At 71.5% G+C, this 56408-nt stretch carries 52 protein-coding genes (1 of these 52 cut by a window edge); 41 read left to right on the forward strand and 11 right to left on the reverse strand.

Annotation, left to right across the window (positions count from 1 at the left end):
- A protein-coding gene (locus ACWGJY_RS04785; RefSeq protein ID WP_453259352.1) for an NAD(P)H-dependent glycerol-3-phosphate dehydrogenase crosses the window boundary here: on the forward strand, positions 1–812 show its 3' portion. Its footprint begins 190 nt before the window's first position; only the last 812 of its 1002 coding nucleotides appear in the window; its start codon lies beyond the left edge, outside the window; it ends in the stop codon at positions 810–812.
- A 140-nt stretch (positions 813–952) separates the two neighbouring features.
- The gene (locus ACWGJY_RS04790; RefSeq protein ID WP_453259353.1) at positions 953–2089 is read left to right on the forward strand and encodes a D-alanine--D-alanine ligase family protein; all 1137 of its coding nucleotides are present in this window, start codon (positions 953–955) and stop codon (positions 2087–2089) included.
- Between the two features lie 48 nt (positions 2090–2137).
- On the opposite strand, the gene ACWGJY_RS04795 is transcribed toward ACWGJY_RS04790, so the two are convergent.
- Together ACWGJY_RS04795 and ACWGJY_RS04800 are read right to left on the reverse strand one after the other, a co-directional pair.
- Complete coding sequence (locus ACWGJY_RS04795; RefSeq protein ID WP_453259354.1) at positions 2138–2617, reverse strand: DUF3515 domain-containing protein; 480 nt, start codon at positions 2615–2617, stop codon at positions 2138–2140.
- 21 nt (positions 2618–2638) lie between these two features.
- Positions 2639–2872: an Lrp/AsnC ligand binding domain-containing protein gene (locus tag ACWGJY_RS04800; protein WP_453259355.1), complete on the reverse strand. Its 234-nt coding sequence runs from the start codon at positions 2870–2872 to the stop codon at positions 2639–2641.
- A gap of 158 nt (positions 2873–3030) precedes the next feature.
- Here ACWGJY_RS04800 and ACWGJY_RS04805 point away from each other — a divergent pair, with 158 nt between their 5' ends.
- Together ACWGJY_RS04805 and thiD are read left to right on the forward strand one after the other, a co-directional pair.
- On the forward strand, positions 3031–4008 hold the full coding sequence (locus ACWGJY_RS04805) for a thiamine-phosphate kinase (protein ID WP_359455460.1): 978 nt from the start codon (positions 3031–3033) through the stop codon (positions 4006–4008).
- 85 nt (positions 4009–4093) lie between these two features.
- The gene (gene thiD / locus ACWGJY_RS04810) at positions 4094–4903 is read left to right on the forward strand and encodes a bifunctional hydroxymethylpyrimidine kinase/phosphomethylpyrimidine kinase (RefSeq protein WP_453259356.1); all 810 of its coding nucleotides are present in this window, start codon (positions 4094–4096) and stop codon (positions 4901–4903) included.
- A gap of 225 nt (positions 4904–5128) precedes the next feature.
- Here thiD and rpmB read toward each other — a convergent pair whose 3' ends face one another.
- Positions 5129–5314 (reverse strand): 50S ribosomal protein L28, encoded by a 186-nt coding sequence (gene rpmB / locus ACWGJY_RS04815; protein WP_018087178.1) that lies wholly within the window; start codon positions 5312–5314, stop codon positions 5129–5131.
- A 232-nt stretch (positions 5315–5546) separates the two neighbouring features.
- Between rpmB and ACWGJY_RS04820 the strand changes: the two genes are divergently transcribed.
- From ACWGJY_RS04820 to mutM, 9 genes are all read left to right on the forward strand, one after another.
- Positions 5547–7190: a DAK2 domain-containing protein gene (locus tag ACWGJY_RS04820; protein WP_453259357.1), complete on the forward strand. Its 1644-nt coding sequence runs from the start codon at positions 5547–5549 to the stop codon at positions 7188–7190.
- A gap of 76 nt (positions 7191–7266) precedes the next feature.
- Entirely contained in the window at positions 7267–10323 is a 3057-nt protein-coding gene (locus ACWGJY_RS04825; protein WP_453259358.1) for a helicase-related protein, read from the forward strand.
- 249 nt (positions 10324–10572) lie between these two features.
- Entirely contained in the window at positions 10573–11172 is a 600-nt protein-coding gene (rsmD, locus tag ACWGJY_RS04830; RefSeq protein ID WP_453259359.1) for a 16S rRNA (guanine(966)-N(2))-methyltransferase RsmD, read from the forward strand.
- A gap of 26 nt (positions 11173–11198) precedes the next feature.
- A complete protein-coding gene (coaD, locus tag ACWGJY_RS04835; protein ID WP_453259394.1) occupies positions 11199–11681 on the forward strand; it encodes a pantetheine-phosphate adenylyltransferase in 483 nt (160 codons plus the stop codon).
- 127 nt (positions 11682–11808) lie between these two features.
- A complete protein-coding gene (locus ACWGJY_RS04840; RefSeq protein ID WP_453259360.1) occupies positions 11809–12933 on the forward strand; it encodes a cell division initiation protein in 1125 nt (374 codons plus the stop codon).
- A 199-nt stretch (positions 12934–13132) separates the two neighbouring features.
- Positions 13133–13729, forward strand: a complete 597-nt coding sequence (locus ACWGJY_RS04845) for a YceD family protein (RefSeq protein ID WP_453259361.1) — start codon at positions 13133–13135, stop codon at positions 13727–13729.
- A 2-nt stretch (positions 13730–13731) separates the two neighbouring features.
- Positions 13732–13905: a 50S ribosomal protein L32 gene (gene rpmF / locus ACWGJY_RS04850; protein ID WP_003951102.1), complete on the forward strand. Its 174-nt coding sequence runs from the start codon at positions 13732–13734 to the stop codon at positions 13903–13905.
- A gap of 7 nt (positions 13906–13912) precedes the next feature.
- Positions 13913–14770 carry a ribonuclease III gene (gene rnc, locus ACWGJY_RS04855; RefSeq protein ID WP_453259362.1) on the forward strand — a complete coding sequence of 286 codons (858 nt, stop codon included), beginning with the start codon at positions 13913–13915 and terminating at the stop codon, positions 14768–14770.
- A gap of 325 nt (positions 14771–15095) precedes the next feature.
- Positions 15096–16022, forward strand: coding sequence for a bifunctional DNA-formamidopyrimidine glycosylase/DNA-(apurinic or apyrimidinic site) lyase (mutM, locus tag ACWGJY_RS04860; protein ID WP_453259363.1), 927 nt, complete (start codon positions 15096–15098; stop codon positions 16020–16022).
- A 27-nt stretch (positions 16023–16049) separates the two neighbouring features.
- Here the strand turns inward: mutM and ACWGJY_RS04865 are convergent, their stop codons facing one another.
- Positions 16050–16475: a winged helix-turn-helix transcriptional regulator gene (locus ACWGJY_RS04865; RefSeq protein ID WP_453259364.1), complete on the reverse strand. Its 426-nt coding sequence runs from the start codon at positions 16473–16475 to the stop codon at positions 16050–16052.
- A gap of 153 nt (positions 16476–16628) precedes the next feature.
- Here ACWGJY_RS04865 and ACWGJY_RS04870 point away from each other — a divergent pair, with 153 nt between their 5' ends.
- The gene (locus ACWGJY_RS04870) at positions 16629–17219 is read left to right on the forward strand and encodes a flavodoxin family protein (protein WP_453259395.1); all 591 of its coding nucleotides are present in this window, start codon (positions 16629–16631) and stop codon (positions 17217–17219) included.
- Positions 17220–17358: 139 nt separating this feature from the next.
- Here the strand turns inward: ACWGJY_RS04870 and ACWGJY_RS04875 are convergent, their stop codons facing one another.
- Positions 17359–18297: a CAP domain-containing protein gene (locus ACWGJY_RS04875; RefSeq protein ID WP_453259365.1), complete on the reverse strand. Its 939-nt coding sequence runs from the start codon at positions 18295–18297 to the stop codon at positions 17359–17361.
- Positions 18298–18476: 179 nt separating this feature from the next.
- Between ACWGJY_RS04875 and ACWGJY_RS04880 the strand changes: the two genes are divergently transcribed.
- The 4 genes from ACWGJY_RS04880 to ACWGJY_RS04895 all read left to right on the forward strand — a co-directional run bounded on the left by ACWGJY_RS04880 (position 18477) and on the right by ACWGJY_RS04895 (position 25271).
- The gene (locus ACWGJY_RS04880) at positions 18477–18758 is read left to right on the forward strand and encodes an acylphosphatase (protein ID WP_453259366.1); all 282 of its coding nucleotides are present in this window, start codon (positions 18477–18479) and stop codon (positions 18756–18758) included.
- Positions 18759–19140: 382 nt separating this feature from the next.
- Positions 19141–19344 (forward strand): hypothetical protein, encoded by a 204-nt coding sequence (locus ACWGJY_RS04885; RefSeq protein WP_030084672.1) that lies wholly within the window; start codon positions 19141–19143, stop codon positions 19342–19344.
- Positions 19345–19645: 301 nt separating this feature from the next.
- The gene (locus ACWGJY_RS04890) at positions 19646–23518 is read left to right on the forward strand and encodes an AAA family ATPase (RefSeq protein ID WP_453259367.1); all 3873 of its coding nucleotides are present in this window, start codon (positions 19646–19648) and stop codon (positions 23516–23518) included.
- Between the two features lie 334 nt (positions 23519–23852).
- Positions 23853–25271 carry a sugar porter family MFS transporter gene (locus ACWGJY_RS04895; RefSeq protein ID WP_453259368.1) on the forward strand — a complete coding sequence of 473 codons (1419 nt, stop codon included), beginning with the start codon at positions 23853–23855 and terminating at the stop codon, positions 25269–25271.
- 166 nt (positions 25272–25437) lie between these two features.
- Here the strand turns inward: ACWGJY_RS04895 and ACWGJY_RS04900 are convergent, their stop codons facing one another.
- From ACWGJY_RS04900 to ACWGJY_RS04910, 3 genes are all read right to left on the reverse strand, one after another.
- Positions 25438–26451 carry an LLM class flavin-dependent oxidoreductase gene (locus ACWGJY_RS04900; protein ID WP_453259369.1) on the reverse strand — a complete coding sequence of 338 codons (1014 nt, stop codon included), beginning with the start codon at positions 26449–26451 and terminating at the stop codon, positions 25438–25440.
- A gap of 106 nt (positions 26452–26557) precedes the next feature.
- Positions 26558–28039 (reverse strand): purine-cytosine permease family protein, encoded by a 1482-nt coding sequence (locus tag ACWGJY_RS04905; RefSeq protein WP_453259370.1) that lies wholly within the window; start codon positions 28037–28039, stop codon positions 26558–26560.
- Between the two features lie 226 nt (positions 28040–28265).
- Positions 28266–29498: an NAD(P)/FAD-dependent oxidoreductase gene (locus ACWGJY_RS04910; protein WP_453259371.1), complete on the reverse strand. Its 1233-nt coding sequence runs from the start codon at positions 29496–29498 to the stop codon at positions 28266–28268.
- Positions 29499–29644: 146 nt separating this feature from the next.
- Between ACWGJY_RS04910 and ftsY the strand changes: the two genes are divergently transcribed.
- Complete coding sequence (gene ftsY, locus ACWGJY_RS04915) at positions 29645–30874, forward strand: signal recognition particle-docking protein FtsY (protein WP_453259372.1); 1230 nt, start codon at positions 29645–29647, stop codon at positions 30872–30874.
- A gap of 471 nt (positions 30875–31345) precedes the next feature.
- On the opposite strand, the gene ACWGJY_RS04920 is transcribed toward ftsY, so the two are convergent.
- Positions 31346–32014 (reverse strand): bifunctional DNA primase/polymerase, encoded by a 669-nt coding sequence (locus tag ACWGJY_RS04920; RefSeq protein WP_453259373.1) that lies wholly within the window; start codon positions 32012–32014, stop codon positions 31346–31348.
- Positions 32015–32529: 515 nt separating this feature from the next.
- Between ACWGJY_RS04920 and nsdA the strand changes: the two genes are divergently transcribed.
- The 5 genes from nsdA (at position 32530) to ffh (ending at position 40450) form a co-directional block, all read left to right on the forward strand.
- Positions 32530–34005 carry a transcriptional repressor NsdA gene (nsdA, locus tag ACWGJY_RS04925; protein WP_453259374.1) on the forward strand — a complete coding sequence of 492 codons (1476 nt, stop codon included), beginning with the start codon at positions 32530–32532 and terminating at the stop codon, positions 34003–34005.
- Positions 34006–34386: 381 nt separating this feature from the next.
- Complete coding sequence (locus ACWGJY_RS04930) at positions 34387–35727, forward strand: ammonium transporter (protein ID WP_453259375.1); 1341 nt, start codon at positions 34387–34389, stop codon at positions 35725–35727.
- The gene (locus ACWGJY_RS04935) at positions 35724–36062 is read left to right on the forward strand and encodes a P-II family nitrogen regulator (RefSeq protein ID WP_453259376.1); all 339 of its coding nucleotides are present in this window, start codon (positions 35724–35726) and stop codon (positions 36060–36062) included. The genes ACWGJY_RS04930 and ACWGJY_RS04935 overlap by 4 nt, the downstream gene beginning before the upstream one ends.
- A gap of 194 nt (positions 36063–36256) precedes the next feature.
- Positions 36257–38806: a [protein-PII] uridylyltransferase gene (locus ACWGJY_RS04940; protein ID WP_453259377.1), complete on the forward strand. Its 2550-nt coding sequence runs from the start codon at positions 36257–36259 to the stop codon at positions 38804–38806.
- 96 nt (positions 38807–38902) lie between these two features.
- The gene (gene ffh, locus ACWGJY_RS04945; RefSeq protein WP_453259378.1) at positions 38903–40450 is read left to right on the forward strand and encodes a signal recognition particle protein; all 1548 of its coding nucleotides are present in this window, start codon (positions 38903–38905) and stop codon (positions 40448–40450) included.
- A 145-nt stretch (positions 40451–40595) separates the two neighbouring features.
- Here ffh and ACWGJY_RS04950 read toward each other — a convergent pair whose 3' ends face one another.
- Complete coding sequence (locus ACWGJY_RS04950) at positions 40596–41462, reverse strand: methyltransferase domain-containing protein (protein ID WP_453259379.1); 867 nt, start codon at positions 41460–41462, stop codon at positions 40596–40598.
- 544 nt (positions 41463–42006) lie between these two features.
- Between ACWGJY_RS04950 and ACWGJY_RS04955 the strand changes: the two genes are divergently transcribed.
- From ACWGJY_RS04955 to ACWGJY_RS05035, 17 genes are all read left to right on the forward strand, one after another.
- Entirely contained in the window at positions 42007–42597 is a 591-nt protein-coding gene (locus ACWGJY_RS04955) for a hypothetical protein (protein ID WP_453259380.1), read from the forward strand.
- A gap of 156 nt (positions 42598–42753) precedes the next feature.
- Positions 42754–43194 (forward strand): 30S ribosomal protein S16, encoded by a 441-nt coding sequence (gene rpsP / locus ACWGJY_RS04960; RefSeq protein ID WP_030080385.1) that lies wholly within the window; start codon positions 42754–42756, stop codon positions 43192–43194.
- A gap of 2 nt (positions 43195–43196) precedes the next feature.
- Positions 43197–43436, forward strand: a complete 240-nt coding sequence (locus tag ACWGJY_RS04965) for an RNA-binding protein (protein ID WP_003980229.1) — start codon at positions 43197–43199, stop codon at positions 43434–43436.
- A 168-nt stretch (positions 43437–43604) separates the two neighbouring features.
- On the forward strand, positions 43605–44150 hold the full coding sequence (gene rimM / locus ACWGJY_RS04970; RefSeq protein ID WP_453259381.1) for a ribosome maturation factor RimM: 546 nt from the start codon (positions 43605–43607) through the stop codon (positions 44148–44150).
- Positions 44150–44959, forward strand: a complete 810-nt coding sequence (gene trmD, locus ACWGJY_RS04975; RefSeq protein ID WP_453259382.1) for a tRNA (guanosine(37)-N1)-methyltransferase TrmD — start codon at positions 44150–44152, stop codon at positions 44957–44959. Before rimM ends, trmD begins: the two co-directional genes overlap by 1 nt.
- Before the next feature lie 132 nt (positions 44960–45091).
- The gene (gene rplS, locus ACWGJY_RS04980; RefSeq protein ID WP_086721202.1) at positions 45092–45439 is read left to right on the forward strand and encodes a 50S ribosomal protein L19; all 348 of its coding nucleotides are present in this window, start codon (positions 45092–45094) and stop codon (positions 45437–45439) included.
- Positions 45440–45535: 96 nt separating this feature from the next.
- The gene (lepB, locus tag ACWGJY_RS04985; protein WP_453259383.1) at positions 45536–46300 is read left to right on the forward strand and encodes a signal peptidase I; all 765 of its coding nucleotides are present in this window, start codon (positions 45536–45538) and stop codon (positions 46298–46300) included.
- Positions 46293–47429, forward strand: a complete 1137-nt coding sequence (lepB, locus tag ACWGJY_RS04990) for a signal peptidase I (RefSeq protein ID WP_453259384.1) — start codon at positions 46293–46295, stop codon at positions 47427–47429. The genes lepB (ACWGJY_RS04985) and lepB (ACWGJY_RS04990) overlap by 8 nt, the downstream gene beginning before the upstream one ends.
- Positions 47371–48348, forward strand: a complete 978-nt coding sequence (gene lepB / locus ACWGJY_RS04995; RefSeq protein ID WP_453259396.1) for a signal peptidase I — start codon at positions 47371–47373, stop codon at positions 48346–48348. The genes lepB (ACWGJY_RS04990) and lepB (ACWGJY_RS04995) overlap by 59 nt, the downstream gene beginning before the upstream one ends.
- Before the next feature lie 54 nt (positions 48349–48402).
- Entirely contained in the window at positions 48403–49131 is a 729-nt protein-coding gene (gene lepB, locus ACWGJY_RS05000) for a signal peptidase I (protein ID WP_453259385.1), read from the forward strand.
- A gap of 172 nt (positions 49132–49303) precedes the next feature.
- On the forward strand, positions 49304–49780 hold the full coding sequence (locus tag ACWGJY_RS05005; protein WP_453259397.1) for an NUDIX hydrolase: 477 nt from the start codon (positions 49304–49306) through the stop codon (positions 49778–49780).
- Between the two features lie 38 nt (positions 49781–49818).
- Complete coding sequence (locus ACWGJY_RS05010; protein ID WP_003980220.1) at positions 49819–50127, forward strand: DUF2469 domain-containing protein; 309 nt, start codon at positions 49819–49821, stop codon at positions 50125–50127.
- 455 nt (positions 50128–50582) lie between these two features.
- Complete coding sequence (locus ACWGJY_RS05015) at positions 50583–50957, forward strand: YraN family protein (RefSeq protein ID WP_453259386.1); 375 nt, start codon at positions 50583–50585, stop codon at positions 50955–50957.
- The gene (locus ACWGJY_RS05020) at positions 50957–52618 is read left to right on the forward strand and encodes a YifB family Mg chelatase-like AAA ATPase (RefSeq protein ID WP_453259387.1); all 1662 of its coding nucleotides are present in this window, start codon (positions 50957–50959) and stop codon (positions 52616–52618) included. The genes ACWGJY_RS05015 and ACWGJY_RS05020 overlap by 1 nt, the downstream gene beginning before the upstream one ends.
- 141 nt (positions 52619–52759) lie before the next feature.
- A complete protein-coding gene (gene dprA / locus ACWGJY_RS05025) occupies positions 52760–53941 on the forward strand; it encodes a DNA-processing protein DprA (protein WP_453259388.1) in 1182 nt (393 codons plus the stop codon).
- A gap of 362 nt (positions 53942–54303) precedes the next feature.
- The gene (whiG, locus tag ACWGJY_RS05030) at positions 54304–55140 is read left to right on the forward strand and encodes an RNA polymerase sigma factor WhiG (protein ID WP_453259389.1); all 837 of its coding nucleotides are present in this window, start codon (positions 54304–54306) and stop codon (positions 55138–55140) included.
- Between the two features lie 127 nt (positions 55141–55267).
- Positions 55268–55807, forward strand: a complete 540-nt coding sequence (locus tag ACWGJY_RS05035) for a TetR/AcrR family transcriptional regulator (protein WP_453259398.1) — start codon at positions 55268–55270, stop codon at positions 55805–55807.
- A 262-nt stretch (positions 55808–56069) separates the two neighbouring features.
- Here the strand turns inward: ACWGJY_RS05035 and ACWGJY_RS05040 are convergent.
- Positions 56070–56408: transposase (locus tag ACWGJY_RS05040; protein WP_453259390.1), on the reverse strand; the 339-nt coding region annotated here is incomplete at its 5' end.

Here is a 56408-nt window from a genome sequence, read left to right on the forward strand (position 1 = left end):
ACCCGGCTGAGGCGGCGCGCGGCGCGGAGTTCGCGGTGCTGGCCGTGCCCGCCCAGACGCTGCGCGGCAATCTCGCCGAATGGGCGCCCCTGCTGCCCGACGGCACGGTCCTGGTCTCCCTGATGAAGGGCGTCGAACTGGGCACGGCCAAGCGCATGAGCGAGGTCATCGAGGAGGTCGCCAAGGTGCCGGCGGAGCGGGTCGCGGTGCTGACCGGCCCCAACCTCGCCAAGGAGATCGCCGCCCGCCAGCCCGCCGCGGCCGTCGTCGCGTGCGCCGACGAGGCGGTCGCCCAGCGGTTCCAGGCCGCCTGCCACACCGCGTACTTCCGCCCGTACACCAACACCGACGTGGTGGGCTGTGAACTGGGCGGCGCGGTCAAGAACGTCATCGCGCTCGCCGTCGGCATCGTCACCGGCATGGGCCTGGGCGACAACGCCAAGGCCTCCCTGATCACCCGCGGTCTGGCCGAGACCACCCGGCTCGGCCTCGCCATGGGCGCCGACGCGCACACCTTCGCCGGTCTGGCCGGCATGGGCGACCTCGTCGCCACCTGCTCCTCGCCGCTGTCGCGCAACAACACCTTCGGCACCAACCTCGGCCGCGGAATGACGCTCCAGGAGACCATCGCGGTCACCAAGCAGACCGCCGAGGGCGTCAAGTCCTGCGAATCCGTACGGGATCTGGCCCGCCGGCACGGCGTCGACATGCCGCTCACCGAGACGGTCGTGGAGATCGTCCACGAGGGCAAGCCGCCGCTGGTCGCCCTCAAGGAGCTGATGTCGCGCAGCGCCAAGTCCGAACGGCACTGAAACCGGAGCATAAGTATCCGGCCGGCGTCGAGCCGCCGGCGGCCCGCCGCCCGCGCCACCCCGGCGGGCGTCGGCGCGACGCCACCAACGGCCGCCGCAGCACTGACTCCGCGCCGGTCAGCAGGTACCCTCAACCCGATATGAGCAGCGAGACCTCCCCACACAAGCCCCGCGTCGCCGTCGTGTTCGGCGGCCGCAGCTCCGAGCACGCGATCTCCGTGCTCACGGCCGGCGCCGTGCTGCGCGCCATCGACCGCGACACGTACGACGTGCTGCCCATCGGCATCACCACCGACGGCCGCTGGGCGCTCACCGCCGACGACCCCGAGCGGATGGCCATCACGGACCGGCAGCTGCCCACCGTGAGCCAGCTCGCCGAGTCCACCGAGGGCGGCGTGGTGCTGCCCGTCGACCCCACCAACCGCGAGGTCGTCTACAGCGAACCGGGCTCGGTGCCCAAGGCGCTGGGCGAGGTCGATGTGGTCTTCCCCGTGCTGCACGGCCCCTACGGCGAGGACGGCACCCTGCAGGGCCTGCTGGAGCTGTCCGGTGTGCCCTACGTCGGCTCGGGCGTTCTGTCCTCGGCCGTCGGCCAGGACAAGGACTACATGAAGCGGGTCTTCGCCTCCTTCGGGCTGCCGGTCGGCCCGTACGAGGTCATCCGCCCGCGTGAGTGGGAAAAGGATCCTGCAGCCGCCCGCAGGAAGATCGTGGACTTCGCCGGCGAGCACGGCTGGCCGCTCTTCGTGAAGCCCGCGCGGGCCGGTTCCTCCATGGGCATCACCAAGGTCGACGGCCTCGCCGGCCTGGACGAGGCGATCGAGGAGGCCCGTCGGCACGACCCCAAGATCCTCGTGGAGTCGCTGCTGCGCGGCCGCGAGATCGAGTGCGGGGTGCTGGAGTTCGAGGACGGCCCGCGGGCCAGCGTGCCGGCCGAGATCCCGCCCGTCACCGCGCACGACTTCTACGACTTCGAGGCCAAGTACATCGACTCGGCCGACGGGATCGTGCCGGCGCCGCTGAGCGACGGGCAGACCGCGAAGGTCCAGGAGCTGGCCGTCGCGGCCTTCGAGGCGGCGTCCTGCGAGGGCCTGGTGCGCGCGGACTTCTTCCTGCAGGACAACGGCGAGTTCGTGATCAACGAGATCAACACGCTCCCCGGATTCACGCCCATCTCGATGTACCCGCGGATGTGGCAGGAGAGCGGTGTGAGCTACCCGGAGCTGATCGACCGGCTCCTGCAGGCCGCGCTGCGGCGTTCCACGGGACTGCGCTGACCACCGCCGCCCCCCGGTGGCCGGTCCGCCCTTTGAGGGGGACCGGCCCTAGACCCCTACGGGATCGGTCTTCTGCACGGCGCTCCCGAGGTCGGTGAGCACATTGACCTCGGGCGCGTATTTCCGGGGCACGGTCACCTCCACGAAGGCCTTCCGCAGCACCGTCGTGAAGCGATAGCCGTCGTCCTGCTTCTCGAAGAGCCATTCCACCCCGTTGACTTCCGCCGCGTCGGGGTTGGGGTTGTAATGTTCACTCCCGTACGTCAGGACGTCGGGCTTCGGTACCCCGCAGCGCAGTTTCACGGCAGGATCGCCCCATATGGCAGTGAAGTCGGAAACGGGCTCGGGAGTACCCCGCTTCAGCCCGTCCACGGTCTGCGGCAACTCCTTGTGGAGCGCCGTGCAGTGCCGCGCCGCCTCACCTGTGGGAGAGGGAACGGCCACGTCTTCGGACGAGGAACAGCTCACCGCGGCGAACAGCACGGTGAGCACCGGAAGGGCCAGGTACCGGCGGCGCGTAGAGATCACCCGGCCGAGGATACGGGGGACCTAGAGATGGACGACCGGGCAGGTAAGGGTGCGCGTGATGCCTTCCACTTGCTGGACCTTGGCGACCACCATGCGACCCAGCTCATCGACGGTGCCGGCCTGCGCGCGCACGATGACGTCATAGGGACCGGTCACGTCCTCGGCCTGCAGCACACCATGGATCGCGGAGATCATCTCAGCTACCGCCGAGGCCTTGCCGACCTCGGTCTGGATCAGGATGTAAGCCTGTACCACGGAACCTCCAGGGCGGCTACGAGGATCATGTGGGAAGAAGGGACGCCACGGTACCGCGTCACCGAGGGGAGCGGGGAGACCCGCGCGGTGAACACGGCAAGTACGGCACAGTCGTCAGCCACGTACGGACCGTCCGTACACATGGGAAGGGCAACAGCATGAAGGGCACCGTGGGCGAGCTGGGGGAGTTCGGGCTGATCAGGGAGCTCACCTCCCGGCTCACCACCACTCCGGCCGTACGGATCGGGCCGGGTGACGACGCCGCGGTGGTCACCGCGCCGGACCGGAGGGTGGTCGCCAGCACCGACATCCTCCTGGAGGGCCGGCACTTCAGGCGCGACTGGTCCACCGCCTACGACGTCGGCCGCAAGGCCGCCGCACAGAACCTCGCCGACATCGCGGCGATGGGCGCGGTCCCCACCGCGATCCTGCTGGGCCTGGTCGTGCCCGCCGAGCTCCCCGCGACCTGGCCGACCGAGCTGATGGACGGGCTGCGCGACGAGTGCCAGGTGGCCGGTGCCGCCGTCGTCGGCGGGGACGTCGTACGCGGCGACACCATCACCGTCGCCATCACCGCGCTCGGCGACCTGCGCAACCAGGAGCCGGTCACCCGGGCCGGCGCCCAGCCCGGCGATGTGGTCGCGGTGACCGGCTGGCTCGGCTGGTCCGCAGCCGGGCACGCCGTCCTCTCCCGCGGCTTCCGCTCGCCGCGCGCCTTCGTGGAGGCCCACCGCCGCCCCGAGCCCCCGTACCACGCGGGCCCCGCGGCCGCCGGGCTCGGCGCCACCGCCATGACGGACGTCAGCGACGGGCTGGTCGCCGACCTCGGGCACATCGCCGAGGCCAGTAAGGTCCGGATCGATCTGCGGTCCGCCGGGATCGACATCCCCTCGCAGATGTCCGACATCGGCACGGCCGTCGGCGTGGACCCGATGCAGTGGGTGCTCAACGGCGGCGAGGACCACGCGATCGTGGCCACCTTCCCGCCCGATGTGAAGCTGCCCGCCCGGTGGAAGGTCATCGGCGAGGTCCTCAACCCCTCCGCGCTGCCCCAGGTGACGGTGGACGGCGCCCCCTGGGCGAAGGCCGGCTGGGACCACTTCGGCGACAACGGGGACGCCGAACAGGTCCCGTAGGGGCACACGTCCCGTACGGGTCACAGGCGACGCCGGTCACGGGCGCCCGCAGCTCCGCCGGGTGCCGCCGAGTAGATTCGGCGGTATGCACATACCTCCACGCGTCCTGACCGTCGCCGGATCCGACTCCGGCGGCGGCGCGGGCATCCAGGCCGACCTGAAGACGATGCTGGCGCTCGGCACCCACGGCATGAGCGTGGTCACCGCCGTCACCGCCCAGAACTCCCTGGGCGTACAGGGCGCGTGGGAGCTGCCGGCCGAGGCTGTACGGGCCCAGTTCCGCAGCGTCGTCGACGACATCGGCGTGCAGGCGGTGAAGACCGGGATGCTCTCCTCGGCCGAAATCGTCGAAACCGTCGCCGAACTGCTCGCCGGGCTGCGGGTCCCGGTCGTGATCGATCCCGTAGGGGTCTCCAAGCACGGTGACGCACTGCTGGCCGCCACCGCCCTGGACGCGGTCCGCGGCGCGCTGCTGCCGACGGCCACCGTCGCCACCCCCAACCTGGACGAGGTCGCCCAGCTGACCGGTATCCGGGTCGGGGAGGAGGCCGACATGCGACGGGCGGCCGCCGCAATCCTGGACTTCGGGCCGCGTTGGGCGCTGATCAAGGGCGGCCATCTGACGGCCGGGCCCGGCGACAGCGCCGTCGATCTGCTCACCGACGGCACCGAGGAACACTGGCTGCGCGCCCCCCGGCACGACAACCGGCACACCCACGGCACCGGCTGCACCCTCGCCAGCGCGCTCGCCGCCCAGCTCGCCAAGGGGGACACCGTCCCGCAGGCCACCGCGGCGGCCAAGGACTATGTCACCGGCGCCCTCGCGGCCGGCTTCCGGCTGGGCGCCGGCATCGGCCCCGTGGACCACGGCTGGCGCCGGCGCCACGAGCACTGACCGTACGAGCCACTGACCGTACGAGCCACTGACCGTACGAGCCACTGACCGTACGAGCCACTGACCGTACGAGCGCTGACCGCACGGGCACCGTGGCGCCGCGGCCGTCCCGGGGCCGGGCGCGGCAGCCGCGGGCGCCCGGCCCCGGGAACGGCAGAAGCCGGCCCACCACGAGGGTGGACCGGCTTCACAAGCAACCGGCTGGGCTGCGCTACGGCTATGACGTCAGCGCGAGACCTTGCCGGCCTTGATGCACGAGGTGCAGGCGTTCAGCCGCTTCGGCGTGCGCCCGATCACTGCACGCACCGTCTGGATGTTGGGGTTCCAACGACGGTTGGTACGGCGATGCGAGTGCGAGACACTCTTGCCGAAGCCCGGCCCCTTGCCGCAGACGTCGCAGTTGGCAGCCACGGGTCACTCCAAAGACTTCAGATGCACTTACGGTGAAATCCCGACGAGCCGAGTGCATTGCCCTACCGGCACCGTCAGGAGAGGAATGGCCCGATCTTCATCGGGCAACCGGAGCAGCATACAACGACCGCTCCCGTAGAACGAAACTACCACGCACGCCCGGGGCCCCGCCCCGGCCCCGCCCCCGCACCGCGGCTACTGTGCGGTGCATCCCGCCACCCAGGAGGACGACGTGCCGTACCCGCTCGACGCCGCCGCGGTCCGCTCCTGGTGCGGGCTGGCACTGGAGGCGCTCGGCCGGGAACGCGAGCGGATCGACGCGATCAACGTCTACCCGGTGGCCGACGGCGACACCGGCACCAACCTCTATCTGACCCTCGAATCGGCCACCCGCGCGGTCGAGGCCGCCTTCGACGGGCACGCCTCGGCCGGCACCGCGCCCCGCCTCGCCGACGCGATCGGGGCCATGGCGCACGGCGCCCTCATCGGGGCGCGCGGCAACTCCGGCACGATCCTGGCGCAGCTGCTGCGCGGGATGACGGAGGTGCTGGCCGCCGCCGACGGCTCCGGCGACGCCCTGGGCCGGGCGCTGCGCCGGGCCGCCGCCTCGACGTACGAGGCCGTCGCCCACCCCGTGGAGGGCACCGTCCTGACGGTGGCGACCGCCGCCGCCGACGCCGCGGAGCGGGCCGCGCACGAAGCCGCCGGGGCCGCCGAGGTCGCCCGCGCCGCTCACGACGGCGCCCGGAGCGCGCTGCAGGCGACACCCGGGCAGCTTGAGGTACTGGGCAGGGCCGGGGTCGTGGACGCCGGCGGCTGCGGGCTCGTCGCGCTGCTGGGCGCGCTCGCCGATGTCCTGTCCGGGGAGGTCTCGGTGGCACCGGTCGCCGTACGGGCCGACGCCCCCCTCCCCGAGGCCGCCGGCTGCGACGTCGCGGGCCGGATGGCGGCGAACGGCTCCGGAGCCCCGGACGGGCCCGCCTTCGAGGTGCTCTACCTGCTGGAGGCCGACGACCCCGCTGTGGCGCGGCTGCGGACCCGGCTCGACGGGCTCGGCGACTGCCTGGTGGTGGTCGGCGGGGACGGTCTGTGGAACGTCCATGTCCACGCCGACGACGCGGGCGCCGCCGTGGAGGCCGGTATCGAGGCCGGCCGCCCGTACCGGATCCGCATCACGCACTTCGGCGGTGCCCGCGCCAAGGAACCGGCGATGACGGCGCGGGCCGTGGTCGCGGTGGTGCCGGGTGCCGGGCTGGCCGCACTGTGCGCGGAGGCCGGCGCGACCCCCGTCCCCGTACGTCCCGGGGAGCCGCCCGCCAGCGGTGAACTGGTGCAGGCGATCCGGCAGGCGCACGCCCGTGAGGTGATGCTGCTGCCCAACGACCACGACCTGCGGCACACTGCGGCGGCCGCCGCCGAACAGGCCCGCACCGAAGGCGTACGGGTCGCGCTCATCCCCACCCGCTCCGCGGTCCAGGGCATCGCGGCGCTGGCCGTGCACGAACCGGACCGCAGCTTCGACGAGGACGTGGTCGCGATGACCGCGGCCGCGGGCGCCACCCGCTACGCCGAGCTGGCCCGCGCCGAGCGGCAGTCGTGGACGATGGCCGGCGTCTGCCAGGCCGGGGACGTCCTCGGCCTGATCGACGGCGATGTCGCGGTGATCGGCTCCGATCTCACCGGGACCGCGATGACCGTGCTCGACCGGATGCTGTCCGCGGGCGGGGAGATGGTCACCCTGGTCCTCGGCGCGGAGGCGCCCGACGGGCTCGCCGAGCGGCTGGAGGGGTTCGTCCGCGAGCGCCATCTCGCCGTGGACACGGTCGTCTACGAGGGCGGCCAGCATGCTGCGCCGCTGCTCATCGGCGTGGAGTGAGAGCTGAGGGCCCCTCTGCGCGCGCCGGGCCGGTGAGCGCGCCCCGATTGTCACAGGTGTGGTGTGCAATAGATGCGTGGCAGCGCTCGACGAACCCCTGAAGAAGATCCTCGGTGGCACCACCGCGAAGGTGCTGGCCGAGCAACTCGGCCTGCATACGGTCGGCGATCTGTTGCACCACTATCCGCGCCGCTATGCCGAGCGCGGCGAACTGACCCGGCTCGCAGACCTCCCGCTGGACGAACATGTCACGGTCGTCGCGCAGGTCGCGGACGCCCGGGTGCTGAAATTCAACGGCGGCCGGGGCCAGCGCCTCGAAGTGACGCTCACCGACGGCAGCGGCCGGCTCCGGCTGGTCTTCTTCGGCAAGGGCATCCACAAGCCGCACAAGGACCTGCTCCCGGGACGCCGCGCGATGTTCGCCGGCAAGGTGTCCGTCTTCGCCCGCAAACTCCAGCTCGCCCACCCCGAATACGCACTCCTCGACGGTGACGCCGACGACGGGGCCGATGCGGTCAGCGCCTTCGCCGGCCAGCTCCTGCCGATCTACCCGGCCTGCCAGCAGATGGCGTCCTGGAAGATCGCCAAGGCGGTCGACGCGGTGCTGCCCAGCGCGCCGGACGCCGTCGACCCGCTCCCCGAAGCGCTCCGGGAGGGCCGGGAACTGGTCCCGCTCACCGAGGCGCTGCTCAAGATCCACCGTCCGGCGGGCAAGGCCGATATCGCCGCCGCACGGGACCGGCTGAAGTGGGACGAGGCGTTCGTCCTGCAGGTCGCGCTCGCCCGCCGCCGCCTCGCCGAGACCCAGCTCCCCGCGGTGGCCCGGACCGTGCCCCAGGACGGCATCCTCGACGCCTTCGACGCCAAGCTGCCCTTCACGCTCACCGACGGCCAGCGGAAGGTCAGCCGGGAGATCTTCGACGACCTGGCGACCGAGCACCCCATGCACCGCCTCCTGCAGGGTGAGGTGGGCTCCGGCAAGGCCCAGCCGCTCGATGCGCTGGTGCTGACGCCGCGCGGCTTTTGCCCCATGGGGGAGATGACCGTCGGCACCGAGGTCGTGGTGCCCAGCGGTGAGCTCGCCGTGGTGGACGGAGTGTTCCCGCAGGGCGAGCGGGAGGTGTGGCGGCTGGTGCTCTCGGATGGGAGCGCCGTCGAGTGCGATGACGAGCATCTGTGGATCGTCGGGAGCGGCGGTACGGATGAGCAGGTACGGACGACGCGTGAGCTGCGGGGCGATCTGCTGACCGCCGACGGCCGGCCCAAGTGGTCCATCCCGGCGGCCACCCCGGTGGACCTGGAGGGCGGTGAGGCCCGGCCGCTCGATCCCTACGGGGTGGGGAGGGCGCTGGCCGGCAACAGCGGTGACCGCCCGGCGGACCGGGTACCGGCCGCGTACCGCAACGCCCCCCTCAAGGACCGGCTGGCCGTGGTGCAGGGGCTGATGGATGCCGGCGGGAGACCCGCGGGGGCTGCCTCGGTGTACCGCGCGGCAGCCGGCCCACTGGCCGGTGACCTCGCCTGGCTGGTGCGCTCCTTGGGGGGCCGTGCCACGCTCCACCCGGTGCACGACGGCGCCTACGACGTCTCCCTGGTGTTGCCGGACGCGTATCCGCCCTTCCGCGAGAAGGCCCTCGCGCGTGCGGTGACGCGCGGGGCCGCCGCCCGTCCGGAGGACGGCACCGGCTTCCGGCGCACCATCCGTGCCATCGAGTACGCCGGCCGCAAGCCCGTCCAGTGCATCAGCGTCCGGCACCCCGGCCACGCCTATGTGACCGACCACTTCACCGTCACCCACAACACGATGGTCGCGCTGCGCGCCATGCTCGGCGTGGTCGACAGCGGCGGCCAGGCCGCGATGCTCGCGCCGACCGAGGTCCTCGCCCAGCAGCACCACCGCTCGATCACCGAGATGATGGGGGAGCTGGCCGAGGGCGGAATGCTCGGCGGCGCGGAGCGCGGCACCAAAGTGGTGCTGCTGACCGGCTCCATGGGCGCCGCCGCCCGCCGGCAGGCGCTGCTCGATCTGGTCACCGGCGAGGCCGGGATCGTCGTCGGCACCCACGCCCTGATCGAGGACAAGGTGCAGTTCCACGACCTGGGCCTGGTCGTCGTCGACGAACAGCACCGCTTCGGTGTCGAGCAGCGCGACGCGCTGCGGGGCAAGGGGCACTCCCAGCGGGAAAAGCAAACGCCGCATCTCCTGGTCATGACGGCGACCCCCATTCCGCGCACGGTCGCCATGACCGTCTTCGGCGATCTGGAGACCTCCGTCCTGGACCAACTCCCCGCCGGACGCTCGCCGATCGCCACCCATGTGGTGCCCGCCAAGGACAAGCCCCACTTCCTCGCGCGCGCCTGGGAGCGGGTCCGCGAAGAGGTGGAGGCCGGGCATCAGGGCTATGTGGTGTGCCCGCGGATCGGCGACGAGGAGGACGCGCCCAAGGGGGCGAAGCAGGCGGCGGGTTCCAAGGCCGCGGCGGCCAAGGCGAGTTCACCGGAGGAAGCGGAGGAGAAGCGGCCACCGCTCGCGGTCCTCGACATCGCCGGGCAGCTCACCGACGGGCCGCTCGCCGGGCTGCGGGTGGCGGTGCTCCACGGCCGGATGGCGCCGGACGACAAGGACGACGTGATGCGCTCCTTCGCCGCCGGCGAGCTGGATGTGCTGGTCGCGACGACGGTCATCGAGGTCGGGGTGAACGTCCCCAATGCCACCGCCATGGTGATCATGGACGCCGACCGCTTCGGCGTCTCCCAGCTGCACCAGCTGCGCGGACGGGTCGGCCGTGGCGCTGCGCCCGGCCTGTGTCTGCTGGTCAGCGAGATGCCCGAGGCCAGCCCGGCCCGCGCCCGGCTCGCGGCCGTGGCCGGCACCCTCGACGGCTTCGCACTCTCCCGTATCGACCTGGAACAGCGGCGCGAGGGCGATGTCCTCGGGCAGGCGCAGTCCGGCGTCCGCTCCTCGCTGCGGATGCTCGCGGTCATCGACGACGAGGAGGTGATCGCGGCCGCCCGTGCGGAGGCCACCGCGCTGGTCACCGCCGATCCCGAGCTGACCGGATACCCCGAGCTGCGGATCGCCCTGTCCGCTCTGCTGGACGAGGAACGGGAGCAGTATCTGGACAAGGGCTGAGTGCCGGGCCGCGTCCGGGCTGAGCGCGGGCCACGTCCCGCCGGGGCGCGACCGACGAGGGGCCGGCGAGGTCCGGGGTCCGCCATGCCTTCATGCGCCCCCGTCACGTGAGATCGATCACCGCGCCGTGCGCCTTCGGAGCGCCCCGGCCGGACGCCCGGGGCCGGCCGACGGAATATCGTGGAGGAGCGGCGAGCCTGCCCGGCTCCCGCTCACCACACCGACCACGCGCAACGTAAGGACGGGCCCATGACCCGCGTGATCGCCGGTACGGCCGGCGGCCGCCGCCTGGCCGTACCCCCGGGAAACGGCACCCGCCCGACCTCCGACCGTGCGCGCGAGGGCATGTTCTCCACCTGGGAGTCGCTCGACGGGCCGCTGGCCGGTGCCCGGGTACTCGATCTGTACGGCGGATCCGGCGCGGTCGGACTGGAGGCGCTCTCCCGCGGTGCCGCGCACGTCCTGCTGGTCGAGTCCGACGCCCGCGCCGTGCGCACCATCCGGGACAACGTCCGCGCGGTCGGCCTCCCCGGAGCCGACGTCCGGGCCGGCAAGGCCGAGCAGACCGCCGCCGTACCCGCCCCGGGCGAGCCGTACGACCTGGTCTTCCTGGACCCGCCCTACGCGGTGACCGACGCGGAGCTGTGCGAGATCCTGCTCACACTCCGTGGTCAGGGGTGGCTTGCGGAGCAGGCACTCGTCACCGTGGAGCGCAGCACCCGAGGCGGCGCCTTCCCCTGGCCGGACGGTTTTGCAGCGATCAAGGCCCGTCGCTACGGCGAGGGGACGCTTTGGTACGGTCGCGCCGCTTCGACGTCTGCCGAATCGACGTCAGTAAGCGTGTCATGACCGGATCGGAGAGCGAGGAACCCGAGTTGCGCCGCGCCGTCTGTCCGGGGTCGTTCGACCCCATCACCAATGGGCACCTGGACATCATCGCCCGTGCCTCCAAGCTGTACGACGTCGTCCATGTCGCCGTGATGATCAACCAGTCCAAGCAGGGGCTGTTCACGGTCGACGAGCGGATCGAGCTGATCCGCCGGGCCACCGCCGAGTACGGAAACGTGGAGGTCGAGGCCTTCCACGGCCTGCTCGTCGACTTCTGCAAGCAGCGCGACATCCCCGCGATCGTCAAGGGGCTGCGGGCCGTCAGCGACTTCGACTACGAGCTGCAGATGGCCCAGATGAACAACGGCCTGTCCGGAGTGGAGACCCTTTTCGTCCCCACCAACCCCACCTACAGCTTCCTCTCCTCCAGCCTCGTCAAGGAGGTCGCCGCCTGGGGCGGTGATGTCTCCCATCTGGTGCCGCCGTTCGTCCTGGAGGCCCTCACCGAGCGCCTGCGCAAGAAGGGCTGACACCGCACCGGGCGCACCGGCCCGATGCCGGACTGACGGGGCGTCAGCCGGTGTCGGGTAAAGGGCTCGTGGACGTACAGTCGTCCCGTTCCGTCGTTCCAACCCCTCAGAGAGTGGCGAGTCCAAGGTGGACGTGCAGAAGAAGCTCGACGACATCGTCGCGACCGTCGGCGGTGCCCGGTCCATGCCCATGTCGGCATCGTGCGTGGTCAACCGCGCCGAGCTGCTCGCCATGCTGGAGGAGGTGCGGGCGGCGCTCCCGGGCTCCCTCGCGCAGGCGCAGGAGCTGCTCGGCGGGCGGGAGCAGATGGTCGAGCAGGCGCGGGCCGAGGCGGAGCGGATCATCGAGACCGCGCACGCCCAGCGCGGGTCGCTGATCTCCGACACCGAGGTCGCCCGGCAGTCCCAGGACGAGGCCGACCGCATCCTTGCCGAGGCCCGCCGGGAGGCGGAGGAGATCCGCGCCGAGGCGGACGACTATGTCGACAGCAAGCTCGCCAACTTCGAGGTCGTGCTCACCAAGACCATCGGGTCCGTCGACCGCGGCCGCGAGAAGCTGCTCGGCCGCGGCCCCGGGCTCGACGAGCAGGGGTACGAGGACACCGAGGCCCCGGAGCGCAGCGCCGACCCGGAGACCCTCCGCCGGCGCGCCGACGCCTATGTGGACGCCAAGTTCGGGGCCTTCCAGGCCGTGCTGACCAAGACGCTGGAGGCGGTCGGCCGGGGCCGCGACAAGCTCCAGGGCGCCCAGGCGATCGACGAGTTGGCCGCCCACCTGGCGGCGCAGGGCGATCCGCAGTCCGGGCACCAGGCCGACGCCGAATACCTGGCCGGCCTCGCGGGCGTCGGTGCCGACCAGCAGCCGCAGCCGCCCCAGGCACCCCCGATGCCTCAGGCGCCCCCCGTGCCCCAGGTGCAACCCCAGCCCCAGGAGCAGCAGCCCCTCCAGCCCCAGTTCCAGGAGCCGGGCTACTACACCGACCCGGCGGTCTACCAGCAGCAGGACGTCTACGGCTATCAGCAGCCGCAGGAGGTCCCGTACGCCCAGCACCAGGACCCGTACGGCTACGACTGGCAGCAGCAGGCCCAGCAGCAGGGCTACGACCCGAACGCCTACCTCCCGCAGCAGATGCCCCAGCAGCCCCAGCAGGGGCATCCCGCGCAGCCCGGTGCCCTGGACGAGACCAGCCTCTTCGACACCAGCATGATCGACCTGGACCAGCTCCGGGCGTACGAGGAGGGGCGCCAGTAGGCGGCCCCGATCGCGGGCCGGGGGACGAGCCGGAGCGGATTGGGCCTATCGGGGCCCGTCCAGTATCCTGGCTCTTCGGTCGCGCGTATCTCCGCGATCTCTGCTGCCCGGATCCTGTACAGCAGGAATACGGACGGCACGTAAACCCCGTAGAAAGCAGGAAGCCATCAACGCCCGCCTCGACCACCGTTCCCCTCTCGTGTTCGATACGCGCGAGCTGGGCCGGCGTCCCGGTGCGCTCAAGAGGGTCTCCCGCTCCGCCGAGGCCCCCCGGGACCTCGGCAATGAGGTCATCGGTGCACCCGTGGGCGCACCGGTCGAGCTCGACCTCCGCCTGGAGTCGGTCATGGACGGGGTACTTGTCACAGGTACCGCCCGTGCAACCGTCAAGGGGGAGTGCGTAAGGTGTCTGGAGCCGCTGGAGCGAGAGCTCGACGCGGATTTCCAGGAGATGTTCGCCTACCCCGACGCCGATGCCAGGGTCCATCAGGACGCCGGCGACGACGCCGAGGACGAGGAGGACACCCTCTTCCTCGAGGACGACCTGTTCGACCTCGAACCCGTGCTGCGTGACGCGGTGGTGCTTGCACTGCCGATGCAGCCGGTGTGCCAGGACGACTGCCCCGGTCTGTGCTCCGATTGCGGAGTGCGGCTGGCGGACGACCCGGACCACCACCACGACGCCGTCGACATCCGTTGGGCGGCACTGCAGGGACTCGCCGGGACCGTCAAGGACGGCGAGAAGGACAACATGGGCGGCGCCGAAGTGGGCGTCGACGAGAAGCAGGAGAAGTAGCCGTGGCTGTTCCGAAGCGGAAGATGTCGCGCAGCAACACGCGCCACCGCCGGTCGCAGTGGAAGGCTGCGGTCCCCACCCTGGTGGCGTGCGAGCGCTGCCACGAGCCGAAGCAGCAGCACATCGCGTGCCCGAGCTGCGGCACCTACAACAAGCGCCAGGTCCTCGAGGTCTGAGCGGCTGGTGACAGGCACTGTGTCCAGCCCTAAAAAGGCAGAAGACGCCGATTCGACTTCCCGCAAACGCGGGGATGAACCGACTCCGGCGGACACGGCCTCGTCCCACACGCTTCTGGAAGGGCGGCTCGGGTACCAGCTCGAGTCCGCCCTTCTGGTGCGTGCGCTGACGCACCGCTCGTACGCATACGAGAACGGCGGTCTGCCCACCAACGAGCGGCTCGAATTCCTCGGGGATTCGGTGCTCGGCCTGGTGGTCACGGACACGCTGTACCGCATCCACCCCGATCTCCCGGAAGGCCAGCTGGCCAAGCTCCGGGCCGCGGTGGTCAACTCGCGTGCGCTTGCCGAGGTGGGCCGCGGCCTCGACCTCGGCGCCTTCATCCGCCTCGGACGGGGCGAAGAGGGCACGGGCGGCCGGGACAAGGCATCCATCCTCGCCGACACCCTTGAAGCGGTGATCGGCGCCGTCTATCTCGACCAGGGCCTCGACGCGGCCGGCGAGCTGGTGCACCGGCTCTTCGACCCGCTCATCGAGAAGTCCTCCAGCCTGGGCGCGGGCCTGGACTGGAAGACCAGCCTCCAGGAACTCACCGCGACCGAAGGTCTCGGCGTTCCGGAGTACCTGGTCACCGAGACCGGCCCGGACCACGAGAAGACCTTTACTGCTGCCGCCCGCGTCGGTGGTGTCTCGTACGGCACCGGCACCGGCCGCAGCAAGAAGGAAGCCGAGCAGCAGGCGGCCGAGTCCGCGTGGCGCGAGATCCGCGCCGCGGCGGACGAGGCGGCCAAGGTGGCCGAGGCGGACAAGGCGGCAGAGACCGCCGAGCCTGCCGAGACCACCCAAGAAGACACCGCCGGTTAGCCGTACGGCGTGCGCCCCTGTGGCGCGATGCCGTCACCCCCCGTTGCGCTTCGGCGCACCGGGGGTCCTTCTTTTGCCGGGCCCCGGTGCCGGACCGGCCCGCGCCACAGGCGATGTGGGGCAGTTCCCCGGGCATCTGCTCCGGCTCGGCGGACCTCGTGAGCCATCGCATCCCGCTCGGCCGTCGGAGCGGCCCAATTGCGGTGCGACCGGGGCGAGATGGCGGCGGGCGTCTCCTGCCGGGGCACCGGGCGGGCCCGTGGGGCGGCCGCGGAGGGGAGAGGTACGCTGCGGCTGTCGTTCCCCAGCCGTCCCGAGGAGTCCCGTGCCCGAGTTGCCCGAGGTCGAGGTCGTACGCCGCGGACTGGAGCGCTGGGTCAGCGGCCGTACGGTCGACGATGTCGAGGTGCGGCATCCGCGCGCGATCCGCCGGCACACGGCCGGTGCGGCCGACTTCGCGGCCCGGCTCAAGGGCCTGCAACTCGGTGTGGCGTGCCGGCGCGGCAAGTACCTCTGGCTCCCGGTCACCGGCGGCGGCCCGGCCGCACAGACCGCCGCCGAAGGCCTCACCCCGAGGGTCACGCCCTCCGTCACCCACGGCCTGGCGATCCTCGCCCACCTCGGGATGAGCGGCCAGCTGCTGGTCCAGCCGCAGGACGCCCCGGACGAGAAGCACCTGCGGATCCGCCTCCGCTTCGCCGACTCCCTCGGCACCGAACTCCGCTTCGTCGACCAGCGCACCTTCGGCGGCCTCTCGCTGCACGACACCGTCCCCGGCGACACCGACCACCTTCCCGACGTCATCGCCCATATCGCCCGCGACCCGCTCGACCCCTCCTTCGACGACGCCGCCTTCCATGACGCGCTGCGCCGCCGCCGGACCACCGTCAAGCGGGCGCTGCTCGACCAGACGCTGATCAGCGGCGTCGGCAACATCTACGCGGACGAGGCGCTGTGGCGCAGCAAGCTCCACTACGAGCGGCCCACCGCGACCTTCACCCGCCCCCGCACCGCCGAACTGCTCGGCCACGTACGGGACGTGATGAATGCGGCGCTCGCCGTCGGCGGCACCAGCTTCGACAGCCTCTACGTCAACGTCAACGGTGAGTCCGGCTACTTCGACCGCTCCCTGGACGCCTACGGCCGTGAGGACGAACCCTGCCGCCGCTGCGGCACCCCGATCCGCCGCCGTCCCTGGATGAACCGCTCCAGTTACTTCTGCCCCCGTTGCCAGCGGCCGCCGCGCGGCTGAGCGCGCCGTGGCCCTACGGCCGCGGGTTCAGCCCGCGGCGTGCCGTGCGTCATAGCGCTCCCGCGCCTGGAGCACCTGTGGCATCTTCTCCTCCACCAGGCTGATCAGCAGCTGGAGTTGACGGGCGACCTGATGGCCCAGCGGTGTCAGCGCGTAATCCACCCGAGGCGGGTTGGTCTGCTGTGCCTCGCGGTGGACGAGGCCGTCCCGTTCCAGCGCGTGCAGGGTCTGGGCCAGCATCTTTTCGCTCACTCCTTCGACCCGGCGCCGTAGTTCGTTGAAGCGGAAGGTGCCGTCCAGCAGCCCGCCCAGCGTCAGGCTGCCCCACCGGTCGGTGACGTGCTTGAGCGCCTCACGGGACGGACAGTCGCGCGCGAAGACATCGAAGGCCAAGTCGTCCGTACAGCCGGTGGTGGGCTCGTCGGCTGTCTCGGCAGTGTTCTCGGTCGCCATAGCGGACACCATACTCCCGCGCAGCGCTAACTCACGGGTTGCGCTTTCAAAAAGTTAGTGCTTCTCTTTCTCTCATCGCATCCGACGTTCCCGGGTGCCGACCGCCCCGGGATGCCGTGACCCTGAGGAGAAACCGCCATGACCAGCCCCGCCCTGCCTGCCCCCGTCGTCTCCGTCGCGTACCACTCCGGCTTCGGCCACACCGCCGTGCTGGCCGAGGCGGTCCGCGCCGCTGCCACCGAGGCGGGGGCCACCGTCCACCTGATCAAGGTCGACGGGATCACCGAAGCCCAGTGGGAGCTGCTCGACGCCTCCGACGCGATCGTCTTCGGTTCGCCGACCTACATGGGGACGGCCTCCGGCGCGTTCCACACCTTCGCCGAGGCGACCTCCAAGCGCTGGGCGACCCGCGCCTGGCAGGACAAGCTCGCGGCCGGCTTCACCAACTCCGCCTCCAAGAGCGGGGACAAGCTGCACACCCTGCAGTTCTTCACCGTGCTCGCCGCCCAGCACGGCATGAGCTGGGTCGGCCTCAACCTGCTCCCCGGCTGGAACTCCTCCACCGCCTCGGAGAACGACCTCAACCGGCTCGGCTTCTTCCTGGGGGCTGGCGCCCAGTCCGACAACGACCAGGGCGCCGAAGGCGTCCACAAGGCCGACATCGCCACGGCCGGGCACCTCGGCCGCCGCATCGCCGAGCAGGCCTGTATCTTCGCCGCGGGCCGGGCCGCGCTCGCTGTCTGACCTCGCTGTCCGGCCGGTGCGCCAGGGACCGGGCCCTGCGGGTTCCCTACGTGGGCTCCCTGCCCGGGTCCCCTACGCGGGTCCCCTGCACGAGACGCCCGCGTCCGGGGGCCGCGGCACCCGGACGTGCCGGGCCGGCTCAGAAGCCGAAGTCCTGCGTCCACCACGGGCCGCCCGGCCCGAAGTGGGCGCCGACGCCGAGGGTCTTGTACTCGCAGTTGAGGATGTTGGCACGGTGGCCGGGGCTGTTCATCCAGGAATCCATCACGGCCTCGGCGGTGGCCTGGCCGCGGGCTATGTTCTCGCCGCCCAGGCCGGTGATCCCCGCAGCGCGTGCCCGGTCCCACGGCGTGTCGCCGTCCGGGTCGGTGTGGCCGAAGAAGCCGCGCCGGGCCATGTCGTCACTGAATTGCCGGGCGAGACCGGCCAATTCCCGGTCCGCCGTCACGGGGGAGCAGCCGGCCTGGGCGCGCTCCTGGTTGACCAGGGACAGGATCTGGGCCTCGGCGGACGACCGGGTGCCGGGTGTCTTCGACGGGGCCGCGCTGCGTACGGGCGCCGCCGAGGACGGCCGGCCGGCGGGCTTGGCTGTCCCCGGCGAACCGGTCTTCGCCGGGGAGGGTTCGGCCGGCCGGTGCGGGGCGGGCGTCGTGGCGGGGGCGGTGGGGGAGCCGGAATGGCCGGTGCCGGTGCCGGGGGCGGTGGGGCGGGCGGCGCCGCGGCTCGCCGTTTCCGTGGCACGGTCGGCCGGTGTCGCCGACGCACCGCCCAGTGGTCCGGTGGCCTCCGGCAGCGCGCCGGCCCGGACGCGGTCACCGGGGTTGCCGCTCGTTCCCTCGTCGAACTGGCCGTGGCCGGGGATCAGTCCGGAGGCGACCGCCACCGCTCCCATCGCCATCGCCGCGGAGGCGCCGAGCAGTCCGGTGCGGACGGGCGCCATGCCGCGGCGCGGGGCCGCGCGGTGTCCGCGACGCCTGGCCGCGGCCGACGCGCCGGGCCCCTGGGCCGTCGGTGCGTCAACAGCCCCCGCGCCGGGGGCTTCGGGGGCTGGGGGAGCAGAGCGTCGATGGCGGCCCATCCGCTGTCTTCCTTCCCCCGGTGCGAGCACCGGTTCCACTGGAGCGGCTACCGCCGCAGAGCTTCCCAGGCGTCAAGATGGCTCACCCGTAAGAGTGGGCCTCGCTTGTCGGGGGACTGTACGCCATGGTGCAAGGGGCAGAAGTGACCGCTGAGCAATTGGCCGGTTAACGTGCACACATGAACGAAGATGTCCGTGTGACCGCCTGGGTGCGTGGTCAGGTCCAAGGCGTCGGGTTCCGTTGGTTCACCCGGGCCAACGCCCTTCGCATCGGCGAACTCGCCGGATTTGCCGTCAATCTCGGTGACGGTCGCGTCCAGGTGGTCGCCGAGGGCCCGAAGGGGCGCTGCGATGCGCTGCTGGAGTGGCTCCGTACCGGAGACACGCCCGGACGGGTCGACGGAGTCACTGAGATATGGGACACGCCCCGCGGTGGTTACGACGGCTTCGAGATCCGCTGAGCGAGGCCGCCGAAACCGTCCGTACAGCCGTCACAGGTGATCTTGCGGATGCGTCTTTGTCAGCTGCTTACGGGAGATAAGGCCTGGTGGTTGCCAACTCGGCCGACCCGTGCAAGGCTGCCGCTGTACGGATGATCTCCACGCCCCCGCGGGACCTTTCTGGGGAGTCGGCGCAGCGCCCTCGCGGCCGCGCACTCTCAGGTGCCCGAGGATACGGGGTGTGATCGTGTTGACCGTCAAACCGTTTGGTGAGACTCTGGAATCCCCGCGCACCTTAGCTGTTTGGCATTGAGCACACCACAGAATGACAAGCACCGCGGGTGCGAATCCCTCACGACCCACACCGCTTCGGTCGGTCACTCATTGTGGAGGACCATCCATCATGGCAAAGGCGCTTCTCGGTTACGTCGGCGGCTCCGACCCCCGAGTCCTCTCCGAGATGCGACGGCTTCAGCAGCGCGTCCAAGACCTTGAATCCGAACTTATTCGGATGCAGGCCGAAAACGACATGCTGTCCGCTGCCGCACGTCACGACGACTCGATGCTCGACCTCGACGTACCCCAGGCGGAGCCCGCGCTCACCTGACCTCAACCCAAGGGCCGGTAGGGCTGCTCGCCAGCCGCTTGAGGACCGCTCTCTTCAAGATCTGCAAGGGACGCTTCGGCGTCCCTTCGTCGTTTCCCGGCTCTGCGTTCTCCGGCCCCTTTGCGGACCATAAGGCCACTTCAGCCGCGGCGCCCCTCCCTTACCGCATGATGTGCCCTGCGCTTTCGTCAATGAAACCGAAAATGAACGGTGCGGTATACCCGGGGGCTGTACGGGGCCGGTGACCGCCGCCGGAATGTTGGGGTCGTCCGCCGAGGGGCGGCCGGTAGAGTCCAATGGCGTGCATCTCAAGAGTTTGACCCTGCGAGGTTTCAAGTCCTTCGCCTCCGCCACGACGCTGCGGTTCGAGCCCGGCATCACCTGTGTCGTGGGCCCCAACGGCTCCGGCAAGTCCAATGTCGTGGACGCGCTGTCCTGGGTCATGGGCGAGCAGGGCGCCAAGTCGCTGCGCGGCGGGAAGATGGAGGACGTCATCTTCGCCGGGACGACCGGGCGGCCGCCGCTCGGCCGCGCCGAGGTCTCGCTCACCATCGACAACTCCGACGGTGCACTGCCGATCGAGTACGCCGAAGTCACCCTCACCCGGATCATGTTCCGCAATGGCGGCAGCGAGTACCAGATCAACGGTGACACCTGCCGGCTGCTGGATATCCAGGAACTGCTCTCCGATTCCGGTATCGGCCGGGAGATGCACGTCATCGTCGGGCAGGGCCAGCTCGACTCCGTGCTGCACGCCGATCCGATGGGGCGCCGGGCCTTCATCGAGGAGGCGGCCGGTGTTCTGAAGCATCGCAAGCGCAAGGAAAAGGCGCTGCGGAAGCTGGAGGCGATGAAGGCCAACCTCGCCCGCGTCCAGGATCTGACCGATGAGCTGCGGCGCCAGCTCAAACCGCTGGGGCGGCAGGCCGCGGTCGCCCGGCGGGCCGCCGTCATCCAGGCGGACCTGCGCGACGCCCGGCTGCGGCTGCTCGCCGACGACCTCGTCACCCTGCGCCGGGCGCTGCGCGCCGAGATCGCGGACGAGGCGGCGCTCAAGGAGCGCAAGGAGGCTGCCGAGGCCCGGCTGCGCGCCGCCCAGCAGCGCGAGGCGGCGCTGGAGGAGGACGTCCGTACGCTGACGCCGCGGGTGCAGCGCGCACAGCAGACCTGGTACGAGCTCTCCCGGCTTGCGGAGCGGGTGCGCGGCACGGTCTCGCTCGCCGAGGCGCGGGTCAAGAGCGCCACGGCGGCCCCGCCGGAGGAGCGGCACGGGCGCGACCCCGAGGACATGGAGCGCGAGGCCGCCCGGATCCGCGAGCAGGAGGCGGAGTTGACGGCCGCCCTGGAGGCGGCGAGCCGGGCGCTGGAGGACACCGTCGAACACCGTGCCGCGCTGGAGCGGCAGTTGGCGGACGAGGAGCGGCGGCTGCGGGACGTGGCTCGGGCCATCGCCGACCGCCGCGAGGGACTGGCCCGGCTGAGCGGACAGGTCACGGCCGCCCGCGGCCGGGCCGCCTCGGCGCAGGCGGAGATCGGCCGGCTGGCCGAGGCCAGGGACGACGCCCGGCGCCGGGCGGCCACCGCCCAGGAGGAGTACGAGCAGCTCAAGGCAGAGGTCGACGGGCTGGACGCGAACGACGAGGAGATCGCCGAGCGGCACGAGGCGGCCCGCCGGGAGCTGGCGGAGGCGGAGTCCGCGCTGTCCGCCGCCCGTGAGGCGCTGACCACGGCCGAGCGCAGCCGGGCCGCGACCGCCGCCCGGCATGACGCGCTGGCCCTCGGGCTGCGCCGCAAGGACGGCACCGGTGCGCTGCTGGCCGCCGCGGACCAGCTCACCGGTCTGCTCGGCCCGGCGGCGGAACTGCTGACCGTCACCCCCGGCTACGAGATCCCGGTGGCGGCCGCCCTCGGCGTGGCCGCGGACGCCCTCGCCGTCACCGACCCGGGCACCGCCGCCGAGGCCATCCGGCTGCTGCGCACACAGGACGCGGGGCGGGCGGCGATGGTGCTGGGGAGCAGCGGGGGCCGGCGCGGCGCCGGGCTGGTGCCTGCGCCCGTGCGGGCCGTGGAGGCGGTGGAGTCCGCGGGGGCGGTGCGGGCTGCGGAGGCCGTGGATGCCGTCGATGCGGTGGAGGCTGCTGCGGCTGTCCGGGTGCCGGGGCGGCGTGAGGCCGACGGGGACTGCGGCGTTCATGAGGCTGATGCGGTACATGGGGCCAGCAGGGCCGGCGGGGCCAGCAGGGCCAAGGGGGGAACTCGGACGGCTGAGGGCACCGACGGGGACGTAACCGGCGCCCGCGAGGGTACGGCCGTGGCGCCGGATGCCCACGGGCCGGCCGGGCACCGTGTCCCCGCGCCCCGTCCGGAGCCCGTACCTGCGGATGAACTGGTACGGGGACCGGCGGAGTTGACGGCCGCCGTGGCCCGGCTGCTGCGGGATGTCGTGGTGGTCGGGACGCTGGAGGACGCCGAGGAGCTGGTGGCCGAGCGGCCGGAGCTGACGGCCGTGACCGGTGCGGGCGATCTGCTCGGGGCGCACTTCGCACAGGGCGGCTCCGCCGGTGCGCCGAGCCTGCTGGAGGTACAGGCATCCGTCGACGAGGCGGCGGCCGAGCTGGAGGAGCTGGCGGCGCGCTGCGCGGAGCTGACGCGGGCGCAGCGGTCCGCGGCGGAGCGTCGTACGGAGTGTGCCGCGCTGGTCGAGGAGCTGGCCGAGCGGCGGCGGGCGGCGGACCGCGAGAAGTCGAAGGTCGCCGGGGACCTGGGCCGGCTCGGCGGGCAGGCACGGGCGGCGGCGGGCGAGGCCGAGCGGTCCGGCGCGGCGGCTGCCAAGGCCGAGGAGGCGTTGCTGCGGGCCACCGAGGAGGCCGAGGAGCTGGCCGGGCGTCTTGCGGTGGCCGAGGAGGAACCGGGGGCCGGCGACGAGGAGCCCGATACGTCCGTACGGGACCGGCTGGCCGCCGACGGTGCCAATGCGCGGCAGACCGAGATGGAGGCCCGGCTCCAGGCGCGTACGCACGAGGAGCGGGTGAAGGCGCTCGCCGGGCGGGCGGATGCGCTCGACCGGGGGGCGCGCGCCGAGCGCGAGGCACGGGTACGGGCCGAGCGGCGGCGCGAGCGGCTGCGGCACGAGGCGGAGGTGGCCGGGGCGGTCACCGCCGGTGCCCGGCAACTGCTGGCGCATGTCGAAGTGTCGGCGGTACGCGCCGAGGAGGAGCGGAGCGCGGCGGAGCGGGCCAAGGCCGAGCGGGAGCAGGCGCTGGTGGCCGAGCGCAACCAGGGCCGGGAAGTGAAGTCCGAGCTGGACAAGCTGACGGACTCGATGCACCGCGGCGAGGTGCTGGGCGCGGAGAAGCGGCTGCGGATCGAGCAGCTGGAGACCAAGGCGCTGGAGGAGCTGGGGGTGGAGCCGGCCGGACTGATGTCCGAGTACGGCCCCGGACAGCTCGTCCCGCCCTCGCCGGCCGCCGACGGCGAGGCGCTCCCCGACGATCCGGAGCATCCGCGCAACCAGCCGGTGCCCTATGTACGGGCCGAGCAGGAGAAGCGGCTCAAGGCCGCCGAGCGGGCGTACCAGCAGCTCGGGAAGGTGAATCCGCTGGCGTTGGAGGAGTTCGCGGCGCTGGAGGAACGGCACCGGTTCCTGAGCGAGCAGCTTGAAGACTTGAAGAAGACCCGGACCGACCTGATGCAGGTGGTCAAGGAGGTCGACGAGCGGGTGGAGCAGGTCTTCACGCAGGCGTACCAGGACACGGCCCGCGAGTTCGAGGGCGTCTTCGCGCGGCTCTTCCCCGGCGGCGAGGGACGGCTGGTGCTGACCGATCCGGACGACATGCTGGCGACCGGTGTGGACGTGGAGGCGCGTCCCCCGGGGAAGAAGGTCAAGCGGCTGTCGCTGTTGTCGGGTGGTGAGCGCTCGCTGACCGCCGTGGCGCTGCTGGTGTCGATCTTCAAGGCGCGGCCCAGCCCGTTCTATGTGATGGACGAGGTCGAAGCCGCCTTGGACGACACCAATCTGCAGCGGCTGATCGGGATCATGGAGGAGCTGCAGGAGAGCTCGCAGCTGATCGTGATCACGCATCAGAAGCGGACGATGGAGGTCGCGGACGCGCTCTACGGGGTATCGATGCAGGGTGACGGCGTATCGAAGGTCATCAGCCAGCGGCTGCACTGAGCGCGGGGGCACGGCCCGTACCGAGCGCGCGAGCACGGCCCGTACCCACGACGGCCGCGGGCCGATACCGGCCTTCTTCGGCAGGTGCGGCGGCACTCCCCGGGCCGATATCGGTCGCGCTGAGTGTCCGACACTCCATCAGTTCACAACTTGAATGAACTGCCTCTCGGGTGACCGAGAAACAAATTCATTCCGCCCTATTGACTTCGAAACTTGAAGGCATAGTCTCTGCAACGTTGCTTTTACCTTCAAGTGGTGGGTGCCCCCAACCTATGCACCACTTGAAGGGCCAGCCCCCTAACCCGGCAGCGCAGCCGGGCCACTGGAGTTCACGTTGACCAGCACCGCGCAGCCGACGGGTTCGGAAGGCCGTAAGGCCCATCCCGAGCATCTCGGCCATGTCATCTTCATCACCGCGGCTGCCGCGATGGGCGGCTTTCTCTTCGGCTATGACAGCTCCGTCATCAACGGCGCCGTCGAGGCGATCCGCGACCGTTACGACGTCGGGTCCGCCGTACTCGCGCAGGTGATCGCCATCGCGCTGATCGGCTGTGCCATCGGCGCCGCCACCGCAGGCCGGATCGCGGACCGGATAGGCCGCATCCGCGTGATGCAGATCTCCGCGGTGCTGTTCACCATCAGCGCGGTCGGCTCCGCTTTGCCGTTCGCCCTCTGGGACCTGGCCTTCTGGCGGATCATCGGCGGTTTCGCGATCGGTATGGCCTCGGTCATCGGCCCGGCCTACATCGCCGAGGTCTCGCCGTCCGCCTACCGCGGCCGTCTCGGCTCGTTCCAGCAGGCCGCGATCGTCGTCGGCATCGCCATTTCCCAGCTCGTCAACTGGGGCATCCTCAACCTCGCCGACGGCAAGCAGCGCGGCGTCATCGCCGGCCTGGAGGCCTGGCAGTGGATGCTCGGCGTGATGGTCGTCCCGGCCGTCCTCTACGGCCTGCTCTCCTTCGCGATCCCCGAGTCGCCGCGCTACCTGATCTCCGTCGGCAAGATCTCCCATGCCCATGAGGTGCTCGCCGAGGTCGAGGGGCACACCGTGGACCTCGACAAGCGGGTCACGGAGATCCAGGACGCGATGCGCCGCGAGCACAAGGCGTCGTTCAAGGACCTGCTCGGCGGCAGGTTCGCCTTCCTGCCGATCGTCTGGGTCGGTATCGGACTGTCGGTCTTCCAGCAGCTGGTCGGCATCAACGTCGCGTTCTACTACTCCTCGGCGCTGTGGCAGTCCGTCGGCATCAACCCGAGCGCCTCGTTCTTCTACAGCTTCACGACGTCGATCATCAACATCATCGGCACCGTGATCGCGATGATCTTCGTCGACAGGATCGGCCGCCGCCCGCTGGCGCTGATCGGCTCGGCCGGTATGGCCATCGCGCTCGCCCTGGAGGCGTGGGCCTTCTCCGCCAAGACCGCGGCCGGCACCCTGCCGGCCACCGAAGGCACCGTGGCCCTGATCGCCGCCCATGTCTTCGTGCTCTTCTTCGCGCTCTCCTGGGGCGTCGTGGTCTGGGTCTTCCTGGGCGAGATGTTCCCGAACAAGATCCGCGCCGCCGCGCTGGGCGTCGCCGCCTGTGCGCAGTGGATCGCCAACTGGGCCATCACAGCCAGCTTCCCGAGCCTCTCGGACTGGAACCTCTCGGGTACGTACGTCATCTACGCGGTCTTCGCCCTGCTCTCGATCCCCTTCGTGCTGAGGTACGTCAAGGAGACCAAGGGCAAGGCGTTGGAGGAGATGGGCTAACCCCCCGCCAGTCCTTCTCCTCAGCACTGGGTACTGCCCCGGGTCATCAGGGACCCCGGGCAGTACCCGTTTTTTGTCTGCTTTTGTCTGCGCGGTCCACGTACCACAGTCGGCGGCGGGCTGTGTGTGGTGCGTCTTCCCCCCGGAAGGCTGACCCGCCCGGCCGTCACTCCTTGAGGCCGGTAAGCACCCGCTCGGCGAACAGATGGAGGCAGCGCCAGCCCTCATCGACGGGCATCCCGCCGCACAGCGGATGCAGGATCAGCGAACCCTGGCTGCCCGCCTGCCGGGCGGCTTCGAGGCACTCGTCCGGGGTGACGATGCGGTAGACGCCCTCCTTGCGCAGTGCCGCGACGTCCTGGGCGGACGAGCGCACCGCGGAGCGGATCCCGGCGGACTGCCAGGAGGCGTACAGCCGGGCCTCGTGCAGCAGATGGCGGCCGTACTCGGCCCAGGTGCGGTCCGGATCCTCGGAGACGTGGAGGAACGAGGTCCGTTCGGGCGGCTGCAGCACCCAGCCGTCGGTGCCGAAGGCGGTGCGCTGCTCGTGGTAGTAGGTCTCCAGCTCAGGGAGGTGTGCGCTGGGGAAGAGGGGGAGCCCCAGCCGGGCCGCGCGGCGGGCCGCGGCCCGTGAGCTGCCGCCGATCAGCAGCAGCGGGTGCGGCCGGGTGTACGGGCGGGGCGTGACCTGGACGGTGCGCCCCCGGTAGGCGAACGGTTCGCCGGTCCAGGCGTTCAGCAGGGTCTCCAGCACCTCGTCCTGGAGTGCGCCACGGCCCGGCCAGTCCTTCCCGTGCGCCGCGTACTCCTCGGGCCGGTAGCCGAGGCCGGCGACGGTGACCAGCCGGCCGCCGCTGAGGAGGTCGAGCGAGGCGAGGTCCTCGGCCAGCCGCAGGGGATCGTGCAGCGGGGTGATCAGCGCGGAGACCGTGACGCCGATGCGGCGGGTGGCGCCGAAGACGGCGCCCGCGAAGGTGAGCGGGGAGGGCATCCAGCCGTTCGTGGTGGCGTGGTGCTCCTCGGTCTGGACCATGGTGAAGCCGCGGTCGTCGGCGAACGCGGCCATCTCGACGGCGGCCCGGTAGCGGGCGGACAGCGTGGCGGGCGTGGGCTCGGGGTCGACGAGGTTGATGCGCAGGACGGTGACGGGCAGGTCAGGAAGGCCGGACAGGGCAGACATGGCTAACGTCCCCTTCGCCAGGGCGGTTGGCGAAGGGGACGTTAGCTGACGTTGCGTCAGATCGCTAGAGAGGGGATCCGGTCCCGGTCCGCGGGGCGGAGCCGGGTCAGCCCACCTCGGCCGGCTGCCGGTCCTCGGCCGCGCGGCCGGGGCCGTCCGCCGGGACGGACTCCCGGGGCGTCGGCAGGACGGCGAAGACCACCGCGGCGATCGCGATCGTGGCCGCCCAGCCCAGGCCGTTCTCGCCGATCCAGGTGGTGGCCAGCGGGCCGGTGAACCACTGGACCTTGGTGAAGCACAGCCCCGCGGCCAGCGCGACGGCCCAGGCCGTCATGGCCTGCCAGCAGAAGCCGCCGGTGTACCAGTAGCGGCTGGTGCGGCCGGTGTTCATCAGGCTGTCGGCGTCATAGCGCACCGCCAGCTTGCGCCGGCGGGCCATGTCGATGCCGTAGACGCCGATCCAGGCGGAGAAGGAGACCGCGAGCAGCGTCAGGAAGGCGATGAACTGGCCGATGAAGTCCTTGGCCACCAGCATCATGAACAGGCCGCCGACCAGGCTGATGACGGCATTGATGCTGACCGCGAGGGCACGCGGCAGCTTGACGCCCATGGTCTGGGCGGTGAAGCCCGCGGAGTACATCGACAGGCTGTTGATCAGCACCATGCCGACCAGCGCGGTGACCAGGTACGGCACCGCGAGCCAGGACGGCAGGATGGTGCCGAGGAACGACATCGGGTCGGTGTTCTGCCCGGCCAGCTTCGGGCTGGAGACGGCCATCACGCCGCCCATCAGCACCATCGGCAGCAGCACCAGGGCCGCACCGGAGACGGTGGTGCCGACGATCTTCCTGCCGGACGCGGAGTGCGGGAGGTAGCGCGCGAAGTCGGGCCCGGTGGGCACCCAGCTGATACCGCCGGCCGCGATGGTGCCGATGCCCGCGATCACCATGGCGGTGGTGCCGGCCTTCTTGGCGAAAATGGCGTTCCAGTCCATCGTGGCGACCAGGTACACCAGCACCATGATGCTGAACAGGCCGAACAGGTATGTCGAGTACGTGTTGCAGACGTTCAGCGCCTTGCGGCCCAGCCCGCTCACCAGGTACGTGACGGCCACGAAGGAGAGCAGGGTGACGACGACGAGGACGTTGCTGCTCTCGATGCCCAGCAGCAGATGCAGCACGGTCAGCACCGCGTAGGCACCGGTGACCGCGTTGATCGTTTCCCAGCCGAAGCGGGCAACCCACAGGATCGCGCCGGGGAAGTAGTTGCCGCGGACGCCGAAGGCGGCCCGGGAGAGCGTCGCGCCGGGGGCGCCGCCCCACTTGCCCGAGACCGACAGCACGCCCACCATGCCGAAGGCGACGGCCGCGGCGATCGCGGCCACCAGCAGGACCTGCCAGAAGTTCAGCCCGTTGTTGACCACGAGCGAGGCGCCCATGGTCAGCAGCAGCACGCTGATGTTGGCGGCGACCCAGGTCGGGAAGAGCTCGCGGACGCGGCCCTGGCGTTCGTTGTCGGGAACGGGCTCGATGCCGCGGGTCTCGACGGCGCCTTCGGTTGCGGGAGCGGATGCGGACGTGGTGCCCATTGGTGCAGGTATCTCCGTGCGGGGATCTGGAGGCACCCCCGGGGGGGAGAGGGTGCAGGCAGCAGCTGTGGTGCCTGGCCAGAATTGGTTGCCAGGACTCTACGCGCGTTGCGCGGCCGTCCACCATCGTACTTTGATCCAACTTCTCCCCTTGCGCACCGTTGGACCCGACGACGGGAACGAGTGTCACCCACCCTCGTCGAAGCGTCCAGTCGAGCGCCTCTGATCAGGCCGGGAACGCCACGGGCGGCCGCTGGCCGACCCGGTGGTCCGCCCGCCGCAACAGCTCCTGCGGGTCATCGGCCGGCGGCGAGATCCATGTCTCGTTGATGGCCTGCTTGAGCTCCTTGGCGAACCCTTCGGGGCCCTCCCGTAGTGTCCGGTCCCAGCCGGCCGTGGCCACCGCGCCTGCCGCGCCGAGATCGAGACAGGTGCGGTACGGATCGGGCGTGAAGTCCACCGGCGGCAGACCGAGCAGACCGGCCGCGGCGTTGTGGCCGGCCACCTTGCCGAGCGGTGTGGCGTACTGGCAGCTCTGCAGGACGGTGTGGCCGCCCTCGGCCGCGGCCGCCGCGGTGTCCCCGGCCGCATAAACGCCCTCGACGCCGCGCACCCGCAGGGCGCCGTCCACCGCGAGCCGCCCCAGTGCGTCCCGGGGCGCGGGGATCTGTGCGGTCAGGGCGCTCGCCCGCATTCCCGCGGTCCACACGGCCGTACGGGCCGCGAGGGTGCTGCCGTCGGCGAGGTGTACCGCGCATGCGTCCAGGCCCGTGACGGTGGTGCCCAGGCGGCGTTCGACGCCCAGGTCGTCCAGTGCCCGGGTGATCACCGGCCGGGCCGCCGCGCCCAGCCCCGCGCCGACCGCCTCCGCGCGCTCGACCAGCACCACCCGCACCTCGTCCGCCGCGCCGTAGGGAGCGGCCAGTGCGCGCAGCCGGCCGACCAGCTCGGTGGCGATCTCCAGCCCGGTGAAACCGGCCCCGACGACCACCGCGGTCCAGCGGCCCGGCCCGTACGGCGCCTCGGGCAGCGCCCGCAGATGCTCCGCCAGCCGCACCGCGGCCGGCAGGGTGTCGATGTCGTGCAGCAGCGCGGCGCCGGGCAGCTCGGGCCGCACCACCGCGCTCCCGGTGGCCAGTACGAGGCGCCGGTAGGTCACTTCGGTGCGGGTGCCGTCGGACGTGGTGGCGGTCACCCGGCGCCGGGCGGTGTCCACGGCGGTCGCGGTGGCGGCGATCCGCCGGACCCCGACGGGGCCCAGCACCCGGTCGAGCGGTACCCGCATCCGGGCCGGGTCGGACTCGTAGAGGCGCGGTCGCAGGACCAGATCGGGGTGCGGAGTGAGCAGCGCGACGGAATGGCCGCCGGGCGCGGTCTCGTGGGCGCGCAACAGCCGGGTCGCCGCTGCGGCGCTCCACAGCCCGGCGAAGCCGCCGCCCAAAACCAGGACATCAAACATCCGGATTCCTCTCCCGGTGCACCGCGGGCCGTTCCCTGGCGATGGAATCCGGATATTACACATCCAGAATTGATTCAGGACACCACTCATCCAGGTTCGGCGCGTGCGGTCCCCACGGAGGGGGCGTGGCTGATACTGGAGGGGTTATGGAAACCGTCATCCTTGCCGTAGTCATCGCCGTGGTCGTGCTCGGCGCGATCAGCGGGCTCGTCGTCAGTGGCCGCAAGAAAAAGCAGCTGCCGCCGTCCCCGCCGGCTGCCCCGAAGCCCTCCGCCACCGCGCCCCCCGCCGAACCGCAGGTCGGCGAGGAGGCCGAGACCCCCCGCGACGAAGAGCGTCGCACCATCGAAGAAGTCACGCTGCCCACCGCCGAGGCCCCCGTGGCCGAGGTGCCGGCCGCCGAGCCCGAGGCGCCCGCCGCGCCCGAGATCGAGATCCCCGAGCCCACCGCGGGACGACTGGTCCGGCTGCGCGCCCGGCTCTCCCGCTCGCAGAACACCCTGGGCAAGGGGCTGCTGACCCTGCTCTCCCGCGAACATCTCGACGAGGAGACCTGGGAGGAAATCGAGGACACCCTGCTGACCGCCGATGTCGGCGTCGCCCCCACCCAGGAGCTGGTAGAGCGGCTGCGGGAGCGGGTCAAGGTCCTCGGCACCCGTACGCCCGAGGGGCTGCGTGAACTGCTGCGCGAGGAACTCCTCACCCTCATCGGCACGGACGCCGACCGCACCGTGCACACCGACAACGGCATCGGCAACGGCGGCGACGAGATCCCCGGCGTCGTCATGGTCGTCGGCGTCAACGGCACCGGCAAGACCACCACCACCGGCAAGCTCGCCCGGGTGCTGGTCGCCGACGGCAAGTCCGTGGTCCTCGGCGCGGCCGACACCTTCCGTGCCGCGGCCGCCGACCAGCTGCAGACCTGGGGCGAGCGGGTCGGTGCCCGCACCGTCCGCGGGCCCGAAGGCGGTGACCCCGCCTCGATCGCCTTCGACGCCGTGAAGGAAGGCATCGCCGAAACCGCCGATGTCGTCCTCATCGACACCGCGGGCCGGCTGCACACCAAGACCGGGCTGATGGACGAGCTCGGCAAGGTCAAGCGGGTCGTCGAGAAGCACGGCCCGGTCGGCGAGGTGCTGCTCGTCCTGGACGCCACCACCGGCCAGAACGGCCTGGTCCAGGCCCGGGTGTTCGCCGAGGTCGTGGACATCACCGGTGTGGTGCTCACCAAGCTCGACGGCACCGCCAAGGGCGGCATCATCGTCGCCGTCCAGCGTGAACTCGGCGTCCCCGTCAAGCTCGTCGGCCTGGGCGAGGGCGCGGACGACCTGGCGCCGTTCGAGCCGGAGGCCTTCGTCGACGCCCTGATCGACTGAGGCCGCCGTCGGGGCGTCACGCCCGGACGGTTATCGGCCCCCGGGCCCGCACCTGGCGGGTACCGGGGGCCGACGTCTTGTCCCCTTCTCCATGCGGCACATCCAGGAGTTCCCCATGCGGCACACCCGGAAGTTGTCGTCGAAGGTCACGCCCACATCAGCAGGGATGCGAGGGTGACGGCCGCCTGACACGTCTACGGTCCTCCGTCACGTCGTCGCAGAGTGTGCCGGGGGCTCGTTCCGCATGGCGCGTGACACGGCCCCTGGTGCCGGCCGACTCCACGATCGTGCGGGCCCGCCAGCACGCCGCCGGTGCCCGGACAGACCTCCTGTGATGCCCAGACCTCCTGCGGTGCCTACGCCTCCTGCGGTGCCTACGCCTCCTGTGGTGCCTACGCCTCCTGTGGTGCCTACGCGATGTCGCGGCCCGTGAGCCCTACGGCCGGGAAGCGGGAAACGAGGCGCCCGGACTCAGACCGCCGAGCGGTTGCACACATACGCCAGGGTGCCCAGCACCAGCCGCGCCTGCGGCGGCCGGGCCGCGGTGTCCGGCGTCGGCGGGCGCAGCCAGCGCATCGGGCCGTGGCCGCCGAGGTCGGAGGGGGGCGCGGTGATGTGGTCGCCGGGGCCCAGGGAGCGCAGGTCGAGCGTGGCGTCGTCCCAGCCCATCCGGTAGAGCAGATCGGGGAGTTCCTTGGCCGTGCCGGGGGCGACGAAGAACAGCGCACGGCCGGTCGGGGTCAGCGCGGCCGGGCCGAGCGGCAGACCCATCCGCTCCAGGCGCGCCAGGGCGTTGCGGCCCGCGGCCTGCGGCACGTCGAGGATGTCGAACGACCGGCCCACCGGGAGGAGCAGCGCGGCGCCCGGTGTCTCCGCCCAGGCCGCGGCGACCGCCTCCCAGGTGGTCCCGGCCGCTAACTCCTCCGCGAAGGCCAGCGGATGAGCACCGGGGGAGGGGCAGTCGTCGGTGCCGCACGAGCAGTCCGGACGCCCGCTGCCCGCGCGCACCGCCCTCGCACCGGGGACGACATCCCAGCCCCACAGACCGGTGTACTCCGTCACCGCAGTGATTTCGGTCGAGCGGGCGCGGCGCCGGGAGCTGGAACGCATCTCTCGGATGCCGCCGATCGTGAAGCCCATGCCCCCTCCAACGGGTGGTACGTGCCAGTGGTTACGAGTCGGCGGGTTGACGACGTGATGTCTTCACGCTCCGTCGCCGGCCCGCGGTGCCGGTGGTGTGAGGTGGTGTGCCGGGTGGTGCGGTGCGCCGTGTGAGCCCTTGCGCGCTTCGCTCCGCCCGGCCTTGCTCGACCTGTGTCAAGTCAATCGCGAGAGCCTGGCGGGGAGTTCATACGAAGGGGTGGCGAATGGTGGCGTTTCGGCAATCGGCCTCGCGTGAGACGTGATCGTAGGATTACTTTCGGTGCACGAACCCCGAAGAGGCATCCTTCGCACGGGTATGCCGGTGGCAACGCACCGGTCGAGCACAGGCCAAAAGGTGTGGCCAGAATCCGTGGTCGGGTAGATGTACCCCGGACAGGCGTCGCAACGTACGGCAGCCTGGGGACGGTTCGCAGCACGCAGCACGCAGCACGCAGCACGCAGCACGCAGCACGCAGCAGGCTTCAAGGCAGCTATCGGGATGGGGGCTTCCAGTGGGAGGCAACGGCGGCACGGGCGGCACCGACGCTGCCAAACAACCCAACGCACAGCTGGGTTCGTGGTTCATGCGCAGCGGCTGGTCCAAGGGGGAGCTGGCGCGGCAGGTCAACCGCCGGGCACGCCAGATGGGCGCGCACCACATCAGCACGGACACCTCGCGGGTGCGCCGCTGGCTCGACGGTGAGCAGCCGCGCGAGCCCATTCCGCGGATCCTGTCCGAGCTGTTCTCCGAGCGCTTCGGCTGTGTGGTCGGCATCGAGGAACTGGGGCTGCGCTCCGGGCACCAGTCCCCGTCCGTCTCCGGAGTGGACCTGCCCTGGGCCGGGGCCCAAACGGTCAGCCTCATCAGCGAGTTCTCGCGCAGTGACCTGATGCTGGCGCGCCGCGGCTTCCTGGGCACCTCTCTCGCCCTCGCCGCCGGTCCCAGCCTCATCGAGCCGATGCAGCGCTGGCTGGTCCCGGTGCCCGCGGGCCAGGGAGGCGCGGAGGAGCAGCCCGACCGGGCCCGGCGTCCCGCGCGGCTGTCCAAACCGGAGCTGGATCTGCTGGAGTCGACGACCGCGATGTTCCGCCAGTGGGACGCGCAGTGCGGCGGCGGGCTGCGGCGCAAGGCGGTGGTCGGCCAGCTTCACGAGGTCACCGACCTCCTCCAGGAGCCGCAGCCGGCGGCGGTCGCCAAGCGGCTGTTCAAGGTCGCCGCCGAACTCGCCGAACTCGCCGGCTGGATGAGTTACGACATCGGGCTGCAGCCCACCGCGCAGAAGTACTTCGTGCTGGCGCTGCATGCGTCCAAGGAGGCCGGCGACCGGCCCCTGGGCTCGTACATCCTCTCCAGCATGAGCCGGCAGATGATCCACCTCGGCCGGCCCGACGATGCGCTGGAGCTCATCCATCTGGCCCAGTACGGCAGTCGTGAATCGGCCACCCCCCGTACCCAGGCCATGTTGTATGCGATGGAGGCCCGCGCCTACGCCGGAATGGGCCAGCCCAGCAAGGTCAAGCGGGCCGTCCGGATGGCCGAGGACACCTTCTCCGACGTCCTGCCCGGCGAGCCCGAACCGGACTGGATCCGCTTCTTCTCCGAGGCCGAGCTGAACGCCGAGAACGCCCACTCCTACCGCGACCTCGCCTATGTCGCCGGCCGCAGCCCTACCTACGCCTCGCTCGCCGAGCCCGTCATGGAACGCGCCGTGGAGCTGTTCGGCCAGGACCCCGAGCACCAGCGTTCGTATGCCCTCAACCTCATCGGGATGGCCACCGTGCATCTGCTGCAGAAGGAGCCGGAGGCCTGCGCGGCGATGGCGCAGCAGGCGATCCCGTTCGCCCGGCAGGTCCGCTCGGAGCGGGTCAACACCCGGCTGCGCAAGACGGTGGACACCGCGGCCCGGGAATTCGGCGGTGTCGCCGAGGTGATCCGGCTCAGCGACGAGCTCACCCGCCAACTGCCCGAATCAGCGGCGGCCGTCTGACGGCACGTCCCACGAACTCCGGCCACGGCCGCCGCCCCGTACAGCCCGACTCGGCTCCCCCATGCCAGGTCACGCGGGCGGCAGCCGTGGCCGGGCCTGCTTTTGCGTCTGAGCCGGCGCCTGAGCCGACGTCTGAGCCGGCGCCGCTGTCGCGGAGGTGGCCGGGCGCCGCGGGGTTGCTCCATGGGTGGTTTCGGTGGGTTGAACGGGTGGTGGCGGGCTGATCCGGCAGTTCATCGGGGCGTAACACGGGGGTCGTCTTCGTCACTGGGGTGAAACACCCGCAAGGTTTGGCCGAAACCACGCTGCGACAACCTCATCGCGAAGTCGGCCCACCAGAAACACGCCCGCACGGGCCGCATCGACGACGAGGAGACGCCGATGCCCCCAGGCATCCTGACGCTTGCAGCAGACAAGGTGACGCTCAGCCCGGCCAACACCGGGTTCATGCTGATCTGCTCCGCACTGGTGATGGTCATGACCCCCGGGCTCGCCTTCTTCTACGGGGGCATGGTCCGGGTCAAGAGCGTGCTCAACATGCTGATGATGAGCTTCATCAGCCTGGGCATCGTCACGATCCTGTGGGTCCTGTACGGCTTCGGGCTCGCCTTCGGCAACGACAACGGCGGCTTCATCGGCTGGAACGGCAACTTCGCGGGCCTCAGTGGCATCGGCCTGACCGAGCTGTGGGGCGCCAGCAGCATCCCGGTCTATGTCTTCGCGGTCTTCCAGCTGATGTTCGCGGTCATCACGCCCGCGCTGATCAGCGGTGCGCTCGCCGACCGGGTGAAGTTCACCGCCTGGGCGGTCTTCATCGCCCTGTGGGTCACCGTCGTCTACTTCCCCGTCGCCCACTGGGTGTGGGCCGAGGGCGGCTGGCTCTTCCGGCTGGGGGTCATCGACTTCGCCGGCGGTACGGCCGTGCACATCAACGCCGGTGCCGCGGCGCTCGGCGTGATCCTCGTCGTCGGCAAGCGCATCGGCTTCAAGAAGGACCCGATGCGGCCGCACAGCCTGCCGCTGGTGATGCTCGGCGCCGGACTGCTGTGGTTCGGCTGGTTCGGCTTCAACGCCGGCTCCTGGCTCGGCAACGACGACGGCATCGGCGCGGTCGCCTTCGTCAACACCCAGGTCGCCACCGCCGCCGCGATGCTCGGCTGGCTGGCCTACGAGAAGATCCGGCACGGCTCGTTCACCACGCTCGGCGCCGCCTCCGGAGCGGTCGCCGGGCTCGTCGCGATCACCCCGGCCTGCGGCGCGGTCAGCCCGCTGGGCGCCATCGCGGTGGGCGTGATCGCCGGTGTGCTGTGCGCCATGGCCGTCAATCTCAAATACAGGTTCGGCTACGACGACTCCCTCGATGTCATCGGCGTCCACCTCGTCGGCGGTGTCGTCGGCTCGCTGCTGATCGGCCTGTTCGCCACCGGCGGGGTGCAGAGCAAGGCCAAGGGCCTGTTCTACGGCGGCGGCTTCGAACAGCTCGGCAAACAGGCCGTCGGGGTGGTCTGCGTGCTGCTGTACTCCCTGGTCGTCTCGTACGTCCTTGCCAAGCTCATCGACCTGGTGATGGGCTTCCGGGTCGGCGAGGACGAGGAGGTCGCCGGCATCGACCAGGCCGCGCACGCGGAGACCGCGTACGACTTCACCGGCGCGGGCGGTGGCACGGTCGGCCGCAAGGGACCGGCACTCGGCGAGGCCCTGACAAAGAAGGTGGAAGCGTGAAGCTCATCACGGCAGTAATCAAGCCGCACCGGCTGGACGAGGTGAAGGACGCCCTGCAGTCATTCGGTGTGCACGGTCTGACGCTCACCGAGGCCAGCGGCTACGGCAGGCAGCGCGGGCACACGGAGGTGTACCGCGGCGCCGAGTACACCGTCGACCTGGTGCCGAAGATCCGCATCGAGGTGCTGGTCGAGGACGCCGACGCCGAGGAGCTGATGGATGTGGTCGTCAAGGCTGCCCGCACCGGCAAGATCGGCGACGGGAAGGTGTGGAGCATCCCCGTCGACGACGCGGTACGGGTGCGGACCGGGGAACGGGGACCGGACGCACTGTGACGGCACCACGGCCGTGGCGCGGCTCCGGTCCCGGTGCGGCATCCGCCGCCGGGCCGGAGCGGACGCCCGGGGCGACGGATGGCCGTCCGCCCCGCAGCGGCCCAGACTGAAGGGGCGGGAACGGCGGGCCGCAGGGAACGCCGGGCGGGGCAGCCAGTGACGGCGGGGGACAACACGACCGAGGAGCGCGCGACTTGACGGACAGCGTCGAGGAAACGGCAGGACCGGACGGAGCACCGGGCCCGGGATCCGGGCCTCCGCCCGCCCCGGACGGCGGCTATCCCGCGGCCCGGCTGCGGCTCCTCCAGGACGAGGCGGCCATCGGACCCGACCGCCGCGCCGCCCTCGCCCGGCTGACGGATGACTGGCTGGCCGGGCTGCTGACCCGGCACGCCACCGCCGCCGGCCTCACCGGCACCGCCCTGGTGGCCGTCGGCGGCTACGGCCGCGGCGAGCTCTCCCCGCGCAGCGACCTCGACCTGCTCCTGCTGCACGACGGCCGCGCCGACACCGGGGCCCTCGCCGCGCTCGCCGACCACCTCTGGTACCCCGTCTGGGACCTCGGCCTCGACCTCGACCACTCCGTACGCACCCCCGCCGAGGCCCGAAAAGCGGCCCGTGACGACCTGAAGGTGCAACTGGGGCTGCTCGACGCCCGCCATCTGGCCGGCGACGTGGAACTGACCGGCGCGCTGCGCACCGCCGCCTACGCCGACTGGCGCGAGAGCGCCCCCAAGCGGCTCCCGGAACTCCACGACCTGTGCCAGGAGCGCGCCGAGCGGCAGGGCGAACTCCAATACCTCCTCGAACCCGACCTCAAGGAGGCCAGGGGCGGGCTGCGGGACGCGACCGCGCTCCGTGCGGTCGCCGCCTCCTGGCTCGCCGACGCCCCGCGCGGCGGCCTGGAAGCCGCCCGCACCCGTCTGCTCGACACCCGCGACGCGCTCCACCTCACGACCGGCCGCGCCACCGACCGGCTCGCCCTCCAGGAACAGGACCAGGTCGCCGGCGCCCTCGGCGTCCTCGACGCGGACGCCCTGCTGCGGCAGACCTACGAAGCCGCCCGCACCATCTCCTACGCGGCCGATATCACCTGGCGCGAGGTCGGCCGGGTGCTGCGCGCCCGCTCCGTCAAACCCATGCTGCGCGGGCTGCTGCACGGCCGGACCGCGGGCAGGGGCGAGCGCTCCCCGCTCGCCGAGGGCGTCGTCGAACTCGACGGCGAGGCGGTGCTGGCCCGTACGGCACGCCCCGAGCGGGACCCGGTGCTGGTGCTGCGCGCCGCGGCCGCCGCCGCCCAGGCCGGGCTGCCGCTGGCCACCCACGCCATCCGCCGCTGCGCCACGGCCACCGCCGCCCGGCCACTGCCCGTGCCGTGGCCCGCCGAGGCCCGCGAGCAGCTGGTGACGCTGCTGGGCGCGGGCAGCCACGCCGTGCCCGTATGGGAGGCCCTGGAGGCCGAGGGCGTCATCACGCGGCTGCTGCCCGACTGGGAGCGCGTCCGCTGCCGCCCCCAGCGCAACCCGGTCCACACCTGGACGGTGGACCGCCATCTCGTCGAGACCGCCGTACGGGCCTGCGCGCTGACCCGCCGGGTGCACCGCCCCGATCTGCTGCTGGTCGCCGCCCTGCTGCACGACATCGGCAAGGGCTGGCCCGGCGACCACTCGGTGGCCGGCGAGACCATCGCCCACGACATGGCGGCCCGGCTCGGCTTCGGCGCCCGCGACACCGCGGTGATCGCCACCCTCGTACGGCACCATCTGCTGCTCATCGAGACCGCCACCCGGCGCGATCTGGACGACCCGGCGACCGTCGGCGCGGTCGCCGAGGCCGTCGGCAGCACCGGCACCCTGGAGCTGCTGCACGCCCTGACCGAGGCCGATGCCCTGGCCACCGGGCCCGCCGCCTGGAGCACCTGGCGCGGCGGACTCGTCGCCGACCTGGTCAAACGGGTCGCCGCACGGCTCGCGGGGGAGCCGCACACAGAGGTACGCGGCGCCGATGAGCCGACCGCGGAGCAGGAGCGGCTGGCGGCCGAGGCCCGGCGCACCGGCGGCCCGGTCCTGGCACTGCACGCCCGCACCGAAGCCCCCACCGAAGCCGGGGACGGGTCCCAAACGCCCGCCCAGGCACCGGTCGGGGTGGAGCTGCTCATCGCCGTACCCGCCCACCGGCCGCCCGGCCGCCCCCCGACGAGCCCGGCGGGCACCGGGTCGAGGGGCGTCCTGCCCGCCGCGGCCGGTGTGCTGGCCCTGCACCGGCTCACCGTCCGCGCCGCCGACCTGCTGCTGCTCGACCCCGTCGACGAAGGTCCGGTCCTGCTGCTGAGCTGGCGGGTGGCCGCCGAATACGGCTCGCTGCCGCGCGCCGACCGGCTGCGCGCCGACCTGGTCCGCGCCCTGGACGGCTCCCTCGACATCCCCGCCCGTCTCGCCGAGCGCGAACGCGCCTACGCCCGCCGTGCGCGTGCGGTGCTCGCCCCGCCGCCCCGGGTCAGCGTGGCCCCCGGCAGCTCCCGCACCGCGACCGTCATCGAGGTCCGCGCCCAGGACGCCCACGGTCTGCTGCACCGCATCGGCCGCGCCCTGGAGAAAGCCGGTGTCGCCGTCCGCAGCGCCCACATCAGCACGCTGGGCGCGAATGCGGTGGATGCGTTCTACGTCACCGGGACGGACGGGGAGCCCCTGACCGACGACGCGGCCCACGAGGTGGCGGCGGCCGTGGAGCGCGCCCTGCAGTAGCCGCGGGGGAACAGGGCGGGACCGGTGCGCTTGCGCAGCCGGATACCCTGGAACCCGACTGGACCCCGCCCCCGACCCCGAGGATCGACGACCGCCGTGTTCGATACGCTTTCCGACCGCTTGGCGAGTACTTTCAAAAACCTCCGGGGCAAGGGCCGCCTGAGTGAGGCGGACATCGACGCCACAGCGCGCGAGATCCGTATCGCGCTGCTCGAGGCCGATGTCGCCCTCCCCGTGGTCCGCGCCTTCATCAAGCGGGTCAAGGAGCGCGCCGCCGGCTCCGAGGTCTCCCAGGCGCTGAACCCCGCCCAGCAGGTCATCAAGATCGTCAACGAGGAGCTCATCGGCATCCTCGGCGGCGAGACCCGCCGGCTGCGGTTCGCCAAGACCCCGCCGACCGTGATCATGCTGGCCGGTCTGCAGGGTGCCGGTAAGACCACTCTCGCCGGAAAGCTCGGCCGCTGGCTCAAGACGCAGGGTCACGCCCCGCTGCTGGTCGCCTGTGACCTCCAGCGCCCCAACGCCGTCAACCAGCTGCAGGTCGTCTCGGAGCGCGCGGATGTCGCGTTCTACGGCCCCGAGCCCGGCAACGGCGTCGGCAACCCGGTCCAGGTCGCCAAGGACTCCATCGAGTACGCGCGGACCAAGCAGCACGACGTCGTCATCGTCGACACCGCCGGCCGCCTGGGCATCGACCAGGAGCTGATGCAGCAGGCCGCGGACATCCGTGACGCGGTCAGCCCCGACGAGGTCCTCTTCGTCGTCGACGCGATGATCGGTCAGGACGCGGTCAACACCGCCGAGGCGTTCCGCGACGGCGTCGGCTTCGACGGTGTGGTGCTCTCCAAGCTCGACGGTGACGCCCGCGGTGGTGCCGCGCTGTCCATCGCGCACGTCACCGGCAAGCAGGTCATGTTCGCCTCCAACGGCGAGAAGCTGGACGACTTCGACGCGTTCCACCCGGACCGCATGGCGTCGCGCATCCTCGGCATGGGCGACATGCTCTCGCTCATCGAGAAGGCCGAGCAGACCTTCAGCCAGGCCGAGGCCGAGAAGATGGCGGCCAAGCTGGCGAAGGGCCCCAAGGAGTTCACCCTCGACGACTTCCTGGCCCAGATGGAGCAGGTCCGCAAGATGGGCTCCATCTCCAAGCTGCTCGGCATGCTGCCCGGCATGGGGCAGATGAAGGACCAGATCAACAACCTCGACGAGCGCGAGGTCGACCGTACGGCCGCCATCATCAAGTCGATGACCCCGGCCGAGCGCCACGAGCCGACGATCATCAACGGCTCGCGCCGGGCCCGGATCGCCAAGGGCTCCGGTGTCGACGTCAGCGCGGTCAAGGGCCTGGTCGAGCGGTTCTTCGAGGCCCGCAAGATGATGTCCAAGATGGCCCAGGGCGGCGGCATGCCCGGCATGCCGGGGATGCCTGGCATGGGCGGCGGTGCTCGTAAGAAGAAGCAGATCAAGCAGGCCAAGGGCAAGCGCAAGAGCGGTAACCCGATGAAGCGCAAGGCCGACGAGGAGGCCGCGGCCGCGCGCCGCGAGGCCGCCCAGTCCGGCAACCCGCTGGGACTGCCCCAGGGCGGCCAGGACCCGCAGAACTTCGAACTCCCCGAGGAATTCAAGAAGTTCATGGGCTGAGTCCCCGCAACTGCGGCGCGCGAGCCCCCGACCGCCTCGGGCGGTCGGGGGCTCGCCCTTTTCCCGGGGCGGACCGGATACTGCCGGGCTGCCGCCGGACGCCCACCCCGGGCCTTGCCGCCGGCCCGCTACTCCCTCGTCCGCACTACCTCGTCCGCGCGATCAGATAGCGGAAGACGTTCGGCATCCACACCGTTCCGTCCGCCCGCTGATACGGATGCAACGCCTCCGCGAGCTCTTTCTCCACCTGGTGCTGCTCGGCCGCCTCCAGCGCCGCATCGAACAGCCCCGTCGACAGCAGCCCCCGCACCGCGCTCCCCGGATCCGCATACCCGAACGGGCAGGACACCCGCCCCGAACCATCGGGCCGCAGCCCGGCCCGCTCCGCCAGCTCCTCCAGATCGTCCCGGCCGCTGGGCCGCCATCCGGCGCTGCCCACGAGGCAGTCGCCCGAAGGGCCGGTCAGTCGCCGCGCCACCCGCAGCACCCCGACCGTGGCACACCGCTCCACGGGCCCCCAGCCGCCCAGCACCACCGCGCTGCCGCGCTCCGACAGCCCGGCCGCCGCGGTGAGCGACGCCGTCAGCCCCTCGACCGTGCTCACACAGCCCACCGGGTGGAACGCCGTGACCACATTGAACGCGGCATCCCCGGGCGCCGCGTCCTCCAGACCGCCGCTGACCAGCCGGGTGTGCTCCGGCATACCGTCCGGCGTGAGCCGTTCCCGCGCCAGCTCCAGCCGGGACTCGTCCGCGTCCACCCCGCTGACCTGCGCACCGCGCGCCGCCGCGAGCAGCAGCGCCAGCCCGGAGCCGCAGCCCAGCCCCAGCAGACGGGTACCGGGGCCGATCCCCAGGCGGTCGTACGCCGCTTCGTACAGCGGCACCAGCATCCGCTCCTGGATCTCGGCCCAGTCACGGGTGCGCGCCCGTGACCGGGCCGGGACGGGCGGGTCGTCGCAGCGCATGGATCCGGAGTGCGGAAGCTGGTGCCGCACGAGCGTGGGTGACATCGATAGCGCCCCTATTCGCCGAGAACCCGAAGCTGTTCCGTACCGATCGCCCCCGTGTTCGCGCGTGGTGCGCCCCCGCGATCCAGACAACTGCGCATTCGTCCGGGCGTCCAGGGGATGCGCCGGGGTTGTCTCCCGCGCGCCCCCGTGTGCGCCGGGCCCGCTCCCTGGAGCGCCGTTCCAGGGTGCCCCGGCCGGCGTCGTTCCGCCACGGCAGCGCCCGCCGCCCGGACGCCTCCCGCGCCCCGGGTACCGCGCGGCCGGCCGCCCCCACCGGCCCCTACGGTGGGATACGAGCCGGTGCGGGCGGGCACAGGTGCTCCCCGTACGATCGCCGCGGTGATCATCGCCGCCGATACGACCGGCTACGCCATGCGGCGTACGCGGGGATACGTACCGGCTTGAGGGCCGCTGGGCGCCTTCTGCGCAGATCTGCGCACCCCACCCTCGGCACGACTCATGACCGGAAACTGACTGGTACGTGCAAATTATTTGGGATGGCCCGGAATCGGAACACTGGGCAACCCCGGCTCGTTGTCACGACGTGAGCACGACACCGCCTGTCCTCGCCGCCGAACTGGCGCTCGCCTGGGCCGATATTCAACGGCACCACCCCGAGCTGCCGGACCTGGCCGCGCCCGAGTCCCTGATCGGAGAGTCCTCGTCCGCCTGCGGCGCCGAACTCTCCTTCGAACGGCTGCTCCATGAGGCAGTCCACGGCATTGCCGCCGCCCGCGGCGTCCGCGACACCTCCCGCGCAGGCCGCTACCACAACCGCCGCTTCCTGGCGATCGCCGAGGAACTGGGCCTCGACCATGCCGACGAGCCGCACCCCAGCAGCGGCTTCTCCCTGGTCACGCTCAACCCCGAGGCCAGACGGCGCTACCGCCCCACCATCGAACGACTGGCCAGAGCCCTCAAGGCGCACACCGCCGCTACCGCCACGGACACCGCCCGCAGCTTCCGGGGCCCGGCCGCCCGGCACGGCTCCTCCGGAGGCGGCGTCCGCGTCAAGGCCGTCTGCGACTGCGGCCGCAACGTCCGCGTCGTGCCCTCCGTGCTCGCCCAGGCGCCGATCGTCTGCGGCGGCTGCGGAAAGCCCTTCCGGATTCCCGAGGTGGCCGCGGTCGGCTGACCCATGGGCGTGTGGCACAATGGCTAGCTGTACTCGACAGTCGCACAGGACCCCTCTCTCCTCCGGCTGACGCGTCCATCGGGCACCCCGAGTACCGCAACCCCACGTGGCATCCCGTTGTGCCCCACCACGTCAAGACCAGGAGACACCACTTCCGTGGCAGTCAAGATCAAGCTGAAGCGTCTGGGCAAGATCCGCGCGCCTCACTACCGCATCGTCATCGCCGACTCCCGTACCCGCCGTGACGGCCGGGCCATCGAGGAGATCGGCCTGTACCACCCGGTGCAGAACCCCTCGCGCATCGAGGTCGACTCCGAGCGTGTCCAGTACTGGCTGGGTGTCGGCGCACAGCCGACCGAGCCCGTCATGGCCATCCTCAAGGTCACCGGCGACTGGCAGAAGTTCAAGGGTCTGCCCGCCCCGGCTCCGATGAAGGTCGCCGAACCGAAGGCCGACAAGCGCGCCCTCTTCGAGGCCGCCGCGAAGGACTCCGGCAACGAGCCGAAGGGTGAGGCCATCACCCCGAAGGCGAAGAAGGCTGACAAGAAGGCGGACGAGGCTGCGGCCGAGTCCACCTCCGAGTCGACCGAGGCCTGAGCATGCTCGAGGAAGCCCTCGAGCACCTCGTCAAGGGCATCGTCGACAACCCCGACGACGTGCAGGTAGCCTCGCGCACCCTGCGCCGCGGGCGCGTGCTCGAGGTCCGGGTCCACCCCGACGACCTCGGCAAGGTGATCGGCCGTAACGGCCGTACCGCCCGTGCCCTGCGGACCGTCGTGGGCGCCATCGGCGGCCGTGGCATCCGCGTCGACCTCGTCGACGTGGACCAGGTCCGCTGACAAGTTGAACACCGGCTCGGGCCGGGGAGGGCCCTCGGGCCGTCCCCGGCCCGAGTTCGTTGGCGAGCGTGGATCCACGCTCACCACCATCAATGGAGAAACCACGACGGTCCTCGGCCACCTCGCGAAAGCGGCGGCGGTTCGGCCGCAAAAAGGGGAGACAACAGCGTGCAGTTGGTAGTGGCACGGATCGGCCGCGCCCACGGCATCAAGGGCGAGGTCACGGTAGAGGTACGCACCGACGAGCCCGAACTGCGGCTCGGCCCGGGAGCCGTCCTCGCCACCGAACCGTCCTCCGTCGGACCGCTGACCATCACGGCCGGCCGGGTGCACAGCGGCCGGCTGTTGCTGCGCTTCGAGGGCGTCGCGGACCGCACGGCCGCCGAGGCGCTGCGCAACACCCTGCTCATCGCGGAGGTCGACCCCGAGGAAGTCCCCGAGGACCCCGAGGAGTTCTACGACCACCAGCTGATCGACCTCGACGTCGTCACCCGTGACGGCACCGCCGTCGGCCGGATCACCGAGATCTCCCATCTGCCCTACCAGGATCTGCTGGTCGTCCAGCGGCCCGACGGCGGCGAGGTGTTGATCCCGTTCGTCGCCGAGATCGTCCCGGAGATCGACCTGGAGGAGCAGCGCGCGGTCATCGACCCGCCGCCCGGACTCCTCGACGACAGCCAGGCCGAGGTTGCCTCCAGCCGCGAGGACAGCTGATGCGGCTCGATGTCGTCACGATCTTCCCCGAATACCTCGAACCGCTGAACGTCTCCCTCGTCGGCAAGGCCCGCGCCCGCGGACAGCTCGATGTGCGCATCCACGACCTGCGGGAATGGGCGTACGACAAGCACAACACCGTCGACGACACCCCCTACGGCGGCGGCCCGGGGATGGTCATGAAGCCCGAGCCGTGGGGCGAGGCGCTCGATGAGATCCTCGCGTCCGGCGAGGGCGAACCGGTGATCGTGGTCCCCACCCCGAGTGGCGCCCCCTTCACCCAGCAGCTGGCCGTCGAACTCTCCGCCAAGCCCTGGCTGGTGTTCACCCCGGCCCGCTACGAAGGCATCGACCGCCGTGTCATCGAGGAGTACGGCGACCGCGTCGACGTCCGCGAGGTCTCCATCGGCGACTACGTCCTGGCCGGCGGCGAGGCACCGGTGCTGGTCATGGTCGAGGCGGTGGCACGGCTGCTGCCCGGCGTCCTCGGCAACGCCGCCTCCCACCAGGACGACTCCTTCGCCCCCGGCGCGATGGCGGACCTCCTGGAGGGCCCCGTCTACACCAAGCCCCCCGAGTGGCGCGACCGTGGTATCCCCGAGGTGCTGCTCAGCGGCCACCACGGCAAGATCGCCCGCTGGCGCCGGGACGAGGCCTTCCGCCGCACCGACCGCAACCGCCCCGATCTGATCGAGCGCGCCGACCCCGCCGCGTTCGACAAACACGACCGCGCGATCCTGGCCGCTCTTGGCTGGTCACCGGGCGAGGACGGCCGATTTGGGCGGACGACCGGAGCCGTGGAAGAATAGGCCGCTGCTGTGTGCGTCCGGCGCGCGCCCCTGCCACAGGGGGAACGACGCCCGCCCGACGGAACGGCATCCGAAACATCATCCCGATATCCCGTTGATGACCTGTGGCATCAGCGAAGAAAGCAGTAGGTCATGCACCTTCTCGACTCCGTCGACGCCTCGTCGCTGCGCAGCGACATCCCGGCCTTCCGTCCGGGCGACACCGTCAACGTCCACGTCCGCGTCATCGAGGGCAACCGCTCCCGTGTGCAGCAGTTCAAGGGCGTTGTCATCCGCCGTCAGGGCGCCGGCGTGCGCGAGACCTTCACGGTCCGCAAGGTCAGCTTCTCCGTCGGCGTCGAGCGCACCTTCCCGGTGCACACCCCGATCGTCGAGAAGATCGAGGTCGTGACCCGCGGTGACGTCCGTCGCGCCAAGCTGTACTTCCTGCGCGAGCTCCGCGGCAAGGCCGCGAAGATCAAGGAGAAGCGCGACAACTGAGCCGGGCCGTCCCGGAGCACGATTTTTTGCACCGGGGCAACGCAAACCCACGCTCACGTACGGCGTCCGGATCCGGCCGGATAGGCTCAGGGCCCGATGGACACCGACGCACAGCTCACGGAGCGCGACCCCTCTCCCACCCCCGACCAGGGGCCGGAGCAGGGGTCGCGCTTCGCGCGTTTTCTCGGCCGCGCGGCCGGTCTGCGCTACCGGCCGGCCACGCTGCTCGCGCTCTGTCTGGCCTTTGTGCTGCTGCTCAGCGCCTTTGTCGCGCAGCCCTTCCTGATTCCCAGTTCCTCCATGGAGAACACCCTGCAGATCGGGGACCGGGTGCTGGTCAACAAGCTGGCGTACCGTTTCGGCAGCGAGCCGGCACGGGGCGATGTCGTCGTGTTCGACGGCACGGGGTCTTTCGTTCACAGGGAGCAGGGGGAGAATCCCGTCACGGGACTGCTGCGCGGAGCCGGCGCGGCGCTGGGCCTGGCCCGGCCCGCCGAGACCGACTACGTCAAGCGTGTGATCGGCATCGGCGGTGACCGTGTGACCTGCTGCGACAAACGGGGGCGGATCGAAGTGAACGGTGAGCCCGTGAACGAGGCGTATCTCCACCCCGGGGACACGCCGTCCTCGGTGGATTTCGACATCGTGGTGCCGGAGGGCAGGTTGTGGGTCATGGGGGATCACCGCGCCAGGTCGAGCGACTCCCGCGACCACCTCGGTGACCCCGGAGGCGGCACGGTCCCGGTGGACAAGGTCATCGGCCGCGCGGACCTGATCAGCTGGCCGACGAGCCGCTGGCGCACCTTCGAGCGCCCACGGTCCTTCGACCGGATACCGGCCGCGGCAGGCCCCCGTGGGTAGCCGCGGACGTCCCCGCCACGGGAACCAGGGCACCGCCCGGCCGGGTCGGGGCACCAAGGAGGCGGGGCGGGCCACCAGCAGCGCGTACGGAGGTTCGGGCGGGTACGGCGACCCTCAGGAAACCGGCGAGAGCGACAGCCTCCCGGCGGACCGGGCCGCGACCGGCAGGCGGGCCGGACGGTCCGGGACCGGGGGACGGGCCGAGCGGCGACGCCAGGCGCGGCGCATCAAACGCCGCAGGCAACGCTCCTACCTGAAGGAAATCCCCATCCTCGTCGGCGTGGCGCTGGCCATCGCCCTCGTGCTGAAGACCTTCCTCGTCCAGGCCTTCGTCATCCCGTCCGGCTCCATGGAGCAGACGATCAGGATCGGCGACCGGGTGCTGGTCGACAAGCTGACGCCGTGGTTCGGCTCCAAGCCGCAGCGCGGTGACGTGGTCGTCTTCAAGGATCCCGGCGGCTGGCTCAAGGGCGAGCAGAACAAGCCCGCCGACAACGGCGGCGCCTTCCAGCCGGTCAAGGACGCCATGACCTTCATCGGCCTGTTGCCGTCGGCCAATGAACAAGACCTGATCAAGCGGGTCGTGGCGGTCGGCGGCGACACCGTCAAATGCTGCGACGAACAGGGCAAGGTCACCGTCAACGGCACCCCGCTGACGGAACCGTACATCCATCCGGGCAATCCGCCGTCCACGCTGAAGTTCACGGTGACCGTCCCCACGGGGCGGATCTTCGTGATGGGCGACCACCGTTCCAACTCCGCGGATTCGCGCTTCCACCTGGACGAGCCGTACCGTGGCACGGTCTCGGAGGACGGTGTGGTGGGCCGGGCCGTGGTGATCGGCTGGCCGTTCAGCCACTGGCGGCGCCTGGAAGAGCCGGACACCTTTACGGCCGTGCACGACGCGCCGGGCGCCAAGGCGTCAGCGGCAGGCGGGCCGCATAGGCTGTCCACCGAGAGTTTGGCCGTACTCCCGACCCCTGCGGAACTCCCGCTCGTTATGGGAGTGGTGGGCCTGCGCCGGTTGACGGGCGGGCGAATGCGTGGAGTGAGGAGCAGATGTGGGGGACTTGGCGGTCGGCGCGCGGTCCGGAACCGAAGAGCCCGAAGAGCCGGCGGGGCGTGGTGAGACCGCGCGGCCGGCGACGAGTTCCGTGCATCAGTCACCAACTCGGCCGGGGTCAGGGGCGCAGGCACAGCGATCCGCCCCGGCGGAGCCTTCGGACGCGTCGGATACGTGGGACACGTCAGCGGGCGACGAGGTGAGCGGCGGTATGAAGAAGGCCAAGAAGCCGCGCGCCTTCTGGAAGGAGCTGCCGATTCTCATCGGCATCGCTCTGATCCTCGCGCTGCTGATCAAGACTTTCCTGGTGCAGGCGTTCTCGATCCCGTCCGACTCGATGCAGGACACCCTGCAGCGCGGGGACCGGGTGCTGGTCGACAAGCTGACGCCGTGGTTCGGCTCCAAGCCGCAGCGCGGCGAGGTCGTCGTCTTCCACGACCCGGGCGGCTGGCTGAACGAGACGCCGACCCCTGAGCCCAACCCCGTCCAGAAGGTCCTCAGCTTCATCGGTCTGATGCCCTCGGCCGAGGAGAAAGACCTGATCAAGCGGGTCATCGCGGTCGGCGGCGACACGGTCGAGTGCCACGGCACCGGCCCGGTCAAGGTCAATGGCAAGGCCCTCAAGGAAGACTCGTACGTCTTCCCCGGTGCCACCCCCTGCGGCGACCGGGCGTTCGGTCCGATCCATGTCCCCAAGGGCCGGATCTGGGTCATGGGCGACCATCGCGACGACTCCCTCGACTCCCGTTACCACCAGAACCTCAAGGGCAACGGCACGGTGTCGGAGAGCGAGGTCGTCGGCCGGGCGTTCACCATTGCCTGGCCCATCAACCGCTGGGCGACCCTGCCGGTGCCGGACACCTTCGACCAGCCCGGAATCAACAAGGCCATGGCGGCGGCCCCGGCCGCTCTGGGCCTGGCCGGCGCGGTACCGATCGTGATCTGGCGTCGCCGGAGGCTGACCGGAACACGTAACCCCAGGTAAGGTGCCGTCCCGGATCTTCGACGCGGGCCCGGTCCGCGGGGTGGGAGCGCTGGGATGAGCGGCAGTACGGAACGCAGGACCGACGGCCGCGGCCGGACGACGGGCAGTGTGCTGTCCGGTCTGGCCGTGGCCGTCGGCTGTGTGCTGTTCCTGGGCGGCTTCGTTTGGGCGGCGCTGATCTACCGCCCCTATACGGTGCCGACCGATTCGATGACGCCGACGATCGCGGTCGGGGCGCGGGTCCTGGCGGAGAAGGTGGACGGCTCCCAGATACGCCGCGGCGACATCGTCGTCTTCAAGGACTCCACGTGGGGCGATCTGCCGATGGTCAAGCGTGTCGTCGGCGTCGGTGGTGACAAGGTCTCCTGCTGCACCGAGCACGGCCGGCTGACCATCAACGGAACCCCCGTCGAGGAACCGTATCTGCAGGGCAGCGGGCCCGCCTCACCCATCGGTTTCAAGGCCACTGTCCCCAGCGGGAAGCTCTTCCTGCTCGGCGACCACCGCAGCGACTCCATGGACTCCCGCGTCCACCTCACCGACGGCGACCACGGCTCCGTACCGCGCAGCGCCGTCGATGCCCGGGTCGACGCCCGCGCCTGGCCGCTCGGAAGCGTCGGCGTGATGCAGCGCCCGGCGGCCTTCTCCGCCCTCCCCGGCGGCACCTCACAGCCCGGCCCGGTACAGCCCATCACCCTCGCAGTGATCGCGGGCGCGGTCCTCATCCTCCTCGGCGCGGCCTACGGGCCCCTCGCCCGGCGCACGGCGCGCAAGCGTGCCTGAGAGGCCGGGGCGGGGCGCCGAGGAGCCTGCCGCGATCCGAGGGGCGGCGGCCGGGGAACAGCCCGGCGAGGGCTGCCCCGACGCCGCGCTACCGGCCGAGGGCCCTGCGGCCCCCGACGGGCGAGCCGGAGCGCCGGGGGCAGCGGGCGGTGAGGCGCCAGAGGCGACCGTGGTGCGCCGGGTCTCCCGCGTCGTGCTCCTCGACCCCGACGACCGGATCCTGCTGCTCCATGGATTCGAACCGGACCGCCCCACCGACAGGTGGTGGTTCACCCCGGGCGGTGGCCTGGAAGGCACAGAGACCCGCGACGAGGCGGCCCGCCGCGAGCTTGCCGAGGAGACCGGCATCACCGATGCCGTCCTCGGGCCGGTCCTGTGGAAGCGCCGCTGCGCCTTCCCGTTCGACGGACGCCGCTGGGAACAGGACGAGTGGTATTACCTGGGACGAACCGACCGGACTGCCACCGATACCGGCGGGCAGACCCAGCTGGAGCGACGCAGCGTCTCGGGACTGAGGTGGTGGACTTCGGAGGAACTGTCCGCCTCGCATGAGACGGTGTATCCCACCAGACTCGCCGAGCTGCTGCGCGCGCTGCTCGACGAAGGGCCCCCCGATGCGCCAGTGCTCCTGGAGACCGAGCGGGTCTGACGCACAATAGGGGCACGCACGGCTGAAGGGGATCTGCCATGAGCGCCGAGGACCTCGAGAAGTACGAGACCGAGATGGAGCTGAAGCTCTACCGGGAGTACCGCGACGTCGTCGGGCTGTTCAAATATGTGATCGAGACCGAGCGGCGCTTCTACCTCACCAACGATTACGAGATGCAGGTGCACTCGGTCCAGGGAGAGGTGTTCTTCGAGGTGTCGATGGCCGACGCCTGGGTCTGGGACATGTACCGCCCGGCCCGCTTCGTCAAGCAGGTGCGCGTCCTCACGTTCAAGGACGTGAACATCGAGGAGCTGAACAAGAGCGATCTGGATCTTCCGGGGAGCTGAGGCGGCCGGAGCCGGCGGGGCGGCGAGGCCCCGGGACTGCCCTCCGTCACCCGGACGGGTGGGCGAGTTGTCCACAACCGGCCCACTGTCCACCAAGATCCAATAGATCTGGGCGGGAGCGTCACAGTCGGTGCCGGAGGTGGTACCGCATGAACGCCATGCAGGCCGGCCGCAGGGCCGGGAACGACGCACAGATCGCGGGGCGGGCGCGCAGGACGCGCCCAGGAACGCCGCCCACAGGGCACAAGCCGCCCGCGGCGAGGCGGACGGCCGCCCCACCGGCAGCAGCCTCCAGGGCTGCAGCAGCCCCCAGGCCGCCGGCCGTCCAGCAGGCGGCAGCACAGCCGTCGGCTGCCGATTCGACGACTGTCCGGCCGTCGGCTGCAGATCCGACGACTGTCCGGCCGTCGGCTGCCGATCCGACCACCGCCGAGCCGGCGCACTCCGGCCCGGCAGTGGCCCATCGGTCCGGCATCCGGCGACGCGCCCTCGGCCGCTACGGCGAGGACCTGGCCGCCCGGCGGCTCATCGAGGCCGGGATGCGGATCCTGGACCGCAACTGGCGCTGCCGCGACGGAGAGATCGACATCGTCGCGGCCGATGGCGATGCCGTCGTGGTCTGCGAGGTCAAGACCCGCCGCGCCGGCTGGTACGAACACCCCATGGCGGCCGTACGCCCCGAGAAAACCGCCCGGCTGCGGCTGCTGGCGGAACGCTGGCTGGAACGACACGGCGGCCCACCGCCCGGCGGCGTACGGATCGATGTGATCGGCGTCCTGCTGCCGGCCCGTGGCGCCCCGGTCGTCCAGCACGCGAGGGGGGTGGCCTGATGGGATTCGCCCGGACCTGCTCCGTCGCCCTGGTCGGCGTCGAAGGCGTCGTCGTCGAGGTCCAGGCGGACCTGGAACCCGGCGTCGCGGCCTTCACCCTCGTCGGGCTGCCCGACAAGAGCCTCATCGAGTCCCGAGAGCGGGTACGGGCCGCGGTGGTGAACTCCGGCGCCGAATGGCCGCAGAAAAAGCTCACCGTCGGCCTCAGCCCCGCCTCCGTGCCCAAGAGCGGCAGCGGATTCGACCTGGCGGTGGCCTGCGCGGTCCTCGGCGCCGCCGAACGCCTGGACCCCCGCGAACTCACCGACCTGATGATGATCGGCGAACTGGGCCTGGACGGCCGCGTCCGCCCCGTACGCGGAGTGCTGCCCGCCGTACTGGCCGCCGCCGACGCCGGATACCGCCAGGTCGTCGTCCCGGACCAGACCGCCGCCGAAGCCTCGCTGGTCCCTGGCATCTCGGTCCTCGGCGTCCGCAGCCTGCGCCAGCTCATCGCCGTCCTCGCCGACGAACCGGTGCCCGACGAGGAAGATCCCCGCGAAGAAGGAGGCCCCGACCCGCTGCTCGCCGGGCTGGTCGTGCCCGGCACCGGCGTCAGCGCGGGGCTGCCACCCGGGGACCACACACCCGACCTCGCGGACGTCGCCGGCCAGCACAGCGCCCGCCGCGCCCTGGAAGTAGCCGCCGCCGGACGCCACCACATCTTCTTCAAAGGCCCGCCCGGCGCCGGCAAGACCATGCTCGCCGAACGCCTCCCGGGCCTCTTGCCGCCGCTGTCCCCCAAGGAATCCCTGGAGGTCACCGCCGTCCACTCGGTGGCCGGCACCCTCCCGCCCGGACAGCCTCTCGTCCACCGGCCGCCCTACTGCGCCCCGCACCACTCCGCCACCATGGCATCCCTCGTCGGCGGCGGCACCGGACTGCCCCGCCCCGGAGCCGTATCCCTGGCCCATCACGGCGTGCTGTTCGTGGACGAGGCGGCCGAATGCAGCCCACGTGTCCTGGACGCACTGCGCCAGCCACTGGAATCCGGCCATGTCGTCGTCGCCCGTGCGGCGGGCATGATGCGGATGCCCGCCCGCTTCCTCCTCGCGCTCGCCGCCAACCCCTGCCCGTGCGGGCGGCACGGCACCGCCGGCGGAGGCTGCGAGTGCCGCCCGTCCTCCATCCGCCGCTACCGTGCCCGGCTCTCCGGACCCCTGATGGACCGGGTGGACCTCCGGATCGCCGTGGAGCCGGTCGCCCGCGCCGAACTGATCGCCCTCGGCCGCGGCGCCGAATCCACCGCGGCCGTGGCCGCCCGCGTACACGCCGCCCGTGAACGTGCCGCGGCCCGCCTCGCCGGCACACCATGGCAGACCAACAGCGAGGTACCCGGCCATGAACTGCGCACCCGCTGGCAGGTCCACCCCGGCGCCCTCGCCCCCGCCGAACGTGACTTCGAATGCGGCCTCCTCACGGCCCGCGGCTTCGACCGCGTCCTGCGCGTCGCCTGGACAGCCGCCGATCTGTCCGGCCGCGACCGCCCCACCAGCGAAGACGTCAGCTGGGCCCTCGAACTGCGCACCGGCGTACGCCGCGGCGCGCTGACGACGGTGGGCGCGGGCGAAAGCAAGCGCACAACGGCGACGACCGCGGCGTCGCCGCACGGGCAGGTGTGAGCAGTGACCGGAATCGACGCATGGGGCTTTGCCACGGGTGCACCGGACACGGCCACGGACGACCGGGCCCGTGGACACGTTCCGACAGCTGAACCAAGCGATGCCACGCATACGACGGCCGATCCACACCCCGTCAACCCGGTGGCAACCGACCGGGGATCCCCTCACCGCCGGGGAGACGAACCGCAGCGCATCGCCCGCGCGGCCCTCACCCGCATCCTCGAACCAGGCGATGAAACCGCCGGCCGCTGGCTGCGCGAGAGGGGCCCGGTGGACCTGTGGCGCACCCTGTCGGACGACAACGCGGACCTGCCCGAGGGCGCAACCCCGGCCAAGATCGCGGGCCTGCGCCTCCGAGCCGGCCGGGCCCGCCCCGCCGCGGACCTCGACGCCGTCACCGCGCTCGGCGGCCGGTTCCTCTGCCCCGGTGACGACGAATGGCCAGGCCAGCTCGACGACCTCGGTGACGCCCGCCCCGTCGGCCTGTGGGTGCGCGGGGCAGCCGACCTCAGACTGTGGGCGTTGCGCTCCGTCGCCGTCGTCGGCGCCCGAGCCTGTACCGAATACGGCGCCCACCTCGCCACCACCCTCGGCGCCGGACTCGCCGACCGCGGCTGGACCGTTGTCTCGGGAGCCGCCTACGGCGTCGACGGCGCCGCCCATCGCGGGGCACTGGCCGCGGACGGCGCGACCATCGCCGTCATGGCCTCGGGCATCGACCACGCCTACCCGCGCGGCCATACCGAGTTGATCGGCCGGATCGCCGAACAGGGCCTGGTGGTCGCCGAGTTACCTCCCGGCGACCACCCCACCCGCAGCCGCTTCATCCAGCGCAACCGCGTCATCGCGGCACTCACCAGAGGCACCGTCGTCGTCGAGGCGGAGCTTCGCAGCGGCTCCCTGGTCACCGCCCGGCGAGCGCTGGCCCTCGGGCGCTTCACGATGGGCACGCCGGGCCCGGTCACCAGCGGCCTGTCCGCCGGTGTGCATCAACTCCTGCGCGGCGAGGCCGCGGTGGTCACCGACGCCGACGAGGTCATCGAACTCGTCGGCAGCATCGGCGACCTCGCCCCCGAGAAGCACGGGCGGACCCGCATCCGCGACCTCCTGGACCCTGTCGCGAGCCGCGTCCTCGAGGCGCTGCCCGCGCGCGGCAGCGCGGACACCGGCCAACTGGCGCAGGAAGCCGGCACGCCCCGCGACGTCACCCAGAGCAAACTCTTCGAGCTGCTGTCCCTCGGATTCGTTCAAAGGTGCGGTGATCGCTGGGAGTTGGCGCGACGCGCCGAGACGGCCGAGGGTTCCCGGCGAGGCGGTACTTGACCTGGGGCGAACGGGTGAAAGGGTGAGGGGAATGACCGCAGAGTCCAGGTTTGCCGTGCTTCGGGGCACGGGCCCGATCCGTGGGGAGACGGTGATGTGGCACAGGGGATGCGCGAGGCCCCGTCCGCCGTGTCACCGCGTCCGTCCGCACGGCCCTCCGGGGGTCCGCACCCGGCCCCGTGTCCGGGTGTCGCCATGCCGTACGAGGTAACCCTGAGGTGCGGGCAGCGGAACGTATCTGCGCACGCCCGAACCTGCCATCCTCGCGCACCGCGACGCTTCGGTCACGCTACGCTCACAGGCAAAATCAACCCACATACATCCATCCACCCGCGTCTCGGCAGAACGGCTCAAGGCGACGAATGCCCCAGCACACCTCCGGGTCTGACCGTGCGGCTGTACCACCCGCCGCGCGCGGCAGCGTGCGCCCCGCCCCGCCCACCTCGCTCGACGAGTTGTGGCGCTCGTACAAGGCATCGGGCGACGGGCGGTTGCGGGAACAGCTGATCCTGCACTACTCGCCGCTGGTCAAGTACGTCGCCGGCCGCGTCAGCGTCGGCCTGCCCCCGAACGTCGAACAGGCCGACTTCGTCTCCTCCGGGGTCTTCGGACTGATCGACGCGATCGAGAAGTTCGAGCCCGAACGCTCCATCAAGTTCGAGACGTACGCCATCACCCGAATCCGCGGCGCAATGATCGACGAGCTGCGTGCGCTCGACTGGATCCCGCGCTCCGTACGACAGAAGGCCCGCGCCGTCGAACGCGCCTACGCCACCCTCGAAGCGCAACTGCGCCGCACCCCGTCCGAGGCCGAGGTCGCCGAGGAGATGGGCATCGCGCTGGAGGAACTCCACGGTGTGTTCAGCCAGCTCTCCCTGGCGAACGTGGTGGCGCTGGAAGAGCTGCTGCACGTCGGCGGTGAGGGGGGTGAACGGCTGAGCCTGATGGACACCCTCGAGGACACGGCCGCCGAGAACCCCGTGGAGATCGCCGAAGGCCGTGAACTGCGGCGGCTGCTCGCGCGTGCCATCAACACCCTCCCCGAACGCGAGAAGACCGTGGTCACGCTCTACTACTACGAAGGCCTCACGCTCGCCGAGATCGGCAATGTCCTCGGCGTCACGGAGAGCAGAGTCAGCCAGATTCACACCAAGTCCGTACTCCAGCTGCGGGCGAAGCTCGCTGACGTCGGACGCTGAGTCGCTCTGCGGACGCCGGGTCTTCCTGCACGCCGTGTCGCCATGCGGAGTGCCACGACGGGCACGCCATCCGTAGAGTGGGGAGGTGCCCAGGATTCGAGCGGCCTCCGTGGCCGAGCACCGGACGATGCAGCGTGGCGCCCTCTTGGACGCCGCCCGCACCCTGCTGTCCGAAGGCGGAACGGAAGCACTGACCTTCCCCGCCCTCGCCGAGCGCACGGGCCTCGCGCGCTCCTCCGTATACGAGTACTTCCGCTCGCGCGCCGCCGTCGTCGAGGAGCTGTGTGCCGTCGACTTCCCGGTCTGGGCCGCTGAGGTGGAAACGGCGATGCAGCGCGTCGACACGCCCGAGGAGAAGGTCGAGGCGTATGTGCGCCGGCAACTCGCCCTGGTCGGCGACCGGCGCCACCGTGCCGTCGTCGCCATTTCGGCCGGCGAGCTGGACGCCGCTGCACGCGAGAAGATCCGCGCGGCGCACGGCGGGCTGATCGCCATGATCGTTGAGGCGCTCGCCGCCCTCGGCCATGCGCAGCCCCGCCTTGCGGCCATGCTCCTCCAAGGGGTCGTCGACGCCGCTGTCCGCCGCATCGAACTCGGCGCCGCAGAAGACCCGGACGAGATCACGGAGGCAGCGGTCGCGATGACCCTCCGCGGCGTCCGCGGCTGACGGGGCCCTCCCCCCGTCCCCCCCCGTCCCCCCGCCCCACCCCACCTCCACCACCCCGAACACTCGTTGGCCACGCAGCACGCAGCACGCAGCACGCAGCACGCAGCACGCAGCACGCAGCACGCAGCACGCAGCACGCAGCACCCAGCACCCAGCACCCAGCACGTGACCCAGCTTGTTGGCGGCCTCGGTGCGGGGGGGGCCTCTATGTCCTGTGTCAAGGCACCCCTGTCGGGTTTGGGGTGGTTCGGGGTCGCTGGGGTTATGCGGCGAGCTCGACGTCCTTGGGGGTGCGGGGTTCGTAGAAGGTGCCGTCTCGGAGCATGGCGAACAGGACGCTGATGCGTTGGCGGGCGAGGCGGAGGAGGGCCTGGGTGTGGGTTTTGCCGCGGGCGCGTTGCTTGTCGTAGTAGGCGCGGGAGGCGGGATCGGCGTTCATGCAGGCGAAGGCGGACAGGAACATGGCCCGTTTGAGCTGCCGGTTGCCGCCGCGGGGTGCGTGTTCACCGTGGATCGAGGTTCCCGACGACTTCGTGGTGGGGGCGAGTCCGGCGTAGGAGGCGAGGTGGGCGGCGGTGGGGAAGCTGGTGCCGTCGCCGAC

The sequence above is a fragment of the Streptomyces sp. NPDC054765 genome, assembly GCF_053612065.1.

Excerpts from the sequence above, each read along its gene's own strand:
- rsmD (WP_453259359.1), top strand. The coding sequence starts at position 10,573 with ATGACCCGCGTGATCGCCGGTACGGCCGGCGGCCGCCGCCTGGCCGTA.
- thiD (WP_453259356.1), top strand. The coding sequence starts at position 4,094 with ATGCACATACCTCCACGCGTCCTGACCGTCGCCGGATCCGACTCCGGC.
- ACWGJY_RS04905 (WP_453259370.1), bottom strand. The coding sequence starts at position 28,039 with ATGGGCACCACGTCCGCATCCGCTCCCGCAACCGAAGGCGCCGTCGAG.
- ACWGJY_RS05020 (WP_453259387.1), top strand. The coding sequence starts at position 50,957 with ATGGGATTCGCCCGGACCTGCTCCGTCGCCCTGGTCGGCGTCGAAGGC.
- ACWGJY_RS04875 (WP_453259365.1), bottom strand. The coding sequence starts at position 18,297 with ATGGGCCGCCATCGACGCTCTGCTCCCCCAGCCCCCGAAGCCCCCGGC.
- lepB (WP_453259383.1), top strand. The coding sequence starts at position 45,536 with ATGGACACCGACGCACAGCTCACGGAGCGCGACCCCTCTCCCACCCCC.
- ACWGJY_RS04920 (WP_453259373.1), bottom strand. The coding sequence starts at position 32,014 with ATGGGCTTCACGATCGGCGGCATCCGAGAGATGCGTTCCAGCTCCCGG.
- ACWGJY_RS04900 (WP_453259369.1), bottom strand. The coding sequence starts at position 26,451 with ATGTCTGCCCTGTCCGGCCTTCCTGACCTGCCCGTCACCGTCCTGCGC.
- ACWGJY_RS04865 (WP_453259364.1), bottom strand. The coding sequence starts at position 16,475 with ATGGCGACCGAGAACACTGCCGAGACAGCCGACGAGCCCACCACCGGC.
- ACWGJY_RS04965 (WP_003980229.1), top strand. The coding sequence starts at position 43,197 with ATGCTCGAGGAAGCCCTCGAGCACCTCGTCAAGGGCATCGTCGACAAC.
- ACWGJY_RS04950 (WP_453259379.1), bottom strand. The coding sequence starts at position 41,462 with ATGTCACCCACGCTCGTGCGGCACCAGCTTCCGCACTCCGGATCCATG.
- trmD (WP_453259382.1), top strand. The coding sequence starts at position 44,150 with ATGCGGCTCGATGTCGTCACGATCTTCCCCGAATACCTCGAACCGCTG.
- ACWGJY_RS04880 (WP_453259366.1), top strand. The coding sequence starts at position 18,477 with ATGAACGAAGATGTCCGTGTGACCGCCTGGGTGCGTGGTCAGGTCCAA.
- ACWGJY_RS04805 (WP_359455460.1), top strand. The coding sequence starts at position 3,031 with ATGAAGGGCACCGTGGGCGAGCTGGGGGAGTTCGGGCTGATCAGGGAG.
- ACWGJY_RS05035 (WP_453259398.1), top strand. The coding sequence starts at position 55,268 with ATGCAGCGTGGCGCCCTCTTGGACGCCGCCCGCACCCTGCTGTCCGAA.
- ACWGJY_RS04790 (WP_453259353.1), top strand. The coding sequence starts at position 953 with ATGAGCAGCGAGACCTCCCCACACAAGCCCCGCGTCGCCGTCGTGTTC.
- lepB (WP_453259385.1), top strand. The coding sequence starts at position 48,403 with ATGAGCGGCAGTACGGAACGCAGGACCGACGGCCGCGGCCGGACGACG.
- ACWGJY_RS04910 (WP_453259371.1), bottom strand. The coding sequence starts at position 29,498 with ATGTTTGATGTCCTGGTTTTGGGCGGCGGCTTCGCCGGGCTGTGGAGC.
- whiG (WP_453259389.1), top strand. The coding sequence starts at position 54,304 with ATGCCCCAGCACACCTCCGGGTCTGACCGTGCGGCTGTACCACCCGCC.
- ACWGJY_RS04930 (WP_453259375.1), top strand. The coding sequence starts at position 34,387 with ATGCCCCCAGGCATCCTGACGCTTGCAGCAGACAAGGTGACGCTCAGC.
- ACWGJY_RS04885 (WP_030084672.1), top strand. The coding sequence starts at position 19,141 with ATGGCAAAGGCGCTTCTCGGTTACGTCGGCGGCTCCGACCCCCGAGTC.
- rplS (WP_086721202.1), top strand. The coding sequence starts at position 45,092 with ATGCACCTTCTCGACTCCGTCGACGCCTCGTCGCTGCGCAGCGACATC.
- ftsY (WP_453259372.1), top strand. The coding sequence starts at position 29,645 with ATGGAAACCGTCATCCTTGCCGTAGTCATCGCCGTGGTCGTGCTCGGC.
- ACWGJY_RS05010 (WP_003980220.1), top strand. The coding sequence starts at position 49,819 with ATGAGCGCCGAGGACCTCGAGAAGTACGAGACCGAGATGGAGCTGAAG.